Here is a 56,788-nt window from a genome sequence, read left to right on the forward strand (position 1 = left end):
CCGACGATGACCGGGATGCCCGCCTTGACCAGCCGTTCCACGCCTTCCATGCGCTGGGCATCGCTCAGAAGCGGCCAATCGCCCATCGAGCCGCAATAGACCACCGCCGACATGCCCGCGGCGATCAGCGCCTTGCCCTTCTTGACCAGGGCATCGAAATCGGGGCTGCGATCGGCCTTGCACGGGGTCATCAGGGCCGGGATCACGCCGGAGAAAATGCTGGATGTCATCTGTCTATCCTCTTGGCTGCAAGTGCATCGGCAACGATGTCCAGCCGCATTCCCGGCCGCACGTCACCCTGTCTCAGCAGACATACATCTTTGTATTCAATTTGTCGACAAGAAATATGCAGCCGGCGAGACAATACGACTTCACCACTTCGCAGCCTCAAAGATTCAGAGCTTCACATCCAGCCGATCCCCGCGCACCAGCAGCTTCTGAACCTGCGCCACAATCTGTTCCGCATGCAAGCGTGCCAGGCGCTCCGCGAGCTCAGTATCGCGCGCAGCAATGGCGGCGATCATCTCGTCATGCTCCTCGACGAAGCGGCGCGGCAAACGATCATTGTAGGACTGGTAATAGAGACGAAGGATGCGCCGGCCTTCGTTGAGCAGGCGGCTGAAAAGACCCGTGAAATACGGGTTGCGACCAGCTTCGGCGATCGCAAGATGCAATTCGGCGTTGGTGGAGATCATTGCAAGAGCATCTTGCGCCTCGACGGCAGCGGCAAATTCCGCCTGGCGTGCACGCACGATCTCGAGATCCTCCGGCCGATGATATTTCGCCGCAAGCTGCGTCGTGACGCGATACATCAACACCAACGCGTCGAAATAACTATGCATGTTGAGGAAATCGATCTGCGACACCATGGTCGAGCGGTTGGGCAGCGTATCGATCAGCCCCTCGCCTGCAAGCCGTACCAGAGCTTCGCGGATCGGCGTGCGCGACATGCCGAAGCGCTCGGAGAGCTGCACCTCGTCGATAGGGCTGCCCGGCGGCAATTCCAGGTGCAGAATCTCGTCACGCAAGATATCGTAGACCACCTTCACGCCGGAGCCGCGCTTGCGCTCGTTCCGCAGGCTTGTTTCATTATCCATGGCTAGCTGACCTCTTCTTTCAGCGTGAGAAATAAAGGGGCATGCCTAGTAAATCAACGGCGCTCTGAATAGTGCCGTACAGCTCTGCAGCACGCCATGTGTAGCGGCTGTTATCTTTGGCGAAAATTGCAATTGTCGACCTCAAAACGCCACATCGGGGGCAGCAGGAGCTACCCCCGATATCACTGGCAACCGAAAGGATCGCTGAGTAGTTTTCAACGCGGCCGGCGGATCGCCCGCACTTTGCCGCCGCCGCCGCTGCCGGCGAAGAACCGATCCCTACCGTCGGATTCGAGGCCCGAAACGCCAGCGCCCTCGGGCATTTCCAACCGCTCCAGCACCTCGCCCGTCACTGGATCGATACGGCGAATGTCGCTTTCGTCGCCCTCCCAGGTCCCGTGCCACAGCTCGCCGTCGACCCATGTGACACCGGTGACGATGCGGTTGGATTCGATGGTGCGGCGGATAGCACCGGTCTCGGGGTCGATCTCATGGATCTTGCGACCGCGATGCTGCCCGACCCACAGGCTCCCTTCGCACCAGGCAAGGCCCGAATCGCCGCCGTTGCCGGGCGCTGGAATGGTCGACAGCACCTTTCCGGTCTCAGGATCGACCTTATGGATCCGGTCCTCGGCGATCTGATAGAGATAGCGCCCGTCGAAAGCCGTGCCCGCATGCGATTCCACATCGATCGACCGCACTTCAACGCCGCTCTCAGGATCGAGGGCATGCAGCTTTTCACCGGAGGCGAACCAGACATGCCTGCCGTCGAAAGTAACTCCGTTCACACGGGGCGCGTTTTCAAACGGACCATATTCGCGAATGATCTCAGCTTGAGACTTTTTCATTGCAACCATCCTCCAGTCAGCATCTGTTGAACTTGATGGCTCCGACCCTAGTCGCTCGGCAGCGGGCCTGGGAGTAACAATGTTGTCGGGAAGCCGACGACAGGCGGCATCATCCAGCGGCGGGCACGACCATTGCCGACACTCTGCACCTTGCCGGCCGCGGCAAGAGCGTCGAGCGCTCGCTGCACTGTCCGCGGGCTTGTTGCGAGCGCAATCGCCAGTGCCGAACTCGACCAAGCCTCGCCATCTGCCAGCAAGGCGAGCAGGAAAGCATGCTCGGTCTCCATGGGCGGCGCCAGCACTACAATATCACCTTTCCCGCGCAGCGTGAGTACGAAGCCTTGCGGCGTCGCGTCGATGTCGGCGAACGGCTCCAATGCAGCGCGCAACCTTCCAATCTCGACCCTGAGCCGTGCCCTATGGGATTCGTCGGCATGGCGGGCGCGGAACGCGCGGGAAAGCAACAGGGCACGCGGCGCATCCGCCGGCGCAGCCTCGGCCAGGACGCGCGCCAGCACGAACAGCACCGGCCGGCTCGCCAGCGACAGGACCTCACTACCACGACGCACGACATTACGGCAGGCATCGACGACCAGCGTGCCGGAGGATAGCAAGGCCTCGACTTCACCCAGCGACAGCAGGCGTTCAGTGCCGCCCGCGATCAGCCGAGCCGCTGGCGCATCAAGTGCCCGCGCGGCATTGCGCACTTCGACATCGAGCGCGGCGATATCGGCCCTCCGCGCGGCTTCCGCTGCCCGGGCCAGCGCGGCACGCGCCGGTTCCGTGCGCAGGCGGCGGATGGCGATGCCGGCGACCGCAAGCTCATGGCTTGCTCTTGCAGCCGGCGGCAATGGCGAGGGATCGAGCTTGGCGAGCAACCGCTCGGCCTCGTCGAGATGGCCGACAAGCAGCAGGCGGCGTATCTGCAGATTGCGGGCATGGGCCGCATTGATACGATCGCCGTGTTTATCGAGGACGGCGCGCGCGGTCTCCAGCGCCTTTTCCGGCCATCCGAGATCACGCGAGACAAGGGCAATCTCTGCCTGAGCAACGATACAGCGAGCGCGGGCGACGGTCTCGCGCGGACCAAAAGCGCGCGCGGCATTCTTCAGCAGCGCCTTGGCTCGATCAAGGTCCCCCAGCTGAGCCATGGCAATGCCGCGGAGCGCCAGCGCGGGCGCATCGTCGCGCAAAGCCACGCGCTTCATGGCTCCGAGCGCATCCCCGGCAGCAAGCGCCTGTGCGGCAGCGACGATCAGCGAGTCCATCGAAATCCCGTCACACTTGTAACTCCCACCCCTCGGGACTTCAGCCGTAAGTTATTCCCCATCGGCAGGCAAGACGCTGTGCCGGCAGTGGCAAATCCAGCAAATCAAGGAGATGAACCATGACGATGCATAGAACAGGAACACGCAATGAATGGCTTTCGGCGAGGCTTTCCCTGCTGGAGCAGGAAAAGGAGCTGACGAGACGCAGCGACGAAATCGCCGCGCACCGTCAGCAATTGCCTTGGGTCAAGGTGGAGAAGGACTATCGGCTTGAGACCGAGCAGGGCGTGGTCCCGCTCTCGGCGCTCTTCAAGGGACGCTCGCAGCTTCTCGTCTATCACTTCATGTTCGGGCCGGATTATATCGCCGGATGCCCGTCCTGCTCGTCGATTGCGGACGGTTTCAACGGCATTGCCGTCCACCTCGAAAACCACGACGTCGCCTTTTCCGCCGTGTCTCGAGCCGAACTCGGGAAGCTGCGCGAATTCAAGCAGCGCATGGGCTGGACCTTCGACTGGGCCTCGTCGGCAAACAGCGACTTCAACCACGATTTCAATGTCTGGTTCACCCCGGAGGAGCAGCGCGACGGCGGCATCGAATATAATTACCGTCGCGAGCCGCCGATGCCCGAAGCTCAGGCGGGCAAGACGGTGCAGCAATGGGAGCTGCGTGGCAGCGAAGGCCCGGTCGAACTGATGGCATCAATGACGGGGACGGATGTCGCGACCTACACCCGTGATCGGCCAGGTGTGAGCGCCTTCGCGATGCAGGACGGCGCGATCTATCACACCTATTCGTCTTATGCCCGCGGACTGGACGGCCTTTGGGGCATGTATCAGTGGCTTGATCGCGCGCCGTTCGGCCGCAACGAGACCGGCGTCTGGTGGCGCCATCATGACCGCTACGGAGCGCTCTGATGTCCAGACTGTCCGAAACTCAAGAAAGGGCCGGCGCACGCGCCGCCGGCCTCCTTCGGTCGGCGACTTCCAGACGCTGGCTTCAGCTGGCCGCATCACCGACCTTCGCCGCTATGGCATTGCTGACAGCCCACGATGCGGCGGCCGACATGATCTGTTCCGCGCAAGGCAGCTCGATGCTGGGTGGAATGGTACCGATGTATCTATTGATGAGCCTGTTCCATAGCGGACCTTGGTTGGCGCTTTTTACGAAAGAAACGAAGGCATGTGGGCTATGAGCCCGCGCTATTGCCCACGGCGATTGATCGCGCACTCTTGTTCGCTCTCACGCTTCCTTTTGATCCAGCCCAATCTTCTACGCAGAACAGATTGGTCGCCGCCTAGCTGGACGTCGTTTGGCGAAATCAGGCAAGTGACGACCGGAGCCTTTGGGATCGCTGCCAAGGCCCCCTTAGTATTAGGGTCTTGTTAACCATATTTGCCTTATAAATCTTTGATCGAAAGGCGCGTTCGCTTTTCCAGCTCATGCGAATAAGTCGATAATGTCGATCATTCATGCTCTAAGCGCAAATAGCGGCCGCCTCGTGAGGCTCTCCTTCGGTCCGGGATCGCGCGGACGCCGTCCCGTCCAGGCCACAGGGCATAGCAAGCTTGCAAAAGCCCGCATCGTGATGCTCAGTGGTGGATTGATCGCGGTCTATGCCGTGATCTTCGCCAGACTGACCTTATTCGGTATGGCGCCGAGGGACGACACGTCATCGATCCCGCCAGAACGCGTGACTGCCGCCCGCCCCGATATCGTCGACAGAAACGGCGAGCTGCTGGCGACCGATATTCGTACGGTCTCGATGTTCGCCGAGCCGAACCGTGTCGTCGATGCCGACGAAGCGGTCGAAAAGATAGCCACGGTTTTTCCTGATATCGACCGCAAATCCCTCTATAAGAAGCTCGCCGACCACCGCTCGCACTTCGCTTGGCTGCGCCGCCAGCTGACGCCGAAGCAGCAAAGCGAAATTCTGGCTCTCGGCATTCCGGCGATCGGCTTCCGGCCGGAGGTCAAGCGCTTCTATCCCGGCGGACGCACCGCCGCCCATATTCTCGGCTATGTCGATATCGACAACCACGGCGTGGCTGGAATGGAAAAATATCTCGACATGCAGGGCCTGTCTGATCTCGATTCCACGGGCCTGACGAGCCAGGATACGCTGCAGCCGGTCAAACTTTCGGTCGATCTGCGCGTTCAGAACGTCGTGCACGACGTCGTCAGCAGTGCGCTCGATCTCTACAAGGGCAAGGCGGCCGGTGCCGTGGTGCTGGATATCCACACCGGCGAAGTGCTCGCCATGGCCTCGGCCCCCGATTTCGACCCGAACGACCCGCAGGCAACCGGCAGCGACGGCTGGCTCAACCGCATGTCGAATGGCACCTTCGAAATGGGCTCGACATTCAAGACCTTCTCGATGGCGATGGCCTTCGATGTTGGCGCGGTCAAGACGAGCGATACTTTCGATGCTTCCGCGCCGCTGCACTATGGCGGCTTCATCATTCATGACGACCGTGACGTGCCGCGCAGGTGGCTGACGGTGCCGGAAATCTTCCGCTATTCATCGAACATCGGCACTGCCAAGCTGATGGATCGTGTGGGCATGGAAAACCAGAAGGCCTATCTCACCCGCTTTGGCCTTTTGACCAAACTGAAGACCGAATTGCCGGAAGTGAAAATGCCCACCCAGCCCCACGTCTGGAAGAAGATCAATTCGATCACAATCTCCTTCGGCCATGGCGTCGCCACCACGCCGCTGCAGACTGCGGTCGCCGGCGCGGCACTGATGGATGGCGGCGAGCTGATCGAGCCGACCTTCCTGCCGCGAACGCGCGAGGAAGCCGAGAAGGTCGAAACTCCGATTGTCAAACCGGCGACAAGCGACATCATCCGCTCCCTGTTCAAGTTGAACGGCCAGGAAGGTTCCGGCAAGCCTGCCAACGTCCCCGGCTATCATGTCGGCGGCAAGACAGGCACCGCGAACAAGGTCATCCACGGCGTCTATTCCCACAAGCTGAGCTTCAACTCCTTCCTTGGCGCCTTCCCGATCGATCATCCGAAATATGTGGTGCTCGCTTTCGTGGACCAGCCGCTGACCGGCGAACATAACCTCACCTTCGCCACCAACACCGCAGCACCGATGGTGCGCGACATCATCAAGCAAGCAGCCCCCATGCTCGGCGTGCAGCCTGATTTCGGGACGAACTTGATCGCCTCCTATTGAGGGTGCCACGGGCTACTAACAGCAGACGGCGTCGCGACAGCGCAAAATCGGAGAGCTGCGCTTTATCCGGCAGTGCTTGGGACCGTCATCAAAGTTCGGAGCCTGCCGTAGAGCGACCTGGCTGTTGATGGTCGACTTGCCCACGCACTTCGTTTCCGCGTTTCAGGAGATTGAGGATTGGGCACAGCCTCTCCACGGTCGACCGCAGCCGGGCAATGTCTTCGGCGCTCGCGGGAGATACCAGCGTCACCAGATAACTTATATCCTGGGGATAGACCGGCACGTTTTCATGCCCTTCGGCACCGCCGCGTGCATCGATCGTGGCGGAGACTTCCGCGTGGAGGGATTCGAGCGGCACGCGCTGATCGGAAGCGTGGATCAAATAGGTATGCGTCAGGCAGCTCGAAAGTGCGCCAAGCAGCAGCTCCGGTGATGAGGGACCCAAATTGTAGCCGGCGAAATCGGGCGGGCTATCGGAAATAACCTGAAAATCCCGAATTCGGATCCGACGCACGCCACTGCGACCCTCAGCACTCGCGCTGGCCTTTAAAGTGACCGCGCCCAGCTCCCCAGATTTCACGCGTGCACGCCGGTTCAGCAGAGCCGCCCGCTTCTGCCCGAGATATTCATTCAAGGTTGTCATTGCCGCCTACCCTTTGTCTATCGGTTCCATTCGTTGCCGGCTTCGGCCGGATCGAAAACGAATGTGCGGTCAATTTATAACCGCGGGGCCAATAGATAGTCTATAAAAATTATAGACTATCTATCAGCATGGCACGAAGAATATTGCTGGCGTGGGTCAATCTCTGAAAATTCTTGGCGACGTGACGTCCCGGGAAAGAGGGACGAAACTCCGAGAGCCGTCAATGTCGATGGGGACGGCAAATTGGAATTCTTTTCCATGTTTATGGGGTCCATTTGGAATCAATCGGAATCGTCATCCCCATTGGCGCACTATATAGATCATAAAATTAGTAGACTAAATACTCCCGCCGTCGGATGCGCTGCTTGCCGATCCCGAGGTTGGCTGAACAAAACAAACGCAATCTCATATATCCATATCCGGAGATCCCACTCATGCCCGCTACGGCTCAGCCACTCGTCCTCGATCACGCGGTCATTGGCGTACTCGACAAGCTCGATTCCGCCGCAGCGATCTATCGCAAGCTCGGCTTCGCGCTGACGCCACGGGGCTACCACACGCTCGGCTCCATCAATCATCTTGCCGTCTTCGACGGCAACTATCTGGAGCTCCTCGGCTTCCCGTCGGAGAGCGAGAAGACGAGGACCGATCTCTGGTCCTACCCGTCAGGCCTTAACGGTCTCGCCTTTCGCACCAGCGATGCCGCGGCCTTACAAGGTGAATTGGTAAAAGCCGGCAAGCCGGTGACGGACTGGAGGGATTTCTCGCGCCCGGTTGATGTCGATGGCGTGCCAAAGCCGGCAAGCTTCCGCACCTTCCAGATCGGCGGAGAGGTGATTTCCAATGGTCGTTTTTTCTTTTGCCAGCACAACACGCCGGAACTCGTATGGCGTCCGATCGATCAGAACCACCCGAACGGCGTATTGAACATCAGCGATGTCTTCATCGTCAGCCGCGCTTCTCAGGTGATTACCGGGTTGCTCGACGGCTTTCCCGCAGCGGCTCCCGAAGCCAACAAGGATAGTATCTCCATACGGGCCGGCACCGCTACCATCCACATCCTGTCCGAAGACGGCGCGAGCGCCCGTTTCGGATCCGCCATTCCCCAGGGTTTCGAAGGCAACGAGCGCAAGGTGGCGCTCGGACTGAAAGTGCGCTCACTGAACGCCGCGGCAGACGCTCTGGTTCTCGGTGGTTTTTCACCCAAGCCTTTCGAAGGTGGCCTGCTCGTCGAGGCCGAGGCTGCCAACGGTGTCGCGCTCTGGTTCAGGGAATAATCCAAATCACTCACGCCGACAAACGCGCGACCGGCCGCGAAAAGTTCTATTATCTGGATAGCAAAATCAGACCCGGGAAACACAGGCATGGCAAACCAACCCATCTCCACACGCATCGTCCTTGCGTCTCGCCCTTCAGGAAAGCCTGTGGCCGCCAATTTCCGGCTTGAGCGAGAAGCGGTTCGGGATCTCGCCGAAGGCGAAGTTCTTCTCCAGATCCTCTATCTTTCGCTTGATCCCTATATGCGCGGCCGTATGGACGACGCAAAGTCCTATGCCAAGCCGGTCGAAGTCGGTGGAGTCATGGAAGGGGGAACGGTCGCGCGCGTCGTCAGCAGCCGCGACGCGGCTTTCGCGCCGGGCGATATCGTCCTCTCGCATTCCGGCTGGCAGAGCCATGCAATCTCGGACGCCGCCGCTTTGCGCAAGCTCGATCCCGAGGCGGCGCCGATCACGACTGCGCTGGGCGTTCTCGGCATGCCCGGCTTCACCGCCTACGCGGGGCTTCGCAACATCGGCAAACCGAAAGCCGGCGAAACGCTGGTGGTTGCAGCGGCGAGCGGTGCGGTTGGCTCCGCAGTCGGCCAGATCGCCAAGATCTTCGGCGCGCGCGCCGTCGGGATCGCCGGCGGGGCAGATAAATGCGACTACATCCGCAACGAGTTCGGCTTCGACGCTGCGATCGACCACCGGTCGAGCGATTTCGCCAGCCAACTCGCGGCGGCTTGCCCGAATGGGATCGACATCTATTTCGAGAATGTCGGCGGCCATGTCTGGAATGCGGTGTTTCCGCTGCTGAATGACTTTGCGCGTGTCCCGGTCTGCGGGCTGATCGCGCATTACAATGAAGGGTCTTCGACCTCTGAGGGTCACAATCAACTGCCCACCGTGATGCGGGCCGTTCTTCGCCAAAGCCTGACGATAAGGGGGTTCATCCAGCGCGAATTCGTCGATCAGCGCCCCGATTTCTATCGCGAAGCGGCAAAATGGATCTCCGAAGGACGCCTCAAGTATAGAGAGGACATCGTGGACGGGCTTGAAAACGCTCCCGAGGCCTTTATCGGCCTGCTGGAGGGAAAGAATTTTGGCAAGCTGATCGTGCGTATCGCATCCTGAGCCCAGCCTTTGGCGCATAGGCAGACGCCTGCGGCTTCTTGCGCGATCCGCATGCCGATGGCTGTCGTTTGCGCCCATTTCTCCTGGCGAATTTCAAAAACTGCCTGGAAATGCTGATGTGGCAGAGCCATGCGGCGCCCTGGCGAATGGCGATTGGCCGCAAGCGCGAGCTACTTCCTCACGACAAACAGGGAGAGGGCGATGCCGCAAAGGATGGCGATGAAGCAGATGGCAGGCATGAGGCGGTGGAAGGTCGCAAAATTGCGCCCGCGCCTCGGATCGAAGTCGCACCTCTCGACTGAAACGTCATTGACGTAGCGATCGCCGCTTAAGCCAAGAGCGTGGCGCCCTTTTCCCGTTAACATGAAGCAGAGACCGAAATTGCCATTGGCGTCGCCAGCGCGGATGAGGGAGGAATCGAGCGCACGCTTCAAGAGAAGCCCTATTTCGGTATCCGGGGTGTGGTTTCCGGAGAACTCCAGCAAGCCTTTGCGATGGATGGCATCGAGGAATTCCAACATGTCGGAACCGTTGTCTGGCTTCATCTTCCATCAGCCCGCTCTGTAAATGGGAGCGGCCCTTTCCGGCGGGAACTTTGGCAAAGCCGTGTGAAGATCCTGTCGAGACTGCGTCGAGAATTCATGATCCATCCCGAGGCGATGAAGTCTCGCAGGCTCAGTAGCGCGGGATGGTCACACGCACAGTCGTGCCGCCGCCCTTGCGGCTCTCGATCGTGGCTTTGCCGCCATGCGCCTCAGCAATCGCCTTGACCACGGACAGACCGAGCCCGGACCCTCCGGCCCTCCGGCTTCGGGCTTCATCAGCTCTCCAGAAGCGCTCGAAGGCGTATTCCTGCTCCAAAGGGGTCATTCCCGGTCCGGTGTCCGAAACCTGCAGAATGGCAAATCCACCCCTCATGAACGTCCTGACCTCGAGGCGCGAGCCAGGCGCATAGCGCGCCGCATTGTCTATCAAGGCGAGAACAACCTGCCGAACCCGCGCGCGATCCGCGTTGAGCGGTGCACTGAGCATGTTGACAACGACCTCTAGCCTCTGGGCAGACAGCGCCGGTCTCATTGTGTCCAGGGTATCGCCGACTTCTGCCGCCAGATCGAAGCTTGAGATCTGCAGCTCCATCCGGCCGGCATTCATCAGCGAGAGGGTCTTGAGATCCTCGACGATGCGCGTCAGGGAATCGATATGCTTGACTAGGCCGAGAAAGGCATCCTGGCTCGGCTCGTATACGCCATCGGCCAAACCCTGCATGCGCCCGCGAAGAATCGTCAGCGGCGTGCGAAGCTCGTGGGCGATGGCGGAATTCGAATACTGGAGTTCCTTCTCGGCCCTCTGCAACTTCTCTGCCATCTGGTTGAAGTCCTCGATCAGGCGATCGGCTTCGCCAAACGTCCCTTGCCCCGTGGCCCGGCCGGCGAAATCGCCCTCGGCGATGGTGCGGGCGGCGTGTGCCACGGCGATGAGCGGCTTGACCAGCCGTCGGGCAAGCCGCCAGCCGACATAGGCTCCGACGGCCTGGCCGATCGCGACATTGATGGCGAGAACCACGAAATCGGTCGGAGCCCATTCGTCGCTGCTGATGGCTCCGGGAAACAACCAATCCCAGACCCAGCCGTAGATCAGGAACCCGAAGAACATGACCGACAGGGAAACGAACGCGACGATCGTGGTCGACCAGATGATCTGTCGGTTGAGACTATTATTGACCGAGGTCGCCAAGGCGGTAGCCCACTCCTCTGACGCCGTTGAGAAGATTGCCGACGCCGGCCGCTTCCAGCTTCTTGCGCAGCTTGCTCATGTGGCTATCGACCGTCCTGTCGAGGGCCTCGCCTTCGGGAAGGCAAGCGTCGATGATCTCGCCTCTCTCGAAGGCCCTGTTCTGATAGCCAGCCATGAATTCAAGGATCCGGAATTCCGTACGGGTCAGCGGCAGGAGGACGCGCTGATCACCATTGTCTACCGAGGCCACATGCGCAACCGGATCGACCGAGAGCCTTCCGATCCGCAGAACCTTGTTGGCCATGCCGCCGGCGACGGAGCGCCTGAGGATCGCACGGGCCCGCGCAACCACCTCGGCCGGGTTGAAAGGCTTGACCACATAATCGTCGGCTCCCGCCCGCAGACCCTGCAGCCTGTCCACGTCGTCAGCCAACGCGGTCACCATGATAACAGGCGTGTCGCCGCGTTTATGGATCGCTGCAAGGACAGCATAACCGTCGAGCTTGGGCAGCTTGACGTCGAGAACGACCAGATCGGGCCGAAGGCGCTGATGATGGGAAAGCCCAATCTCTCCATCCGACGCCGTCAAAACACGGAATCCCTCGCGTTCGAAATAGCGCTCGAGGATATCGGATATTTCCGGCTCGTCCTCGATGATCAGTACAAGAGCGTTTTCCATACGCACCTCCTGTCCTGACAAAAGGCGTCATGAAGCCCCGCGTCAACATTCATTTCGCATCTCCATGAAACCTCCACATACGCTCCATTGAAACGCAACAGTTGTGCTGTCTAGCGTAAATTAGCGAAAACCGCAGAATAAAAACACGAATGTTCGAAAGAACCGAAGCCGCGAGCTTGCGAGACAATTTGTCCGGAAAGACATCCCCTTCGGTCCAGACAGGAAGCCATCAATGCTGATGAACAAGGGACTGCACGGGCGAACGACGCTGCTGACGATTACGGCGATGCTCGCTTTGGTGGCAGGTCATGCATCCTCCCAGGAAGCAACCCAGATGCCGCCACCGGCGGTCGGGGTCGTTGAACTGAAGGCACACGCCGTTCCCGTCATGAGTGAGCTTCCCGGCCGCATTGCCGCAACCAGGGTTTCCGAAGTGCGCGCGAGGGTCTCGGGCATCCTGCAAGAGCGAGTCTTTGAGCAAGGCAGCCTGGTGCATAAGGACGATGTCCTTTATCGGATCGATCCGCGCCTGTTCGAAGTCCGCGTCGCCAGCGCCGAAGCGGCGCTGAAGAAAGCCAAGGCGATCCAGGCCAATGCCAAGCAGCAGCTTGAACGCCAGCGCCTGCTCCGTGAGCGCAATGTCGTGAGCGCGGTGGACTACGATACGGCTGCCGTCGCCCTCGATCAGGCCGACGCCGACGTCGCATCCCAGCAGGCTGCCCTTGACGAAACCAAGATAAACCTCGGCTACACCGAGGTACGCGCGCCAATCACCGGCGTCATCGGCGGCGCTCTTGCCACCGAGGGAACGTTGGTCACGGCGGATAGCACCTCCAATCTGGCGCTGATCCAGCAAGTCGATCCCGTCTACGCCGACTTCACCCAATCGGCGCAGCAACTTCTTGCGCTCAAGCAAGCGGTCAGCGAAGGCAAGCTCGAAAGCCCGGCGCCAGGCCAGGCGCGTGTCGAACTCGTCTTCGACGGCGGCAAGGTCTACGACCAGCCCGGCAAGCTCCTGTTCTCGAACGCGAATGTCGATCCCAATACCGGACAGGTGACGCTGAGAGCAGAGTTCCCCAATCCGAAGCGCGATCTCCTGCCGGGAATGTATGTCCGCGTGCGCATCGAGCAGGCAGTCCAGCAAGCCGGCATCACCATTCCGCAAAGGGCAGTGACGAGAGATGCCCGGGGTAATCCGCAGATCTTCGTGCTCGCCTCCGACCAGACGGCGCAAGTGCGCAATATCGTTCTCGGCGCATCCCTCGGCTCCGAATGGATCGTCCTCTCAGGACTGAAGAATGGCGAAACAATCATCGCCGACGGGGTCCAGAAGGTCACGCCGGGAGGCAAGGTAGTCGCTGAACCCTGGTCGCCGAAAAACGCCGACCAGAACTCCTCAGACCAGGCCGCGAAGTAATTCAGACATGGCACAGCTCTTTATCAAGCGACCCGTTCTCGCATGGGTTTTCGCATTCTTCATCATGATCGCAGGGATCATTACGATTCCGTCGTTGCCGGTCGCGCAATATCCCGCGGTCGCGCCTCCGCAGCTCTCGATCTCCGCCTCCTATCCTGGCGCGTCTCCGCAGGAAATCTATCAGGGGGTTACCCGCCTGATAGAAGAGGAACTCAACGGCGTTCATGGTATCGTCAACTTTGAATCGACCTCGGACAACTCCGGTTCGGTGAGCATCAACGCGACTTTTGCATCCGGAACGGACATCGGCAAGGCGACGGTTGACGTGCAGAACGCCGTCCGCCGCGTCGAGGCGCGGTTGCCGCAGACGGTGCGAACACAAGGCATTCACGTCGAGGAAGCCAGCGCCGGCTTCCTGTTGATCGCGGCTCTGACCTCCACCGACGGCAAGATGGACGAGATCGCGCTCGGCGACTACATCAACCGCAACATCCTCGGGGAACTTCGCCGTCTCCCGGGTGTCGGCCGCGCGCAGGTCTTCGCTTCGCAAAGAGCACTTCGCGTCTGGATCGACCCGGACAAGATGGTCGGTCTCCATCTGACGGCAGCCGACATCAGTGCTACGATCACTGCCCAGAATGCGCAGGTCGCCGCAGGTCAGATTGGAGCCACTCCAAATCCGATCGGCCAGGATCTCACCGCGACCGTCATCGTCGAGGGGCAGCTCAACAGCGCGAGGCAGTTCGGCGACGTGATCCTTCGCGCCAACCCCGACGGCTCGACTGTGCGTCTGCGCGACATCGCCCGCGTTGAGAACGGCGCCGAAAACTACTCCACGACGAGCCGGCTCAACGGCAATCCGAGCGCTGGTCTCGCCATCCAGCTTTCCTCGACCGGCAACGCCGTCTCTGTTTCGAAAGCGGTGAAGGCGAAGATGGACGAGCTGTCGAAGTTCTTCCCGAAGGGCGTCGAGTATTCGATACCTTACGATACCAGCCCGTTCGTCAGTGCCTCGATCGAGAAGGTCGTCCACACGCTGATCGAGGCGATCGCGCTCGTCTTCATCGTGATGTTCGTCTTCCTGCAGAACTTTCGCTACACGATCATCCCGACCCTCGTCGTCCCGGTCGCGCTGCTGGGGACTTGCGCCGTCATGTATGCGACGGGTTTTTCCATCAACGTCCTGACCATGTTTGCCATGGTTCTGGCGATCGGCATCCTTGTCGACGACGCAATCGTTGTGGTCGAGAACGTCGAACGCATCATGGCCGAGGAAGGCTTGCTGCCGAAGGCAGCGACGCAGAAAGCGATGAAGCAGATCACCGGCGCCATCCTCGGCATTACGCTGGTGCTCTCCTGCGTCTTCATTCCGATGGCATTCTTTCCGGGCGCTTCCGGGATCATCTACCGGCAGTTCTCGCTGACCATGGTCGTCTCGATCATGTTCTCCGCCTTCCTGGCGCTTTCACTGACACCAGCGCTTTGCGCCACGTTCCTGAAGCCGATCAAGGCTGATCACCACGCGAAGAAGGGGCTCGGCGGCTGGTTCAATCGCAAGTTCGACGGGATGACTGCCGGCTACACGAAGACCGCCGCCGGTCTTGCGCGCCGGTCGGGGCGAATGATGGCCGTTTACCTCGCACTCGTCATCGGCCTCGGCTACATTTTCGTCAACTTGCCGGGCTCCTTCGTGCCGGAGGAGGATCAGGGCATTCTGATCGTCGACATTCAGGGACCGCCAGAGGCAAGCGCCAATCGCACGATCGCGTCGCTGAAACAGATCGAAGCCATCTTCAAGGCCGAACCCGCGGTCGAAAACATCTTCGCCGTTCAGGGCTTCAGCTTCTCCGGAAACGGCCCGAATTCTGCCATCGCCTTTGTCACGCTCAAGGACTGGAGCGTTCGGCCGGCTGGCAGTTCGGTCCCGGAGATCGCCGAGCGCGTCAATGCCCAGCTCGCCGGATTGAAGGACGCCACGTCCTATGCGCTCTCGCCGCCGCCGATCGACGGCTTCGGCACGACGAGCGGCTTCTCCTTCCGGCTCCAGGACCGCGCCGGGCGCGGACAGAAGGCTCTCAAGCAAGCGGCGGACGAGCTGATGGCAAAAGCGGCCCAAAGCGGCGTGGTGACGAATGTCCGCGTCGAAGGCATGCAGGAGGCGGCTCAGATCATGCTTGCGATCGACCGCGAGAAAGCAAACACCTTCGGCGTCAGCTTCTCCGACATCAACGAAGCCATCACGTCGAACCTCGGCTCTTCCTATATCAACGATTACCCGAACGCAGGCCGCATGCAGCAGGTCATCGTGCAGGCGGACGGCCGCAGCCGTATGCAGGTGGAAGACATGATGAAGCTGAACGTTCGCAACGCAAGCGGCGGGATGGTGCCGCTTGCGTCGTTCGCGACCGCCGACTGGCGCAAGGGCGATCCGCAGATCGTCGGCTACAACGGCTATCCGACCGTCCGTATCACCGGACAGGCGGCCGAGGGCAAGTCTTCCGGCGCAGCGATCACCGAGATGGAACGCCTCGCATCCGAACTTCCCGACGGCTTCGGCTACGAGTGGTCCGGCCAGTCGCGCGAGGAAATTTCCTCCGGCAACCAGGCACCGATCCTCTTCGGCTTCAGCATCCTCTTCGTTTTCCTGCTGCTGGCAGGTCTCTACGAAAGCTGGTCGATCCCGTTGTCGGTCATGCTGGTGGTGCCGCTCGGCATCATCGGATGCGTGCTGGCGGCTGTACTGCGCGAAATGCCGAACGACCTCTACTTCAAGGTAGGCCTCATCGCGATCATCGGCCTGTCGGCGAAGAACGCCATCCTGATCGTCGAATTCGCCAAGAACTACCATGCCCAAGGCAAGTCCCTGCTTGAATCGGCGGTCGAGGCGGCCCGTGTCCGCTTCCGTCCGATTGTGATGACGTCGCTCGCCTTCACGCTCGGCGTCGTGCCGCTGGCGATCGCTACTGGACCAAGTGCGGCCAGCCAGAACGCGATCGGCACCGGCGTCCTCGGCGGCATGATCTCGGCAACCCTCCTCGCCGTCTTCTTCGTCCCGGTCTTCTTCGTCTTCGTGCTGTCCTTACTGCGGACCAAGAGACCGGTCGATGACGATGCGGGCGCTGACGTCCCGCCCGCATCAGCCGCCCATCCCTAACCGGATGGGCGGCATGATCTTCATGCTGCATAGGAGCTGACAAATGCACTCAAGTCGCTGGCTCATCCTTGCCGCCGTAATGATGGCATTCACTCCCGTCGTCGTGGACACGACGATCCTTCACATTGCAATCCCTTCCCTCGCCGTCGCTTTGGGCGCCTCGGGAAATGAAGTGCTGTGGATCATCGACGTCTATCCTCTGGTCATGGCGGGCCTGCTCGTCCCCATGGGGACGCTGGCAGACAGGATCGGCTACCGTCAGATACTCTTGATCGGGCTCGGTATCTTTGGTGCTGCTTCTATCGCCGCCGCATTCTCGACCTCCGCCCTGATGCTGATTGTGATGCGAGCGGTGCTCGGGATCGGTTCGGCCATGATCATGCCTTGCGTTCTTGCCCTGGTCCGGCAGGCGTTCGAAGACGACGCCGAGCGGGCAACGGCGCTCGGCATCTGGAGCGTGGTCGGCATGGCTGGCGCTGCCATTGGCCCTCTCATCGGCGGCGTACTGCTGGAGCATTTCTGGTGGGGTTCGGTCTTCCTCGTCAACGTGCCTATCATGATGCTGGTTATCCCGGCCGTCTGGAAGCTCGTCCCCTCCCAGCCAGGCAACTCTGAAGCGACGTGGAAGCCTGGACAGGCCTTGCTCCTGGTGGCCGGCTTGATCCTTACCGTCTACGGCATCAAGTCCGGCTTCAAGGCAGGGCTGGACCTTCAAAGTGTCGTCATTCTCACGAGCGGTGTAGCGCTGCTGGTCTGGTTCTCCCGCATACAGATTTCGTCGGAAAACCCAATGCTCGACCTGTCACTTCTGGCGAAGCCGGCGATCGGCACCGGCCTGATCATGGCTTTCGTTGCCAGCGGATCGCTTGCCGGGTTCGAGCTCGTCTTGGCACAGGAACTCCAGTACGTCCTCGACAAGACACCCCTCGAAGCCGGTGTGTTCATGTTGCCCATCGTTGTCGCCGCGGCAATCGGCGGACCGGCGGGAGGCCGGCTCGCCAATCGGTATGGTCTTCGCGCCGTCGCCTCACTGTCGATGGCGGCTGCCGCACTCGCCCTGTTTGCGATCTCGATGTCTGATCTGGCGGAGGATGTGTATGCCGTCGCCGTCATCCTTGCGATCCTCGGCTTTGCGCTCGGCGTCGGACTTCTCGCCTCGTCCATCGCGATCATGGGAAGCGCTCCCGCGGAGAAAGCCGGGGCCGCAGGCGCGCTCGAAAGCTCCGGATACGAGCTGGGTGGAGGCCTGGGCATCACGATCTTCGGCGTGTTGGTGAATTCGATCTACCGCTCGTCCTTTTCCCATCCTGCCGATGTCGATGGCGTGTCGAACTCCATCAGCGAAGCGATGACGGCTGCTCGTGACATCGGCGGCAGCGCGGGATTGGAGATTGCGGTCGCCGCCAAGGTGGCGTTCGGGGCTGCTCACAGCTCAGTCCTGATGCTGGTGGCCGCAATGATCGCCGTGCTTTCCGTCTTGATCTTCGTTGCGCTTCGAAACGCACCGATATCGAATTCGGGAGCCCATTGATTTCCCTCGTATGGAGATCCTGCGCGATACGGATCGCCATGGATCCTGGCGGCCAAAATGCCGCCGGGATTTTCATCCCCATTCAAATGCTCTTCGCGCCTTTCAATAGAAGAAGCTATGCCGTGATCCCAACGGCAAATCGGGCGAATCCCGGACTTAGGCGTCTTTCCAGCGGGAAAACGTCGCCGCCTGCCCGCGGTGATTTCCACCATCGTCGATGAGCTGCCAAACAATACCGTCCTCGATCCAGAAACGTCGTCCGGATTTTGCGATCCTCAGTCCGCGATAATCGGAAATGAAGCCGTTGCTGGTCACGGCATCCAGCAATCGCTGGCGCTCCGCGCGGTTGGGAAGCTCAGCCGAAAGTCGCGAGGGCAAGGTGACGAACTCGTCCCATGGATATTCGAAGCAATTCTGGCCGGCTTTGTTGGCATAGACGAAGCGCGGATCCGCGTCGGTATTGTGCGCCACGACCACGAAGGGAGCATCGTGATAGAGCCAGTCCGGCCCAAGGCCTTCGGGGACGAGCGGAACTCCAACGATGCGACGGAAACTGCTCGTCAGCAATTCGAAGAAGGCACGATCGGCCGATAGATGTCCGGCATTGATTTCGGGTGCGCTAGTCATTCATTCCCTTCCCACTGGGGACCGATAGATATGTAATCTGCTAAATTGCTATCGGATCGATGGCAGGTGAAGTAGCATCGCAGATCCGAATGACGAGCCTGCAATGAACGCCCTACCCGCCAGGCATACGAAAAAGATTGCGGCGGACGGCAAAAGACGGGAGGCTCATGTCATCCATTTGCGATGTTCGGCGAAGCGCTCCACCAGCAAATCGATGAACAGCCGCACCTTGGTCGGCAGATGGCTGCGGTTCGGATAGATCGCGCTGATCGTAAACTCCACTGCGCGATAATCGGGCATCATGCGCACAAACCGGCCGGCGGCAACATCTTCGAAGACGATGAAACTCGGGGCAAGGAATATGCCCTGCCCACTCGCCAACAGAAAACGCAGGGTCTCGGCGCTATTGGTGACGACATTGCCCGAAATCTTGGCGCCTTGCTGGTTGCCGGCAGCATCCTCGAAACGCCATTCGTCGCCATAGGGATAATAGGCATATTGCAGACAATTGTGCTCCACGAGATCCGCCGGCACCTTCGGCATGGGATGCGTATCGCGATATTCGGGTGAGCAAACCAGCATGTGGCGCCACGGGGTCAGCTTGCGTGCGACAAGTGTCGATTCCTGCGAGGGCAGAGTGCGGATCATCAGATCGTAGCCCTCCTCGATCATGTCGATCGAGCGCTCGCCGACGTTGAAGTCCAGAGAGATCGCCGGGTACTGCGTCATGAATTCGTTGATGACGGGGAGCAGGAAGCGAACGATCGCGCCGCTGGTATAGATCTTCAGCGTGCCGCGCGGCATGGTGTTAAGCGCGCCGGCTGCCCGATCGATTTCCTCGAGATCGGCGAGGATCTGCGAGGAACGCTCGTAATAATATTTCCCGGTTTCCGTCAGGCTGACCTTGCGCGTGGTGCGGTTCAAAAGCCGCACGCCGAGGCGATCCTCCAGCGATTGCACATGGTTGCCCACCATCGTGACGGACATGTTGAGCCGGCGGGCAGCAGCAGAAAAACCGCCGCATTCCACCACCCGGCCAAAGACTGTGAGGCTGGTCAGCCGATCCATTTGATCCTCGGATTATCCACTCTGAATTGATGATCCTTCCAGATTCGAGGAGATTATCAGAAAGACCATTCGGACGCATCTTGACCCCATCAAAAAGGCCCGTTGCAAGTGGGCTGCGATATTGAAGGAGATGGACAAATGGTCGAACTGCCCCGCAACGAGGTGTTCAAAAACGCAAGCCAGGCCGAGGTCGCGCCGGCGGGCGAGGTGACAAAGTCTCCCGGCGCCGAAACTCCGCAGGCACCGGCTGCCGCGGCCCCCGCTTCCACCGTTGCAAAGGCTCCCGGGACGGGCCGCAAGCTCATCAAGCGTGGGATGCTCGTCGCCGCCTTGCTGGCCGGGGCCGCCTTCGCCGCCGACTTCGGTTATTACTACTGGATGGTCGGCCGCTTCATCGAATCCACCGACGATGCCTATGTGAAGGCGGACTACACCGCGATCGCCCCCAAGGTCGCCGGCTACATCAAGGAAGTGCTTGTCAGCGACAACGACACCGTCAAGGCCGGCCAGGTGCTTGCCCGCATCGACGACCGCGACTTCCAGGCTGCCCTTTCCCAAGCGAAGGCGGACCTGAAAGCTGCCGATGCCGCCATCGCCAATATCGACGCGCAGATCGTGCTGCAGCAATCGCTGATCGGACAGGCCAAGGCAACCGAAGCCGCTTCTCAGGCCTCGCTCGATTTTGCGCAGTCCGATGCCGCCCGTTCGGCTCGGCTGATCAGCAACGGCGCCGGCACGCAATCGCGCGCCGAACAGACACAATCGGCTCGCGAACAGGCGGCCGCCGCCGTCGAGCGTGACCATGCCGCCCTTGTTGCCACCCAGAACAAGGTGCCCGTGCTGCAGACGCAGCGCGATCAGGCCGCCGCCCAGCGTGATCGCGCTGAAGCAACAGTCCGCCAAGCGCAACTCAATCTTTCCTACACGGACATCGTTGCCGCAGTCGACGGCACGGTCGGCGCCCGCTCGATCCGCGTCGGACAGTACGTCACGTCAGGCACACAGCTGATGGCGGTCGTACCGCTGCATTCGGTCTATGTCGTCGCCAATTTCAAGGAGACGCAGCTGACCTATGTGCGCCCCGGCCAATCGGTCGACATCAAGGTCGACAGCTTCCCCGACGTTGCCATCAAGGGCCATGTCGACAGCCTCTCGCCCGCAAGCGGCCTCGAATTCTCGCTGCTGCCGCCGGATAATGCCACCGGCAACTTCACCAAGATCGTCCAGCGCATTCCGGTGAAAATCGTGATCGATGATGAACGCCTGGCCGGGCTATTGCGCTCCGGCATGTCGGTCGAGCCCGAAATCGACACCAAGGCCACACAGACGTCTTCCGCCAAAGCTGAGGGATTATCCGGCCACGCTGGATGATCCTTCCCGTTCTTCGTCGATTATCGCCCCAACACTGTCATGAGATTATTTCGGCATGAGCCGGAAGGAGCCGCATCATGGCCACTCTTCAGATCGCCGCAAACAACAATTCCGCCGGGCCGGCCTCTACCGCATCAGCCGCCGCCGCGAAGCCCGCCATGAGTCCGCTGCGCATGTGGATCGCCGTCATCGGTTCCACGCTCGGCGCCTTCATGGCCGTGCTGAACATCCAGATCGTCAACGCCTCGCTTGCCGACATCCAGGGCGCAATCGGCGCCGGCACGGATGACGGCGGCTGGATTTCGACCTCGTACCTGATCGCCGAGATCGTCGTCATCCCCCTCAGCGCCTGGCTTGCCCGTGTCTTTTCGGTCCGCATCTATCTGCTGACCAATGCCATCCTCTTCCTGCTGTTTTCGGTCGGCTGCGCCTTTGCCGCAAACCTGCAGCAGATGATCGTGCTGCGCGCCATCCAGGGCTTTTCCGGCGGCGTGCTGATCCCGATGGCCTTCACCATCATCATCACGCTGCTGCCGAAGCCCAAGCAGCCGATGGGCCTCGCACTCTTCGCCCTCTCTGCGACTTTTGCGCCGGCGATTGGCCCGACCATTGGCGGCTACCTCACCGAAAGCTGGGGTTGGCAATATATATTCTACGTCAATCTCGTGCCCGGTATTCTGATGGTGGCCATGCTTTGGGTGTCGCTCGACCGTGCGCCGATGAACCTTTCGCTGCTCGCAAAGGGCGATTGGCCTGGCATCATCACCATGGCAATCGGTCTCGCAGCGCTGCAGACAGTGCTTGAAGAAGGCAACAAGGACGACTGGTTCAGCTCTCCATTTATCGTCCGTCTGTCGGTTATCGCCGCGGTTTCGCTGACGCTCTTCCTCATCATCGAGCTTCGCGCTGCCCATCCGCTGCTGAACCTGCGCCTGCTGGTGCGCCGTAATTTCGGCTTCGGCATGCTCGCCAATTTCCTGCTCGGCATTGCGCTTTATGGTTCGGTCTTTGTCCTGCCGATCTATCTCACGCGTATTCAGGGTTACAATTCGGAGCAGATCGGCCTGGTGCTCGCCTGGACCGGTATTCCGCAGCTGATCCTGATCCCGCTGGTGCCACGGCTGATGAAGCGCTTCGATGCCCGGCTGCTGATCCTTGCCGGCTTTGCCCTCTTTGCCGCCTCGAACTTCATGAATGTTTACATGACTGGCGACTATGCCAGCGATCAGCTCTTCTGGCCAAATATCGTGCGCGCCGTTGGCCAGGCACTGGCTTTCACCCCGCTCACCGCGATCGCCACCGCCGGCATCGAACAGGAAAATGCCGGCTCTGCCTCTGCGCTCTTCAACATGATGCGCAATCTCGGCGGCGCGGTCGGCATTGCGGCACTGCAGACCTTTCTCACCAAGCGGGAACAGTTCCACTCGAATATCCTGACGAATTCGGTTTCGATGTTCGAAGACGCAACGCGTGACCGTGTCGCCAGGCTCACCAACTATTTCCTGAACCATGGGGTCAGCGACCAGGCGCTTGCCACGCACAAGGCCATCGTCGCTATCGCCGGCAGCCTGCGCAAGCAAGCCAACATCATGGCCTTCAGCGACACCTTCTATCTGCTCGGTGCCGCACTCGTCGTCGCCCTGCTCGCCAGTCTGTTTCTCAAGAAAGCCGGTCATCTCTCCGGTGCCGGCGCGCACTAGGCGCCGCACCGAAACAGGAGGAAACAATCATGACCATGCTGCTGGACATATCTCAAACCGCAATACCAAGCTCCAAGATCACGCATGCCGGCATCAATGCCGCGGCGACGCTGAGCCTCATCGAATGGCTGACCGGAGATGAGTGCCACGCGCTCGATGAAGTCGGTCTCATCTCTGGGCTGGGGCGCCGTTTGCGGGCGATCGGCCTCCCCATCGACCGGCTGACGCTACACTTGATGACGCTGCACCCCGAGTTCATCGGCCGCACCTTCGCCTGGGCGCCCGGCGAACCGATCGAGATTCACGACCGCGAACACGGGATGCGCCTGACGATCGCGAATACACCGCTCCAGAAGGCTCTGGAGACGCGCGAAACGCTGATTGTCGGCCCAGGCGAAAGCCAGCACGGCCGCTGGCAACATATCGACATCTTTTCCGGCCGCGGACTTGTACAGCTGATGATCGCTCCGCTCTGCAATGCCGACGGGCCGATCAGCTCCGCTGCCTTCGGCACGAAACGGCCGAGCGGCTTTACATCAGCCGAGCAGCAGGTGATCGCGCGCATCCTGCCGGCGCTACGCAACGCCACTGAGCTGCGCGTTCTCAGGCAATGCGAGCTCAGCCTGCTCGACACCTATATCGGTCCCATGACAGCAAGCCGGATCCTTGCCGGGCACATTCGCCGTGGCGAGATCGAGTCCATGGAAACGGCACTGCTGCTCTGCGATCTGCGCGGCTTCACCGAACTTTCCAACCGGCTGCCCGGCAATGTCGTGCTCGGCCTTCTGAACGCCTATTTCGACAAGGTCGTCCCCGCGATTACCCGAGAAGGCGGCGAGGTGCTGAAGTTCATGGGCGATGCCGTTCTCGCCTTCTTTCCGGGCATCGATCCGCCCGGCGCCTGCAACGCCGCACTGGTGGCTGCGCGCGCGATCCTCGACGACGTGGACCGCTTCCAATATGACGACATCAACATCAAGGTCGGCATCGCGCTGCACTATGGCGAGGTCAGCTACGGCAATGTCGGCTCCGGCAGCCGGCTCGATTTCACGCTGATCGGCCCCGACGTCAATGTCGTCAGCCGCATACAGAGCATTTGCAGCGAAAGGGGCGAGGCGCTGCTGATATCCGAAGCCTTCCGCGAAAAGGCACATATCACTGACGCGGTTTCAATCGGGCCGCAGCGGCTGAAAGGTTTTGCCGATGCGATGGAGCTATTTGCCCTCGCAAGCTGAGGGAGACGCCGGAGATGCAAGTTCACGCGCTCGTTCCGGCAGTTTGGAAACAATGCGAAATCATGATCAGCGAGCCGCGGTAAAACGAAAAAAGCCTGCCGCGGGAGGAGGTGCGGCAGGCTTTTCGAAAACCGAACAGCGACTCGGGAGGAGGAGCGCCGCTGTTCCTACAGACGTCCCTGGGAGGAGGAGTGGGCCGCCTGAAATCCGAAGCGCTGCGGGAGGAGGTGCATCGCTTCGATGATTTGGATCATACTCGAACTACCGGAGATTCATAGAGTTTATGCTGCACTGCAGCTATGCACAAGATGCAAACCAGAAAGGCGTCAAGTCAGCGCAAAAAACGAACAGGCCTTCAGCATGGCAGGCTGACGCAAAAACGCCCGCATTTTCAGCGGGCGTCCGGAGGCCTCAAAGGCCGAATGTGATGCGATTAGCGTGCGATTGCCGCGCGGGCAACGCTGCGGATATCAGCGCGGTCGATACCGAGGTCCTGCAGTTCGCGGCTGGACATGCGGCCGAGTTCGTTTACGGTCTGACGGAACTTGCGCCAGTTGTTGAAAGAGCGTGCGACGTTCATGATAATCCCCTTTCCTGAGGGCTTCCTGACGTCGGCAACCTCGTTTGGTTCCGGCGTCGTTTCGACGATTTGAATATAGGATCTTCAATCGATTTAAACCAGCGACGATCCCGCACTGCACCCATGCATCAAACGCATCTCTTTGACGCTTTTTGTAGGAGATGGGTATTTTTTAGGCTTAAGGAGGCGCTGCTCGGATCGTTTTGGGAGCTAAACCTGAAGCGCCGATGTTTCGGGAGAGCATAGCTCAATGATTGCCTATCGGACCCGTTCTGCATCGTCGGGCTTGCGCAGCAACAGATGACCGCTTGCGGCGACTTCCCTCAACCGCTCCAGCGACGTATCTCCGGTCAGGATGACGGCCGGCACCGAGGTGGGCAAGGAGGAGACGCAATCAAGTTTGCCCATCACCTCAAGCGTTCCTGCGTTTGCCTTCCAGGAGATCAAGGATGGAGTTGGCGGCGTAGAGTACATTGGTGCCGGGGCCGAACACCGCGCTGACGCCGTGTTCGAGCAGGTAGTCGTAGTCCTGACGCGGGATGACTCCACCGACCACGACAATGACCTGATCGGCCCCCTTCTCCTTCAACGCTTCGACGAGCTGAGGCGCCAGCGTCTTGTGACCGGCGGCAAGCGAGGACATGCCGATCACCTGAACCTTTTCCTTGACGGCGAGATCCGCAGCTTCGTCCGGCGTCTGAAACAGTGGCCCGGCGACCACGTCGAAGCCGACATCGCCGAAGGCCGAGGCGATGACCTTGGCACCGCGGTCATGGCCATCCTGACCGAGCTTGGCGACCATGATCTTCGGCCGGCGCCCCAGCGATGCAGTCACCTCGGAGAGGCGGTTGCTGAGCGTCACGAGCTCGGGATCGCCGGCATAGGCGGCACCATAGATATCGCTGACCACTTGGGGAACGGCCGAGTGATCGCCGAAGACCGTGCGCATGGCGTCGGAAATCTCGCCCACGGTCGCACGGGCGCGGGCCGCATCAACGGCAGCTTCGAGAAGATTACCCTCGCCCGTTGCAGCAACCGTCTTCAGGCGTTCGAGAGCCTGTTCGACCGTCACGCCATCGCGACGCCTGCGGGTTTCCTCGATGCGCTTGATCTGAGCGCTGCGGACGGCGGCGTTGTCGATCGCCAAGATCTCGATCTCTTCCTCCGTCTCCAGCCGATACTTGTTGACGCCGACGATGACTTCATCGCCTCGGTCGACAGCCGCCTGCCGGCGCGTCGCCGCCTCCTCGATCAGCCGCTTCGGCAAGCCTTCGTTGACGGCCTTCGTCATGCCGCCCAGGGCCTCTACCTCCTCGATCAGCGCCCAGGCCTTGTCGGCGAGTTCCTTGGTGAGGCTTTCGACATAGTAGGAGCCGGCAAGCGGATCCACGACGTTCGTTACGCCGGTCTCATGCTGCAGGATGAGCTGAGTGTTGCGGGCGATGCGCGCGGAAAATTCCGTCGGCAAGGCGATTGCCTCGTCGAAGGAGTTGGTGTGCAGGGACTGCGTGCCTCCGAGCACGGCGGACATGGCCTCGAAGGCGGTACGGATGATGTTGTTGTAGGGGTCCTGTTCCTGCAGCGAGACACCGGACGTCTGGCAGTGCGTGCGCAGCATCAGCGATGAAGGCTTGGCCGGCTTGAATTCTTCCATGATGCGCGTCCAGAGCAGACGCGCCGCCCTCAGCTTGGCCGCCTCCATGAAGAAGTTCATGCCGATGGCGAAGAAGAAGGACAGGCGACCGGCGAAATCGTCGACATTGAGGCCCTTGGCCAGCGCCGCCCGCGCATATTCGCGGCCGTCGGCGAGCGTGAAGGCAAGCTCCTGCACCAGCGTCGCGCCGGCCTCCTGCATGTGATAGCCGGAGATGGAGATGGAGTTGAACTTCGGCATCTCCTTGGCTGTATATTCGATGATATCGGCGACGATCCGCATCGAGGGTTCGGGCGGATAGATGTAGGTATTGCGGACCATGAACTCCTTCAGAATATCGTTCTGAATGGTCCCGGAAAGTGCGGCACGCGGCACACCCTGCTCCTCGCCGGCAACGATGAAGTTTGCCAGGATCGGGATGACGGCTCCGTTCATGGTCATCGAGACGGAGACCTTCTCCAGCGGAATGCCGTCGAAGAGGATCTTCATGTCCTCGACGGAATCGATCGCCACGCCGGCCTTGCCGACATCTCCGACCACTCGCGGATGATCGCTGTCATAGCCGCGATGGGTGGCGAGATCGAAGGCGACGGAGACACCCTGCTGACCGGCGGCGAGCGCCTTGCGATAGAAGGCGTTGGAGGCCTCGGCGGTGGAAAAGCCGGCATATTGGCGGATCGTCCAGGGACGGCCGGCATACATGGTGGCGCGCGGGCCTCTCGTGAAGGGTGCAAAGCCTGGCAGCGAGGAAAGATGCGGCAGGCCTGCCGTATCCGCCTCGGTATAGAGCGGCTTGACGGCTATTCCCTCAGGCGTTTCCCAGGTGAGCGTCTCGGGCGATGCCTTGAGCTCCTTCTCGGCCAGATCAGCCCATTCCTTCAGGGATCGTTCAACCATCATTCGAACTCCAGAATTAGCTCGTCGACCGCAAGGCTATGCCCTACTTTCGCTTCGATACGTTTAACGACACCCTTACGTTCCGCCTTCAAGGCATTTTCCATCTTCATGGCCTCAACCACTGCCAAGGTTTGACCCGCTTCGACGACACTGCCTACCTCGACACTGAGCGAGGTCAGAACTCCCGGCATCGGGCATAGCAGAAGCTTGGAGGTATCCGCCGCCAGCTTAATAGGCATCAGGCGGGCAAGCTCCGCAACGCGTGGCGACCGGACACGAGCAACGATCTCCGTCCCCCGCCAGCGCAGGCGGATCGCCGACCCCACCAGATCGACCTTGACGCCCAGTATATCGGAGCCGACCGAAAAAGCGCAGTGCGTTTTGCCGGGCAGCCAGTCGCTCGCCACGCGAAGCACTTCGCCGTCCGCGAACGATACGTCCGTATCGCCTTCCATCGGCAGCATGCAAACCTCGAAACGCCACTGGCCGAAGGATACGACCCAATCCTGACCGATCCGCCGGCGATGATTGCCGATCGTTCCAGAAATATCCGCAGCGCGAGCCTGAACGATCCGGTTGATCGTCGCGGCAACGGCGGCAAGCTTGCGAGCCGACGCCTGGTCGGGCTCGACGCCGTGGAAGCCATCGGGGAACTCCTCGGCGATGTAACCCGTCGTCAGCTGACCGGAACGGAAGCGCTCCTGATTCATAACGGCGGACAGGAAGGGCAAGTTGTGTCCGATCCCTTCGACCTCGAAGTCGTCGAGAGCATCGCTCATCGCATCGATCGCTTCTTCGCGGCTGGGTGCCCAGGCGCAGAGCTTCGCGACCATGGGGTCGTAATACATCGAGATTTCGCCGCCTTCATAGACGCCGGTGTCGTTGCGCAGGATGGCGCCGTCGCTCGTTCGACCCTCGGCCGGCGGACGATACCGCGTCAATCGGCCGATCGACGGCAGGAAGTTGCGGTAGGGATCCTCGGCATAGAGGCGGCTTTCGATCGCCCAGCCATTCAGCTTCACATCGCCCTGGCCGAAGGACAGACGTTCGCCGGCCGCGACCTTGATCATTTCCTCCACCAGATCGAGCCCGGTCACGAGTTCCGTCACCGGATGCTCAACCTGCAGGCGCGTATTCATTTCGAGGAAATAGAACTTGTTCTGCTTGCCATCGACGATGAACTCCACTGTCCCGGCGGAATTGTAGCCGACGGCCTTGGCGAGCGCGACGGCCTGCTCTCCCATGGCTTTGCGGGTCGTTTCGTCGAGGAAGGGTGACGGAGCCTCCTCGATCACCTTTTGATTGCGGCGCTGGATGGAACATTCCCGCTCACCGAGATAGACGACATTGCCGTGCTTGTCGCCGAGCACCTGAATCTCGATATGGCGCGGTTCGGTGATGAACTTCTCGACGAAGATGCGGTCGTCGCCGAAGGAGCTTTTGGCCTCGTTGCGCGATGCCTGGAAGCCTTCGCGCGCCTCTTCGGCGTTGTGCGCGATGCGCATGCCTTTGCCGCCGCCGCCCGCGGATGCTTTAATCATCACCGGATAGCCGATCTCATTCGCGATCAGCACCGCTTCGTCGGCATTTTCGATCAGCCCCATATGTCCTGGCACCGTCGAGACGCCCGCGCGAGCCGCCAGCTGCTTGGAGGTGATCTTGTCGCCCATAGCCTCGATCGCACCGACAGGAGGGCCGATAAACGTCACGCCTTCACGCTCAAGCGCGGCGGCGAAATGTGCGTTCTCGGAGAGGAAACCGTAGCCAGGGTGCACCGCGTCGGCACCGCTCTGACGCACGGCATCGATAATCCGGTCGATGACGATGTAGGACTGGTTCGAGGGCGATGGGCCAATATGCACGGCTTCATCCGCCATCGAGACATGCAGGGCGTTGCGATCGGCATCGGAATAGACGGCGACTGTCGAAATGCCGAGGCGCTTGGCGGTCTTGATGACGCGGCAGGCGATTTCGCCGCGATTGGCGATCAGGATTTTCTTGATCATGGGAATGGCCTGTCAAAGAGGTATCGTGTCGTGCTTCTTCCAGCGCGCGTCCACCTGCTTGTTGCGAAGCGAGGCAAAGGCGCGCGCGATGCGGCGACGGGATGAATGCGGCATGATGACTTCGTCGATGAAGCCTCGTTCTGCTGCGACAAACGGATTGGCGAACCGCTCCTCATATTCGCGCGTGCGGGCAGCGATCTTCTCCGGATCTGCCAGATCGGCGCGGTGGAGAATTTCCGTCGCGCCCTTGGCGCCCATAACAGCGATTTCGGCGCTGGGCCATGCATAGTTCACATCCGCGCCGATATGTTTTGACGCCATCACATCATACGCGCCGCCATAGGCTTTGCGCGTGATCAGCGTCACCATCGGCACTGTGGCCTGGGAATAGGCGAACAGGAGCTTGGCACCATGCTTGATCACGCCGCCATATTCCTGTGCCGTGCCGGGAAGGAAGCCGGGCACGTCGACCAATGTCAGGATCGGAATATTGAAGGCGTCGCAGAAGCGAACGAAACGCGCAGCTTTGCGCGAGGAGTCGATGTCGAGACAGCCGGCCAGCACCATGGGCTGATTGGCAACGACACCCACTGTCTGTCCTTCCATGCGCATGAAGCCGGTGATGATGTTGCGCGCAAAGGCCGCCTGCAGCTCGAAGAAGTCGCCCTCGTCGGCAAGGGCGTGGATCAGCTCCTTCATGTCATAAGGCTTGTTGGAGCTGTCGGGAATGAGCGTGTCTAGCCGATTTTCCAACCGGGCCGGGTCGTCGTGGAATGGTCTGACCGGCGGCTTCTCGCGGTTGTTCAGCGGCAGGAAGTCGAAGAGCAACCTGATATGCTCCAGCGCCTCGATATCATCCTCGAAGGCGCCGTCGGCAACCGAGGATTTCGAGGTGTGGGTGCGCGCTCCGCCAAGCTCCTCCGCCGTGACGATCTCGTTCGTTACCGTCTTCACCACGTCGGGGCCGGTGACGAACATGTAGGAGGAATCCCGCACCATGAAGATGAAATCCGTCATGGCCGGCGAATAGACGGCACCACCTGCGCAAGGTCCCATGATGACGGAAATCTGCGGCACGACGCCGGAGGCCTCGACATTGCGCTTGAACACCTCGGCATAGCCGGCAAGCGAATCCACGCCTTCCTGAATGCGCGCGCCACCGGAATCGTTGAGGCCGATGACCGGCGCGCCGTTCCTCATGGCCATGTCCATGATCTTGCATATCTTCTGCGCGTGCGTCTCCGACAGGGAGCCACCTAGCACGGTAAAATCCTGAGAGAAGATGTAGACCTGACGGCCATTGATCGTTCCCCATCCGGTCACGACGCCGTCACCCGCGATCTTCTGCTCCGCCATGCCAAAATCGGTCGCGCGGTGAGTGACATACATGTCGTACTCTTCGAAGGAGTCTTCATCGAGAAGCACTTCGATGCGCTCGCGCGCGGTCAGCTTGCCCTTTCCGTGCTGGGCCGCAATTCTTCGCTCGCCGCCTCCCAGCCGCGCCTCGGCGCGCCGGGCTGCGAGCTGATCCAATATCGTCTGCATGATGCCTCCCTCGATATGCCGAAGTCATAGCGAGGGTCCGACCGCGAGAAAATCATTGAACGCGCAGATATGCGGACTTATAAAAATTCAAATTAACAATTGCGAAGTTGCGAAGATGGCCATCGGGAAACTCTTCATCGGCCGGAAAGTCCGGGAACTGCGTCTGGAACATGATGCAACGCAGAGCCAGTTCGCCGAACGCCTCGGCATCTCACTGAGCTATCTTAACCAGATCGAAAACAACCAACGTCCGGTATCTGCCGCCGTCCTTCTGGCCTTGGCCGACAAATATGGGCTCGACATTGCAGAGCTTTCCACCGGCGAGACCGATCGACTGATGTCGGCGCTTACCGAGGCGCTTGGCGATCCATTGTTCGAATCCTACTCGCCGACATTACAGGAGTTAAAGCTGATCGCGCAGAATGCGCCGGGTTTTGCCCGTGCGCTAGTCAGCTGTCACCAGGCTTATCGGCGCAACAGCGAGCAGCTTGCCAGCCTCGACGACAGGCTCGGCCGCGCTGCGGCACTCGAAGCGACGCCCTATGACGAAGTTCGCGACTTCTTTCACTATGTCGACAACTATGTGCAGGAACTCGACACCACGGCGGAAGCGCTCGCCCTCAAACTCGGCCTGCAGGGCGGGGATGGCCAGCCGATCCTGACAGACTATCTGGACAGTCAATTCAGCGTTCGCGTCGTGCACGGGCCATCGGCCATGAATGCGGTCCGCCGCTACGATCCGGCGGGACGGGTGCTGACCCTCAATCCGTATGCCCCGGCCGAAACCCGCACATTCCAGATGGCCGTGCAAGTCGCACAGCTCTACGCCAGCGAGGCGGTGGAAAACATCGTGCGCCAGGCAGGGTTCCGCAGCGAAGAGGCTGGCGAGGTCTGTCGCATCGGCCTGCACAACTATTTTGCCGGTGCTCTCCTCATGCCCTATCAAGGCTTCCTGAAAACCGCCCGCGACCTTAGGCACGATATCGAGCTGCTTGCCGCCCGGTTCGGGACATCCCTGGAGCAGGTCTGCCACCGGCTATCGACGCTGCAACGCCCGGGCATGAAGGGGATCCCGATCTTCTTTGCCCGCATCGACCGCGCCGGCAACATTACCAAGCGTCACAGTGCAACCAAGCTGCAATTCGCGCGCTTCGGAGCGGCCTGTCCGCTCTGGAACGCTCATCAGGCCTTCGAGACACCGGGCCGGTTCATTCGCCAGCTTGCGGAAACGCCAGACGGCGCCCGCTATCTCTGTCTTGCCACGCATGTGAGCAAGGGAGTCGGCGGGTTTCGTACGCAGCGCTCCAGTCACGCGCTGGCGCTCGGCTGCGAGATTTCCTACGCCAGCGCCTTCGTCTATGCCGACGATCTCAACGTCACCGACAAATCCGCCTTCGAACCGATCGGCATATCCTGTCGAATATGCGAGCGCAGCAATTGCGCCAGCCGCGCCGTTCCACCTTTGCGCCGAAGCATCTCCGTCGATCACAATGTCAGAGAGACGACGCCCTACCAGCTGTCGTAGGACCCGCGCCGCGCGGAAAACGGCAGGGCCTCGTTCAGCACAGCGTTCAAATCCTGACAGGCTCGCAAGGACCCGATGAGCCTCCGGCCACGAGCGGATGCGAAAGGGCTGTCATGATGCCGCGCAATTCCGCCAACCCCTTGAGGCGGCCGATCGCCGGATAGCCAGGGCGCGTCTGCCTGATGTGGTCATCGAGAATATTCTGGCCGTGATCGGGGCGGAAAGGGATCTGCCAATCTTTGCGGCCCAGCCCTTTCCGTCTGTTCTCTTCGGCAAGCGCCGCGGCGATCACCGCCACCATGTCGGTATTGCCCTCGAGATGAGCCGCCTCATGGAACGAACCGCCATGCCGGTTGTCTTCCAGCGCGACGTTGCGCAGATGCAGGAAATGGACGCGATCGCCGAGCCTTGCCATCATGCCCGGCAGGTCGTTGTCGCGCCGCGCGCCGAGCGAGCCGGTGCAAAGCGTGATGCCATTGGACGGGAGATCGACCGCTTCGACCATGGCGCGGTAGTCGGCTTCGGTCGACATGATGCGCGGCAGCCCCAGCAGCGGAAACGGCGGATCGTCCGGATGGCAGCAGAGCCGCATGCCCAGCTCCTGTGCGAGCGGTGCGACTTCGCTGAGGAAATCGATGAGATGCGCCTTCAGTCTTTCAGCAGACAAGCCATTATACTGCGCGAGATGATCCTTCACCTCGTCGATCGTCATGTGGATCGCAGCACCCGGCAGGCCGGAGACGATATTGGCAACGAGTTGCCTCTTGCGCGCATCGTCCATTTCCGAAAAGCGGCGCTGCGCTGCATCGACGACGTCAGGCTCAAGTTCTTCGCGCGCCGCCGGGCGTTGCAGCAGGAACAGGTCGAATGCAGCGAAATCCACCGCATCGAAACGCATGCAAGTCGCACCGTTTTGCAGGCGATAGGCAAGATCGGTGCGCGTCCAGTCGAGGACAGGCATGAAGTTGTAGCAAATCGTCTGCACCCCGGCATCGGCGAGGTGGCGAAGGCTCGTCTTCCAGCTGTCGATATGCGCTCGCCACGGCCCGCTCTGGCGTTTGACATCCTCGGAGACCGGCAGGCTTTCGACCACATTCCAGCTCAACCCGGAGGGACTGCCGTCGCTCATAACCGAGAGTTCGCGCTGGCGGGCGGCAATATCCTCCGGCGTCCACACCTCGCCGGGAGCGCGATGATGAAGCGCGGTGACCACGCCTTCAACTCCCGCCTGTAGCATGTCGTCAATCGATACCGGATCGGACGGGCCGAACCAACGCCAAGTCTGCCGCATCATCTGTCCCTTTCTTCAGTGCATATGCCGTTTGGTAAAGCGGGGAATCGAAATCTCGCCCAGCCTATTCCTTCATGCCGCTCGTCGCGACACCTTTGACGAAATTGCGCCGCATCGCGCCGAAGAAGATGACGCTCGAAATGAGCGACAGAGCGGCGGCGGCGCTGAGGCGGCCGAGATCGACGATGAAGCCGGTCTGGAACAGGGCCAGCCCCACCTCAAGTACGCATTTGCCACGCGCCATGTTGATGACCATGGGCCAGGCAAAGGTGGTCCAGGCCTGGAAGAAGGCAAGGACGGTCAGCGTCCCGATCGGACCGCGCATCAGCGGCAACACAATGCGAAAGAAAATCCACCATTCGCCGGCGCCATCCACACGCGCGGCTTCCAGCAATTCGTCGGGGATCGATGAGAGGGCGTATTGCCGGACAAGGAATATGCCGAAGCTCACCACGAGATAGCGGGCCAGGAGGTCGGCAGACATGCATTGAAGCTTCTTTGCGATGCGATCGAGCACCGCGACAGCCCGCAGGATATGAAGGTTGTTCTCGGCGCGCGCTTCATACTCCGCGACACCGCCGGTCCGGCTCCGGCCGAGCACAAGACCGATGGAAGCGGGGCCTGACGATCAGCCGTCGCCTTTATTTTAGAGATCGCTGATTTTCCCGCCGTCGCGGCAGCGTCGGGCGCAGGCATGTTACTGGTAGCGCGAAGCATCCGGAGCAAGCCCATGGAATGAGCCGCCTCCTCTCGCCTTACGCCCGACCAAGCCCATTCCCGGCCGAAGCGATCTTCAGCAGGCTGGAGGTTATCGCTTCGCCGTCATGCTGACCACGGCTCCAGGCGTCCTCGAACTCATCCCGGATAAGCGCATATCGAGCCGTGTCCGACAATCCGTCCGTCAGGTACGGGAATCTGCCAACCGTCTTTTCGAAGGGAAAAAGCACCCGGTTCGCCAGAATGTGAGAAAACAAGTCCGAAGATCCACCGCGTTGGCGCCACTGGAGATCAAAAGCCGATAGCACATCAGCCAATGTCAGCCCGATCGTCTCGCGGCATTGCAGAATGTTGCCGATAAGGACCTTGGGACAGTTGACCTGCTCGACAGCAGCGACGACGCCGTCCACCAGAAGATGCGGAATAACGCTGGTGTAAACACTGCCCGGCCCGAAGGCTATGAGATCTGCCCGGGCTATCGCGTCGAGAACGGCGGAGTTGGCCATCGGTCGCTCACCACTCGCGCGATCAAGGTCGAGTTTGGCGATCCCGATCCTGGCATCCTGCTCGGACATGGTCGTGATCGCGTCCTGCGGCATCACCATTCTGCCATCCGTCAACGTCGCGGACAGCACAAGATCGCTGTCGATGGAGGATGGCCAGACATTCCCATTGATGCCACACAGCTTTCTAAACACGAAAATCGCCGTGTTGACATCGCCGTTGTGGGCAAGGCATGCGCCGGTCAAAATGAAATTCCCGATACTGCCGTGTCTGAAATCGAAATCCTCGCCAACCGCGGAAGCGAATGTGTTGAGGTAGTTCAGGATCGCGCCGCGTAGCCCCGGCTCCATTCTCTCGAGCAGCGGATGACCGCCCTTGGCGTAAAACAGGAATTCGTTCCAGGCGCCCTCGAGACCGAGATTGGCCGAAAGCCGCGCATTGCAGATCTTCACGACATCGCCGGCACATCCCTCCCCATGAGCCATCGTCATCAAAGCCTGCCTGATGTCGCCGACAGAGAGAATGCCCAGCCGCTCGCGGATAATCTTGGAGCTTCCGCCGCTGTCCCAGGCAGGTACGATGCGCGTGACCTCGGCCCCGTTCCGGCACAGAGCGATGTTGATCGAACGACACGCGCTGCCGCCGGAAAACAAGACGATTCTCTTCATATCCTCTCCCGTCAATCTGGAGGGAAAGGATATAGCGCGCCGACGACCCGAAAAGATAGGACGTCGTCACGAATGCTGACACGGATGTCATAAACGCATTACTAGGCCCACCGGGCCGAGCCCACCCTATCGATCGTGAAGATGCTTCTTCAAGAACGAACGGGTTCGATCATGGGTCGGATTTTGCAAAATCTGCTGCGGCGCCCCCTCCTCCACGACGACACCGCCATCCATGAAGACGATTCGATCGGCCACTTCGCCGGCAAACCGCATCTCGTGGGTGACGATCAACATCGTCATGTGCTCCGCGGCAAGCTGCTTCATGACGGCATTAACCTCGTCGACCAGCTCAGGATCCAGTGCTGATGTCGCCTCGTCGAAGAGCATCACCTTTGGCTGCATGGCCAGCGCGCGCGCAATCGCGACACGTTGCTTCTGGCCGCCGGATAGCCGCGACGGATAGGCATCGACCTTGTCGGCCAACCCCACCTTGGACAGGAGCTCCACCGCCAGTTCGCGGGCAGCCTGCTTCGTCAGACCCTTGAGCTTGATGGGGCCGAGCGTGATGTTTTGAAGGACAGTCAGGTGCGGAAACAGATTGAAATGCTGAAACACCATGCCCATCTGCTGGCGCACGGCATTGATGTGCCGTTCAAACGCATTTCCCTTCAGCGCGCGATTGACCAGCTCGCCATCGAGCCAGACTTCTCCACCGTTCAGCACTTCCAGATGATTGATCGACCGCAAAAGCGTGCTCTTGCCCGAGCCGCTCGGGCCGATAATCGCGATGATCTGCCCGCGGGAGACGGAAAGATCGATCCCTTTGAGCACTTCGAGCGCCCCATAGGCCTTGCGGGCACCCTTGACTTCGACCATGGGCTTAGCGGCGCTCATCGTGACATCTCCACCTTGTTTTCAAGAAATTGCAGTCCGGCTTCGAGGACGAGGTTTGCCATGTAGTAAATGCCTGCAACGGTTAGATAAAATTCGAAAGGCGTATAGGTCTCGCTGATGGCGAGCTGAGCGCTATAGACGAGCTCGGCAATGCCGATGATGGAAACGAGCGAGGTATCCTTGAGCAGCACGATCAGATTGTTTCCGATCGGTGCGATCGTCTTGCGGAGCGCCTGCGGCACGATGATGTAACGCTGGGCCTGGCCACGGTTGAGGCCGATCGAGCGCGCGCCTTCCATCTGTCCGGGATCGACCGAAAGGATACCGGCGCGGAAGACATCGGCGTTGTAGACGGCGAAGTGCAGGCTGAGGCCAATAATGCCTGCTCCAACTGCCGGAATATCGATGCCGATCTGCACGAGTCCGTAATAGATCAAATACAATTGCAGCAGGAGCGGCGTCCCCATGAAAAGCCAGGTGAGGAACCGTATCGGAAAGGCCGCTATCGGCGGCGCATAGAGGACAATGAGCGCGAAGGCTATGCCGAGCGCGAGGCTCACGACACTCGAGCTGAGGAACATGACGATCGTCCACCAGAGGCCGGTCGTCAGGAGGCCGAAGTAGGGCGTGACTACGCTGAAATCGAGATTTTGCATATGGGCATCCTCACCTTGGCGCGAAATGCAGATCAAGGCGGTCAATGAAGAACCGAACCGCGTAGACCATCACGATGTAAAGCGCGGCGGATACAGCGAAGATTTCGAAGGGCTTGTAGGTCGAGCTGATGAAGCGCTGAGCGGTATAAGTGAGCTCGATAACCGATATGGTCGACACCAGGGCCGATCCCTTGATCAAGGCAACGGCATTCACGCCAAGCGGCCTGATCATCAGACGCGCCGCCTGCGGCAGGGTCACCAGCCACAGGGTCTGGCCGCGCCCAAAGCCGATCGAACGCGCAGCCTCGGCCTGTCCGCGGTCGACATTGACGATGGCGCCGCGAATGGATTCGGCCATATAGGCGCCGATGTTGAGGGCAAGGCCAATGACCCCGGCCGAATATGGCTCAAGCTCGAGCCCGATTTGCGGGCCGCCGAAATAAAGGACGAACAGCTGTACGAGGCAAGGCGTGCCCCGAAACACGCTGACATAGGCTCGGGAAAGACATCGGGCGACGAAGAAACCCGACAACCGGCCCGCCACCAGGACGACTGCGATGCAGAAGCCAAGCAGAATCGCAAGGACGGAAATACTCAATGTCACCCACGCGGCCTCCAGAAAAAATGGGAGGACGCGCTGCATTAGCGCCAAATCCATAGAAACGCTCCGAAAAGTCATAGTGAATGGGCCGGAGACTTAGCCGGCCCATACCGAAATGCCAGTTAGCGAATATCGCTACCGATCCATTTCATCGAGATCTTTTCATAAGCGCCGTCAGCGAGCATGTCCTCGAGAACCTTCTGCATCTTTGCCCTGAGTTCCGGATTGTTCTTCCGGATCGCAATGCCGAGAGCGACACGTCCGCCTTCGATATTCGGGGTATCGAGAATGCGAATCTTCTGTCCGGTTTCCTTGACGGCTACCATGACCGGAACGCTATCCATCACGAGAGCGTTGATGCGTCCGGCCTCGAGATCGACGAGCATTTCGGGAAGGCCCTTGTAGGAGCGCACCGTCAGATTGCCCTGGGCTCTTGCCCATTTCTCATGCGCGTCTCCGAGCGTCACGCCCACGGTCTTGCCATTGAGGTCTTCGAGCTTCTGGATCGAGGAATCCGCCTTCACCACGATCGCCCTGCCGGCATGATAATAAGGGCCGACGAAATCGACGGCCTTTTCGCGCTCCGGCGTGATGGTCATCGACGCGACAACGGCATCGTACTTCTTCGCCAGGAGGCCGGCGATGATCCCATCGAAGGGCGTCGTGATGATTTTGGTCTTGAGGCCCATACGCTCGGCGATGGCTTCACCGATCGAGGCGTCGAAGCCGACGACCTGGTTCTGATCGTTCGTGAAGCTGAAGGGCGGATATTGGCCGCTCATGGCAACGCGCAACTCGCCGGAGTCCTTGAGGCTCGTCAGCTCGTCGGCGTGAGCATGGGATAGGGAAAATGTCGCGGCAATCGCAACGGTCGCGGCAGCTATCAGCTTCGTAAGCTTTTGTTTAAACACGTCAGGTTTCCTCTGTTGGTATTTTGTTTGGTTTTGTCGGTTTCCCAGCAACCTTCACCGAACAGAGTTTTGCATAGCCATTTCGGCCAAGCACCAAGCAAGGTGTCAGCGTACCTGACACATTGCCGGAATCGGCCGGCATTATGTCGCCAGGCGCCTTTCGCAATGCCATCGGCCACCGAATGAAGAAAAGGGCGAGATGGCCGATGCATTGCGCTGGCTTCGATGAGCAAAGCGGGTAGGCCGGAACGGCAAGTGCCACACCCCTCGCTGAAACCGCTCAAAAGCAAAAGGCCGCACTCCCGACCATTGCTGGAACGGGAATACGGCCTTCCAAGTCGGCCTGCCTGCGCTCCAGGAACTACCTGAGAGCTGCTTCGAAGCTCGCGTTCAGAACATCGAGCAGGTGATCGGCATTTGCCCGGCTGAAGATCATGGGCGGGCGCATTTTCAGGACGTTGTCGTGCGGTCCTTCGGTTCCCATCAGGATGCCGCGCGCTCGGGCGCCATCGTTGATCTTTCTGGCAAGAGCCGTTGCCGGCGCCTTCGTCTTGCGGTCGGTGACCAGCTCGATCCCGAGGAAGAGACCGAGACCGCGAACATCGCCGATGATGTCGAACCGATCCTGCATCTTGCGGAAACCGTCGAGGAGATAATTGCCGACATTCAGGGCATTGTCCCGCAACTTGTCTCGCTCGATCGCATGGAGGACTGCCAGTCCCACGGCGCAGGAAACCGGATTGCCGGCGAAGGTGTTGAAATATTCCATGCCGTTGTTGAAGCTGTCTGCGACCTCGCGTGTTGTGACGATCGCCGACATCGGATGGCCATTGCCGATGGGCTTGCCCATGGAAACGATGTCCGGAACCACGCCCTGGGTCTCGAAAGCCCACCAGTGACTGCCGACGCGACCGAAGCCGACCTGCACTTCGTCGGCAAGGCAGAGGCCGCCTGCCGCCCGCACCATGGCATAGACTTCCTTCAAATATCCATCCGGGAAGAACACTTGGCCGGCAACGCTCGGGATCGATTCTGCCAGGAAGAACGCGGGAGCCCGCCCCTTTCTGCGCATGCTTTCAATCTGTTCGGCAACACTTTCGGCAAAGCGCTCGCCATGCTCGGCCACGGGCCACTCTTCCGAGGCATGATAGCTATCCGGAATAACGGCCTCATAGACATGCTCGGGACGGCCTTTGCCGCCCTTGCGCTTGTACTTGTAGGGACTGAGGTCGATTAGCTCCTGCGTCGTGCCGTGATAGGCCCAATCAACGACGATCGCGTCGTTGCGTCCGGTGTGGTTGCGCGCCATACGAAGCATCAGGCTGTTCGCCTCGCTTCCCGAGCACGCGAAAGAGGCAACCGACAACCCTTCAGGCAAAGTTGCGGTCAGACGATCGGCATACTCGACAATATTGTCGTGCAAATAGCGCGTGTTGGTGTTGAGCAGCCCGGCCTGGCGCGAAAGCGCTTCGACGACGTCGGGATGCACGTGTCCGAGATGGCAGACATTGTTGAAGCAATCCAGATAGGCCCTGCCGTAATTGTCAATCAGCCAGGTGCCTTCGCCGCGAACGAACTTGATCGGCTCGGAATAGGAAATCGAAAGATTGGGCAGCAGCAGCTCTTTGCGCTTGGCCACCAGCTCTTCCCTCGTTCGGCCATCCTGACCAAATGTTTCGGGCGGGATACCGGCGAGCGTCGACGCGTCGGGGAAGAGTTCGGCCCAGACATCGAGATAGGCAGTTTCCCCAACGCCGAGAATGTCGGTCGCCGTCAGCTGGACGTCGGTCGAGATCTGGAAATGCAGATGAGGAGTCCAGCCACCGTTTTCATGGATATCGCCCATGTAACCTACGAGCGCGCGGGCTTCCAGGCGCTGGCCGGGCTTCAGCCGGGTGAGAGCCTCGTGCGCCATATGGCCCCAGAGGGTCACGAAAGGAGGGCAGCCTTCGGGGGCATGCTCCAGTGCGATAAGCCCGCCATAGCCGAGCGGCTCATGTTCGATCTCGACACTTTTCACGATCCCGGCCAGCGGCGTGTAGAGCGGCGTTCCGGCGGCCATGAAGAGATCGACGCCGAGATGATGGATGCGCCGCCGGCCCTCGATGAAACGTGATTCAAAGGCCTTATCGGTGTAGACGGTTCTTTTCTCGCCCCACGAGCCCACGCCGAGTTCGATCTTGTGTTGTTCGGAGAAATCCGTCCACCATTTGGTCGCCTCCTGCGGACGCTGTTCGGCCGAGGCAACGGTCATGACATGCGACGCGTCGCCGTAAGGGACGATCGCCTTGCTCATCGTGGCGGCCGCAGGACGGACGACATCGGCAAAGCTCTTGCGGTTGTCGGAAATCCAGCGGCGGACCGCGCCGGCACCATCAACTGCATCGAAGCCGCACGCCTTGCGCAGAATGGCCGTAGCAAATCGCGGGTTCATGGCATCCATCTTTTCGAGCAGACGCCAAGCCGGCGCCTCGCTGATCGCAAGATATGGATTGTCATCCGTCTGATCGTGGCGGGAAGCGGAGAAGGTGACGCTCGTCACCAGGCGCATGGCGATGAGGTCGAACAGAATGTCGATCTCTTCAGTCTGCAGAGGATATTTTTCGTGGAAGCCGGAGGCCAGGGCCGCCGCCGCGCCGATCGGATCCTCCATATCCAGGATCGAATAGGCGCAGGCGATGGCGACTTCGGCGATCAGGACGGTGTGGACGGCATCGCCGAAATCGATGAGACCGGAAATTCTTTGATTGTCCTGCTCATCAACCAGAACATTCCAGTCGTTGGCGTCATTGTGAATGACCTGCGCCCGCAGCCCCGAGAGCTTGGGTTCAACGAGAGTTTCGAAGCGCTCAATGAAGCGCTCGAGGATCACCCGCTTCTCCGCGTCGCGGACGAAATGCAGCCGTGAACGCGCCCGCACCGCATGACGCAGATCCCAATCCAGCTCGCGCAGCGCACCGGGATGAATGAAGCCTTGCAGCGCCCGATCGAGTTCGCCGAGCGCTCGGCCGAGGCTGCGCATCAGATCGAGCGTTCTGCCGACCTCCGCAAGCGGCGTGCCCGCCAGCCAGCCGACAAGCCGCAAGGCATGCGTCTCTCCATTGGCAGCGACCGTGGACGCCAGAAAATCGCCCGAGAGGCTCGGCTTCAGATGCGGAACCACAAGTTCCGAATTGGCGCGGGCAAGGTGATGCAGAAGAGCGGTTTGGAATTCGCTTTCGATCTTCGGCTCGCTGGAATTGACGATCTTCAGGATCCAGCCGGCATCGGTTTCCATCTTCAGTCGGTAGTTGCGGTCCCGCTCGCTATCGAGCGGGGAGGCCTTGGCCGTGACGCCAAATATTTCCTTGGCGAGCTTCTCGGCATCGCCTGCGGACAGTTGAGGAGCCGGATGGGAGAGATCTGTCATAGTTGTTGTTTTTCCAAGCTATTTTTCTTTCCGACAGCTTGGCACGCAATCGGTTTTCAGGCATCAAGTTTCCTGCCGGATCGAGCAAGTATCCTGTCGGATCGAACCGGCACTCTGTCGGAATGGACCGGCAGACGTTCGGCCTCAAAGTGAGAAGACCATGCGTGACCTTGACGCCAAAGATCGCGAAATACTCGAAATCCTGTCAAAGGAAGCACGCATCGCGGTGAAGGCACTGGCCGGCAGGATCGGCCTGTCGAGGAGTGCGACAAGCGAACGGGTCACCAATCTCGAGCGCAGCGGTGTGATCCGGGGCTATCGCGCCGACATCGGCGAGATCGACGCCAATGTCATCCGGGCGATCCTACTCGTCAGCCTCAAGCGCACGCCGGCGCTCGGCCTACTCGACCTGCTTGCGCGTCATACCGAGGTACGCCGCGTGTCATCCGTGAGCGGTCAGCTCGACCTCGTTGTCGAACTGGAGGCAGCATCCATCAACGACCTCAACCAGGTTCGCGACCTGATCGCCAGCCATGAGACGGTGGAGGACATCACGACTGCCGTGGTGCTGCGACGCGACATCGACCGCGAGCCACGATAGTCCGAATATTCTCAGCTGCTGTTTGCCAGAGCAAGACCGGCGCAGTTCCCGATGGCTTCAACACGCCGCATGTGATCTCCGGCGAGCTGGATGCGCCATGCCGAGCGAGCTCAGCACTATGGCTTTGCTTTAAGATGGTCGGTGGGCAGCGCCGTCGTATATTTGATCTGGCTGAGCGCGAAGCTGGAGCGGATATTGGCAACACCCGGAATGCGGGTGAGGAAATCGACCACGAGCGCCTGAAACTTCATGAGGTCCTCGACCACCACCCGCAGCATGTAGTCTGCTTCCCCCGTCATCAGGTAGCATTCGACGATTTCCGGTTTGGTCTTGATGGCGGCGTTGAACACGTCGAGCGATTCCCGGTCCTGCTGCTTTAGCGATACCTGCACGAAGACGTTGACCGCCAGCCCCAGGGATTGCGCATCGACCAGCGCCACCGACCCTTTGATGACGCCGCTCTCCTTCAGATCGTTGACACGTCGCCAGCAGGGCGAGGCCGAAAGGCCTGTCGCTTCCGCCAGTTCGGAAATGCTCATTTCGGCATTCTGCTGCAACAGATCGAGGATTCGAATAGTGGCCGTATCGAGGGAAGGTTTTGGCGTAGGCATATTTGACCGAGAATTGATGATTTTTCGAAAGAGGATTTTGCATTTTCTCTAAATCCGGTCAACTGAGACCAATTTAACCTCGAATTCGGGTGTAGCATTTCAAAAGGTCTGAGATGTGGGAGAGAGTCGACGATGGGTGGAGCGTCCTTGATGCCAGCAAAGCTGGAATGCCTGAAGGATTTGGAGCGGCAGGCTCTGTGGCACGCATGCTGGATGATCCACAATGCCAATCATCTGCGCGAAAAAGGAGAGGTGAAGGTCGGGGGACATCAGGCTTCTTCGGCATCGCTCATCTCGATCATGACGGCCCTCTACTTCCACGTATTGCGGCCGGAGGATCGCGTCGCCGTCAAGCCGCACGCCTCGCCCGTTTTCCACGGCATCCAGTATCTGATGGGCAACCAGACGCAGGAGAAGCTGCAGAATTTCCGCGGCTTCGGCGGCGCGCAATCCTATCCGAGCCGCACGAAGGACATCGACGACGTCGACTTCTCCACCGGCTCCGTCGGCCTCGGTGTCGCAATCACCGCTTTTGCCTCGATCGTGCAGGATTATATCGCCGCCAAGTCGTGGTCGAAGGGGCGCCCGGCGGGCCGGATGATCGCTCTGGTCGGCGATGCCGAATTGGACGAGGGAAACATCTACGAATGCCTGCAGGAAGGCTGGAAACACGATCTGCGCAATACATGGTGGGTGATCGATTATAACCGCCAGAGCCTGGATGGTGTGGTGCGCGAGGGATTGTGGCAGCGCATCGAAGGCATTTTCACCGCCTTCGGCTGGGATGTGAAGGTGCTGAAATATGGCGCGCTTCAGCAGGCTGCCTTCAAGGAACCCGGCGGCGAGGCGCTGCGTGGCTGGATCGACCGCTGCCCGAACCAGCTCTATTCCGCGCTGACCTTCCAGGGCGGCAGCGCCTGGCGCAAGCGGCTCAGTGACGAAATCGGCACGGAAGCGGGCGTTGCCGAACTTCTCGCAGTTCGCAGTGACGAGCAGCTTTCCGACCTTATGAACAATCTCGGCGGCCATTGCGTCGAGACGCTAACCCGCACCTTCGAGAGCATCGACCATGACCGGCCGACGGTGTTCCTGGCCTATACGATCAAGGGCTGGGGCACGCCGCTTGCCGGCCACAAGGACAACCATGCCGGCTTGATGACCAAGGCGCAGATGGAAGCCTTCCAGACCCGCATCGGGGTCAAGCCTGGGGAAGAATGGGAAAAATTCGGCGCGATCCGCTCGCCCGAGCCGGTGCGCAACTTCCTCAAGACCGTCCCCTTCTTCTCCGACGGCAAGCGGCGCTTCAGCGCGCCCAAGCTGCCCTCTGCCGGGCCGATCTTCCTCGACGATCGCGAATTGTCGACGCAGGCCGGCTTCGGCAAGATTCTTGACGCACTTGCGCAGCGCAACGACGCGCTTTCCGCACGTATCGTCACCACGGCGCCCGACGTCACCGTCTCGACCAATCTCGGCCCCTGGGTCAATCGTCGCGGCCTCTTCGCCCGTGAACAGCTGGCCGATACGTTCCGCGACGAGCGCGTGCCGTCGACGCAGAAATGGGAATTCGGACCGGCCGGCCAGCATATCGAGCTCGGCATTGCCGAGATGAACCTCTTCTTGCTGCTCGGGGCCGCAGGCCTCTCGCATTCGCTGTTTGGCGAACAGCTGCTGCCGATCGGCACCGTCTACGACCCCTTCGTGGCACGCGGTCTAGATGCGCTGAACTATGCCTGCTATCAGGACGCACGCTTCATGATCGTCGGCACACCTTCCGGCGTGACGCTGGCGCCCGAAGGCGGTGCACACCAGTCGATCGGGTCGCAGCTCATCGGCATGAGCCAGGACGGATTGGCAAGCTTCGAACCAGCCTATCTCGACGAGCTGTCCGTCATTATGGATTGGGCGTTCGACTACATGCAGCGCGATGGCGATGCGACGCACGACCCCCGCACCTGGCTTCGGGACGAAACCGGCGGCTCCATCTATCTGCGCCTGACGACGAGGCCGCTGGAGCAGATAGCGCTGCGCCGCGAGGACGCCGCCTTCCGGCAGGGTGTGATCGACGGAGCCTATTGGTTGCGCAAGCCTTCCGCCCGCACTCGCATCGTCCTTGCCTATCAAGGCTGCATCGCGCCGGAAGTGCTAATGGCGGCGGGAAGCATGGCAGAAGCATACGGCGATGTGGCGGTACTGGCAGTCACGTCGACCGATCGGCTGAATGCCGGCTGGACGGCTGCGCAGCGAGCGCGTCGCCACGGCCATTTTGGTGCTCATAGCCATATCGAAGCGCTGCTCGGCAGCGTTTCCCGTGCCGCCAGCCTGATCACCGTTACGGATGGCCATCCGGCAACGCTTGGCTGGCTCGGCTCGGTGCATGGTCATAGAACCGTGTCGCTCGGCGTCGAGCACTTCGGGCAGACCGGAACGATCGCCGATCTCTATGCCCATTTCGGTATCGACACTCACGCCATCGTCGAAACGGCCGAAGCTCTGACACGCAGCGAAACCGCCATACCGTTAGGGGTGAGCGCGGCCTAACGCCGTGCAAGACCGTGAGAGCGAAGCGCTCCAGAAGAAACGGGGGGACCGATCAAAAGGCAGGATCTGGCGATAGGTTCGGCACCTGACCGATCCCCTCGGCAGATCGCCAGGCTCTTGCACGTCACGACGTTCAATCAGCCGACCATCGCGGATCGCATCCCTATACGACGCCGACGCGCGATCAGAAGCTTGAAACTCTCTTTGCCTTAAGCTTCGTTCTCGCAACGGTCACATAAAAGTAGTTCTTGAGCTCGGACAGACAGGCCTTCACCTTGCCTTCGACCACATTGCGATCCCCTTTGGTCACTTCCGCTTCGCCATTGTGATATCGCATCAATGCATCAATGTTTTGATCGCAATCGGTCATTTGCTTCTGCAAACCGTCGGCCTGGCGCTCGGCATCGAGCGGCCATCTGTTCAGCGCACCGCTGGCAACTATCATCATAAAGGCGCCAGTCGCGACTAGCTTCAGAATGCCACTCATCATGCCTCGCTAGAATCCCCGGCGCGCAACTGCCAGAGATTGTATTCCAGGCATAACCGGAAATGCAACCAATCACACAACGACAATCATGGATTGTCCTTGACGACCGCCTTTTCAGGGCATCCGCGATCGAACCGCCTCATCGACAAGAGCATGACCATTGTCGTATGGCGAGAAGTCCGAAAGCCCTTCGCCGCGGCGTACCCGTCATAGATCGGAACCGGCGAACGCGACTGTATTTCTGCCGCTTGCTTTCGCCGCGTAGAGATTTCTGTCCGCCGCGCCAAGGCAGCTTTCGGCGTCGAAGCCTGCTACGCAATAGACCGCGCCGATGCTTGCGGAAACACGCACGATCGCGCCCGAAGGAGCGCGGACGTCCAAACGCGCGATGGCGAGCCTGATCTCCTCGCAGCGTTTAAACATGTCTTCGGCAGCCATATCCCCGAAGAAGAGCACGAACTCCTCGCCTCCCAATCGGCCAGCTATGTCGCTGCGACCGCAATGGGCGTTCAACACCTGCCCGGCTTTCCGCAAGACTTCATCACCGGTAGCATGTCCATATCGGTCGTTGATCGACTTGAAATGATCGAGGTCGAGAAACAGCAGCCCTCCGGACATGCCCATTTTACTGGCGCCGGTCAGCTCTCTTTGAAAAGTCTGGCGGTTGAGAACGTTTGTCAGCCCATCCGGCCGTGATTGCAGCCGCAGCTCTTCATAAGCCCTGGCAAGCTCCATGACTGCGCTCGAAGCGATAGACTCGGCCCGCTGCAGCTTCTCCGAATGACGAAAATGAACGGCCGAAGCCGGGATGGCGATTGCCAGCGGACAAAGAATAGCCATCGCCAAGCCGGCGCCATCGACCTGGCCGCCGAGAAGCGGAACGACACTAAAGCAGATTGCCAAGGAGGCCATAAGAGACAGGAGGCCGGTCAAAACGGCCTTGAAGAGGACAATACGCATAGCAAGACCGGCGGATCGTTGGCACCGGGGTCCATTAGCGATGATTTCCTTAAGATCCTCTACACGAATACGTAAAAACCCATTTATCCGTATCGGAGCCATGCGCTCCCCGGCTGGGCGGGCTTGTTATCGACATCAGGCGGGTATGCGCGACGGAGCGTCTAGCGGAAAGCGATCTCTGGCTGCATTATTGTACACAATAAAACACGATTGCACTTCTTTTTCACGCCCTTTGGTTACCGCATCCAGCGCGTACGGCACAGAATTGCCTTATAAATCCAATCTCGCCGAGAATATTGGACCGAACCTCAAACGTGATGTTGTTATGGATTCACTTTCATTGTAGACAATCATTGTGTGCAAACTGGAGCCATGCGGAGGAGCGTGGAATTGCACAAACTTAAAAAATGGGAGGAATCTTATGAAACGTGGGATCTTATGGGCGGGTGTCGCATGTGCGCTCACCACCCTTGGCGCGCTGGCGCCGACTGTTTCCCGGGCAGATACGCTCGACACGGTCAGACAGCGCGGCAAACTGGTATGCGGCGTATCGCTGGCCAATCCGGGCTTTGCAGCGCCGAACGACAAGGGGCGGATGGAAGGGTTTGATGCCGATATCTGCCGCGCCGTTGCCGCTGCAGTGTTTGGCGATGGTGAAAAAGTCGATTTCGTTCCCACCAACATCAACACTCGTTTCCAGGCCCTGCAATCCGGCGAGATCGACATCCTGTCCCGTCAGACGACGCTGACTTATTCTCGTGACGCCTCGCTCGGTCTCGATTTCGGTCCTTATGTCTTCTTTGACGGTCAGGGCCTGATGGTTCCGAAGTCGCTGGGGATCAACAGCGCCAGGGAACTGAAGGACGCGGCCATCTGCACCCTGCCGGGAACGACCACCGCTCAGAACCTCAGCGATTTCTTCGCGGCCCAGGGCGCCAAGTTCGAAATGGTCGTCTTCGAGAGCCCCGACGAAAATCGCGCGGCCTTCTTCGGCGGCCGTTGCGAAGCCATTTCCTCCGACCGCTCTGACCTGGCCTCGATCCGTGCGGTTGCCAACAATCCGGACGATTACGTCATTCTTCCCGAAACGATTTCGAAGGAGCCGCTCGCTCCGGCGGTTCGGCAGAACGATTCAAACTGGCGAGACATCGTATCCTGGTCTGAATGGATGGTGATGGCGGCTGAGGAAAAGGGCATCACTCAGGCCAACGTCGACGAAAAGTTGAAAACCAGCGACCAGGAAATCCAGCGTATGCTCGGGGCAACGGACGAACTCGGGCCGATGCTCAAGCTGGACAAGAAGTGGGGCTACAACATCATCAAGTCGGTCGGCAATTACGGTGAAATCTTCAATCGTAATCTTGGCGAAAAAACCCGGCTCGGCCTGACGCGTGGTCCGAATGTGCCGTGGAATGCCGGGGGTCTGCTCTATGCCCCGCCCTTCCGTTAAGGAAGCCCGTCCCGTGCTCGTATTTCGAACACGGGACATCCTCTGCTCTCAAATTTGACCGGAAAAGCGCATGGCTTTGTTTCATGACGTGCGGTATCGCGCGCTATTCTATCAGTGCCTGGTCGTCGTGCTTGTTGCCGCACTCGCCTGGTCGATGTTTACGACAGCCGGTCACAATCTGGCAAAACAGGATATCGCGACGGGTTTCGGTTATCTCTCGAGACAAGCAGGCTTCGTGATCAGCGAAGCGGCGATCGCTTATGAGCCAACCGATACCGTTGCGCGCGCACTGCTGGTCGGGATTGCGAATACGGTGAAAGTATCGCTGTTATCGGCAATCCTCGGTACCCTGCTCGGGCTGCTGGTCGGCATCGGCCGAATGTCGCGCAACCCTTTGCTGCAGCGGCTGATGCTCGTCTATATCGAGGTCCTGCGCAACGTCCCTTTGCTGCTGTATCTTCTATTCTGGTATGCCCTGGTCATCAACGTTCTGCCGCCCGTACGCGCAGCGTTGGAAATTGCGCCGCACATATATCTTTCCAACAGCGGGCTTGCCATTCCCGGCATGTCTTTCGTCGGCGGTTCTGCCGCTCCATTGGCCGCAATAGCCATCGGCTTGATGATAGCTTTCATCGTTTATCGCATTGCGTTGCGTCGGCGTCTTGCTCGCGGTCGATCGAATTATGGCGGGATAATTGCACTTGCAGCCGCTATTGCCCCGCTTTTTCTGGTCTGGCTTCTATATGGCATCAGCCTGAGCTGGGATATCCCACAGCAAGGTCGTTTCCGCTTGAGCGGCGGCCTTCAGATCCGGCCGGAATTCGTAGCACTTCTTTTCGGTCTTGCGCTGAACGTGTCGGCAAACGTAGCCGAGATCGTGCGTGCCGGCATTCAAGCCATCAGCAGGGGGCAATGGGAAGCCTCCATGGCGCTGGGTCTCTCACGCGGCCACGCGCTGCGCTTGATCATCCTGCCCCAGGCGCTACGCATCATGATCCCACCGCTGACGAACATTTATCTGACGGTCTTCAAGAACAGCTCGCTTGCGATCGCTATCGGCTACCCCGATCTCGTCATGGTGTCGAACACAATCATGAACCAAACGGGGCAGGCCATGGAAACCATAGCGCTGTTCATGGCGGTCTATCTCGGCCTTTCCATCACCATTTCGCTCTTCATGAACTGGTACAATACCCGCATCGCGTTGAAGGATCGCTGACAATGACTGATGTTGATCTCCCTTTGACCGCGATTGCACCGCAACGGCCGCCCAAAAGCCAGGCCAACTGGATGCGGACATGGTTCGGAACACCCGGCAACACCTTGATCACGCTTGTCTGCGTCGGCGCCCTACTCGTGCTGGCAAAACTGGCGGTCGATTGGCTACTTGTAAAGGCCACATTCGCGGGAACACCGGCCGATTGTAAAAGCGGTTCGGGCGCGTGCTGGCCGTTTCTTGCGGCGAAACTACGCTACATGCTTTTCGGCTTCTACCCCTTCGAAGAACAGTGGCGGCCGCTTTTGGCATTGTCCTTGTTCCTCGGCGGCGCGCTGGTGTCGATGCTACCATGGCTATGGGGGCGAGCATTGTTTGGCGCTTGGTGCCTGGCGCTGATACCAGCGCTATATATCCTCATGGCTGGCGGCGTTTTCGGGCTGGTGCCGGTGCCAACAAGCCAATGGGGTGGCCTTCCGCTCTCGTTCCTGCTCTCGTTCGTCGGACTTGCCTGCGCGCTGCCTCTCGGAATCTTCCTGGCTCTTTCCCGCGTATCCGAACTCCCGATCATCCGCATCCTCGCGGTCAGCTTCATCGAGATCGTACGTGGCGTTCCGCTGATCAGCATCCTGTTCATGGCCACGGTGATGCTGCCGCTCTTCATGCCTGAAGGCGTCACCATCGACAAACTGGTTCGGGCGCAAGTTGCCATCATTATCTTCGCCGCCGCCTATATCGCCGAAATCGTGCGCGGCGGCCTGCAGGATATACCGAGGGGTCAGATCGAAGCGGGGTCGGCGCTTGGCCTGCATTACTGGCTGGTGATGTTCAAGATCGTGCTTCCACAAGCCATGAAGAAAGTCATCCCTCCGCTGGTCGGCCTGTTCATCGGCTTCTTTCAGGACACGACGCTTGTGACCATCGTCGGCCTTCTCGACTTCCTCGATACCGTGCGGTCGGCCATGCGTGATCCCGCATGGCAGGGCATTGCGGTGCTCGAAAGCTATCTCTTCGCGGCCGCCTTCTATTTCACCTTCAGTGCGCTGATGGGCAGCTATAGCCGGTTTCTGGAGCGCTATTTCAAGACAACACACGACTAGCGAAGACCGCTTGGCTCAAGTTGCCGACGAGCTGCGCCTCGCAGCGCACTTTGTCATGCTTCGCCGGCAATTATAGGCCGCTCCTTGCAGACGTATCCAGTTACCGGACAATCGCTTCGGCCCGTGCAAGGGCGCTTGCAAAACCGTTGAGGGAAACCGGGAAAGTGACGATCTGTCCGGTGTCGGCAGCGATCGCATGGATCTGCAGCGTCTTGCCTGATTTCAACAATGAAAGGCGCAGTGCATCGATATCAAGATCGACGAAGCAGCCGGCCGGCAATGCCGTGCGGAAGGGGATGGCGGGAGCCCGGCTGCCCTCGTCCACCTGCAGGACAACGCCCTTCTGGAACAGGAGCCCGAATGGCAGCACCAAGGTGCCCGTCACCCGCCCCGCATCGGGACGCAGTTCGATCAACAGCAGCCGTTGGCGTGTGTCGTTGTGGATCTGCTCCTGGACGATCACGCAGGATTTCTGCGTCGACGTCTCGTTGGCCTGGACCGCACCAAGGACGAGCCAGTCACCATGAACCTCGCGCAATGCATCGGCTCCACCCGGCAGGCGGGTCGTTCTGTCAGTGGTGGCTTGATCGGTCATGGTCATTCTTTCGTTGAGCCTGACGCTTTGGCGATGCAGGACAGGCAGTGGATAGATCGCGGAAATGCGGGATGCTCGTCTGGGCGCCCGCGTGGCGAGGGAAGAGGGCATGTGGATGGTCACAACTACTTGGTCAGTTCCGCAACACGGTTGAGGGCGCCGGAAAAGCCCTTAAGGGAGACTGCGAACGTCACCGGCTTCGAGGGATTTATTGCCGAAACGGTGACATTGAGCGCCTTGCCAGCTCTGAGCTTGGTGATCGTGTCAGCTTCCAAAACCAGCGGCACCAGGCAGCCTTGCGGCACGCAAGTCGAAAACGGGAGCGGTGAGCCGATGGAGTTGTCGTCGACCTTCAGCTGCGCGCCCGGCGCAAGTGCGAGCCCGAGCGGCAGAAGCAGCACGCCCTGGAACTTGCCATCGGCCGCCTTGCCGATCTCGGCCGTCAGCACGGCCTGATTGGTCTGGTTGTTTGTCTGGACCTGCCGGACGACACAGGCCGGCGCATTGTTCTGTATCTGGCAGACCACGCCCCAGTCGTCATAGGTCTCGACGAGCGAACTGGCGCCGCCTGGAAGGGAGGCCGCGCTTACCGACTGGGCCGCCAGCATGCCGACGGCAAACAAGGCACCAGCCAGCGAAGAGTAATGGAATGGAATCATGATCAAAAATATCCTTGTGGTCGCAAGTTCGCATATACTTGAGAGACATTCTGAAATGACTGCACCAGGTCCGCAGCATGGCTCGCTCCATCGAGGTCGGCTGCGCCGATAGCAGGATCCTGCTGGGGAGCATCATGCGGATGCGGGTAGTGGGCCACGTCGTCGTCTCAGAACTGGAATGCAGCAGCAACTGTAAATCGATTGTCGTTGGAGCCGTCGCCGAAGCGCTCGACGCGGCCATATTCGAGGTTGACGTTCATGCTGTTGAAGCTCGTCTGTTCGGCCGCCGCCAGCCGCAGGCCGAGGCCATAGGCCGCGCCGCGCGAAAAGCCGCTCTCCAGCGCCGTCGGCTGGTAGAGCTTGACGCCGCCATAGGCGCCGAACAGGTAAGGCGAGACCACCACGGCCCCGGCCGTGCTCGTTCCATCGGCAAGGTTCGTTCCCTGCTGCGCCGGCAATTCCGGCCAGCCGAACGGCAGAGTGAAGCTGGTGGTGAACGGGAACTGCGCCTCGGCGCGCAGCACGAAGCCGGCGTCACCCTGCATCGAGCCGGTCGGGAAGCTCGACAGGCCCGAGGAGGAGACAAGGCCGATCTGCTCGGAATTGAGCAGCGGCTGGCCGAAGGATGTCTGCGCCTTCGCGCGGAGATCGAAGACCAGATGCTCGGCGACCGGCTGGCGATAACCGAGGTTGACTTCGACCTTCTGGAAATCGGCATCCGCCCCCTGCCGCGACAAGGGCGTACCGCTGGCATTGGCGTCGGCCGCACTGCGCGCGCCGAGCCCGTTGATGCCGAAGGAGCCGGTAACACCGGCGCTGACGAGCGCATCGCCCGATACATACCAGGACAGATCCGCCCCCGTGCGCAGGATGCGCAGCCGATCCTTCGACAGGGCGATGCCGCCGCCATTGAGCAGCTGCAGCTCTTCGTTCTGCGCATCGAAGCCGCCATTGAGATTGAGGGTGAACTCCCGCGAGCGGATCAGCGGATAGGAAAGCCGTGCCGAATAGCGGGTGAAATCCGACATGAACTGCAGCCCGAACAGGCCAGCCTCCGGCGTCGTGCGCGAGGCGGTAGCCTCCAGGTTCAGCGTCAGCCCGTCGAGGCCGATCGGCAGCGTCACGCCGCCGGCCAGCGACCGGTTGCGCGGTGCGCCGGTGAAATAGCCCTCGTCACCGCCGAAACGCGGCGCACCCGAGGCTCTCAGATAGAAGAGTTCGCCGAAGCCGAACACGGAATTGAAGTCGAGACCGACGCCGGTGTTGTAACGGCCGAGCGCATTGGTGGAATTGTTGTCGCCCGAGATGAAGCCGGTGACCGGCTTGTAGCGCGCCTCGATGGTCAGCACGCTGCCGCCGGCCTGCGTGCCGCGCGACAGCGTCGAGCGCAGCACCGTGCCCGGCAGGTCGCCGGCCAGCAGCAGCCGCCGCTCGATCTCGTCGCTGGACATCCCCTTCTCGCCCACCAGCGGCGCCAGCATTCTGGCAATGCGCTCGCGGATATTGCCGGGAAGATGCGAGGTGTCGATGCTTTCGACGAAACCGTTGATGACGACGATGCGCAGCACTGCGCCATCGACCAGGCGCTGCGCCGGCAGCACCACACGCACCAGGCCATATCCCTTGGCGGCATAGGCGCGCTCCAGCTCGCCGGCCGCCTCGAACAGCGCCGCCGCCGTCACGCGGCGGCCGCTCAGGCTGTTCGCCACGCGCGCCTCGTCCTCGGCAAAGCCCGGAAGACCGCCCTCGACCTTGACGGTCTTCAGGCGCACCGTCAGCTTCTCCGCCCCCTTGGGCGCCACCGGGCCGGAGGCTTCGGGAATGACGATACCGCTGCTCTGCTTCTGCAATTGCGGCTCAAAGCTCTGCGGCGTCACCTGCGAGGCCGTCTGCGCAAACGCCGAGCCGATCATGACCGATGAAAGGGCAACCGCCGCAGCAGCACCGAGCGCTGCGCGCTGCGAGCGCAATTTCCATTTACCGAAAGGCACGTTCCCCAATCCCTCAGTCGTCTATTTCGATCTAAACGTCCGACAGATCGGCCAGCGCCGCCACGCCAAGCCGATCGTCCTCGCCCCTTCGGCCTCAGGCCGCATCATCACTCGTTCCCATGTTCAAGCGATCACGTACCCGGTCTCGAACACGATTGTGGCGGACGCTATGCAGATTCTCGCCTCCTGTCTCCGTCCATTTCTGACACTTCCAGATTTTCTCTTGCATGATCTCAAGTCCAGGGGACACCCGCACAGGTATAGTGAAGGATGGCCATCAATATCGACACCGAAATCGGGAGTTACCGGCCGTGTTCTGCGATCAAATTACAACCTGTAATTTGATCGGCATTGACTTCTCGCCTCATTGATAGATTGAGTGGCTAACCTATGAACACCATATGCTTTCAAAGGGGAGGTTTGCTGCATGAGTGTCGTTTTTTCCCCCATGTCTCTCAGCGACGCCCGCTCCATCGTTGCGCAGCATGGTCCCGGTGCCCTGCGCGAAATCGTTATGGCGCGCGCCGCCGACAATCACGACAACGCCATCATTCAAACGGACGCCACCGCCCTCCCCGCATCTGAAAGCGGGCCACTTGCCGGCATCGCCTTCGGGGTGAAGGACAATATCGACGTGGCGGGCTATGCGACCACCGGTGCTTGCCCCGGGCTCGCCAGGAATCTGGCGACCGACGATGCGGCCGCCGTCGCAGCGCTTCGTTCCGCCGGCGGCTATGTTCCGATCAAGCTCAACCTTCACGAGCTCGCATTCGGCATCACGTCGAATAACGCTGTCTACGGCCCTGTCCGCAATCCGTTCGATCCGGAACGCTGCGCAGGCGGCTCCTCCGGCGGTAGCGGCGCGGCCATCGCCCGCGGTGTCGTGCCCTTCGCGCTCGGATCCGACACGGGAGGTTCCTCCCGCATCCCAGCCGCCTTTTGCTCCGTGGCCGGATTGCGGCCTTCGACCGGGCGATACCCGGCAGGAGGAGCTCTGATCCTTTCGCCGACCCGCGACACGGTCGGGCCGATGGCTGCAAACTGCACTGATCTGGCCGAGATCGACGCGATCATTTCCGGCGAACATCTCCTCCCGGAACTGCCGGACCGGCCTTTGCGCTTCGGTGTACTCTGGGACAAGCGTGGATTGTCTCAGAGCGTCGACGAGGCGATCGCCGGCGCCTTGAGCAAACTTGCTCGTTCCGGCGAAATCAGCCTCGTTCCGATCTCCTCTCCGGAATTCGAAGATGTCGATGCACGCATCGGTGGACCAATCGTGTTCAACGAGGCTTTGGAGTTCTGGACGGACTTCTGCGCCAAGAAGCTCGGAAAGACCCTGGCCGAATTCACCGCCACCATCGGCAGTCCCGATGTCCGCACCATTTTCGAGCGGCTTCCGGCGCTTGCCGCCAAGACCAGCGAGGCCTTTCTATACGCACGCGGGAGCGGCTTGGCGTCGCTGCGCAACACCTATGAGCAACTCTTCCATGACCGGCGCCTCGATGCGATCATCATGCCCACGGTTCCTGTCCAGCCTCCAAGGATCGGGGAAGACTCGCGTATGCAAACAGACGCGGGTTCCATCCCGACATTCCCGACAGTCACTAGCCATGCGGTACTCGCAACCTTGACGGGGGCACCTTCGATCTCGATCCCCGCAGGATTGGATAGAGACGGTCTGCCCGTCGCGCTGATGATCGATGGAAAACGCCTTGCCGACCGCGCATTGCTTGCGATCGCGTGCAAGGTCGAGGCCCTGCTTGTCCAATAAACCCGGGGGCGTGCGCCGCCAAATCGCGCGCGCCATGCGGAGATGTGGGGAGTTTCCAGCCGAGATGCGGCCGTCATAGGGTTGGCCGCATTCGAACCCTTGTTGGCACCATTCAAACCCCCTGTCCGTTTGAATGCCGACCCTCATTCCACGACTATCGAGCCGGTCCCGATGGGTCGGTAACGCGCTCGTTTGACTGACGAGAAGACCGGTCCGTCTACAGCCAATTCAATTGGAGACGAACATGACTGACCGCAAACTGACCACTGCGGCGGGAGCACCCGTCGTTGACAACTTCACGCGCCCTACCAGGCTTGTCCTTCCATATCCAGCAGGAGCCGGTGTCGCCAAGGCGCTGGAAATCCCCCTTGAACAAGCCGCAGAATAGGAGCCGAAAAATGTCCCGCAATTCAGAAATCATCGCAGGTATCACGATCCCCGACAGCGCAATGGCAAAGGCCGCGACCGAGCTGGTCCGGGATACCGAAACAGACCTGCTCTATCACCACTCTCGCCGCGTCTTCCTGTTCGGCGCTCTGACTGGCGAGCGCAGGGGCCTGAAATATGATCCGGAGCTTCTCTATATCGGAGCGATGTTCCACGACATGGGCCTGATCGATTCCTACGCCAGCGAGACAGAGCGCTTCGAGGTGGATGGGGCGAACGCCGCACGAACCTTCCTCGAGGCCTATGATGTCTCGGAACGCGACGTCGACGACGTCTGGGATTCCATCGCCCTCCACACGACACCCGGCATTCCCCAGCACAAGAGGCCGACAGTCGCTCTTGTTACGGCAGGCGTCGAGATGGATGTGCTTGGCCTCGCCTATGACGACTTCACGCCCGAACAACGACATGAGGTCTGCAACTGCCATCCGCGCGGCCTCAGGTTCAAGCATGGCATCCTGTCTGCGTTCTGCTACGGCACGATCAAGAAGCCGGAGACGACGTTCGGTAACGTCAAGGCCGACGTCCTTTCCCGCATGGACCCGACCTATAAGC

50 protein-coding genes (1 of these 50 cut by a window edge) are annotated in these 56,788 nt (G+C 60.3%); 21 read left to right on the forward strand and 29 right to left on the reverse strand.

Annotated features, from left to right (window positions below):
• From GA0061102_RS08895 to GA0061102_RS08910, 4 genes are all read right to left on the reverse strand, one after another.
• The coding region (locus tag GA0061102_RS08895) for a dihydrodipicolinate synthase family protein (protein ID WP_208858623.1) at positions 1-230 on the reverse strand (230 nt) is incomplete at its 3' end.
• A 165-nt stretch (positions 231-395) separates the two neighbouring features.
• On the reverse strand, positions 396-1,097 hold the full coding sequence (locus GA0061102_RS08900; protein ID WP_092846034.1) for a GntR family transcriptional regulator: 702 nt from the start codon (positions 1,095-1,097) through the stop codon (positions 396-398).
• A 215-nt stretch (positions 1,098-1,312) separates the two neighbouring features.
• Positions 1,313-1,945, reverse strand: coding sequence for a Vgb family protein (locus GA0061102_RS08905; RefSeq protein WP_092846036.1), 633 nt, complete (start codon positions 1,943-1,945; stop codon positions 1,313-1,315).
• 47 nt (positions 1,946-1,992) lie between these two features.
• Complete coding sequence (locus GA0061102_RS08910) at positions 1,993-3,213, reverse strand: helix-turn-helix domain-containing protein (protein ID WP_092846037.1); 1,221 nt, start codon at positions 3,211-3,213, stop codon at positions 1,993-1,995.
• A gap of 119 nt (positions 3,214-3,332) precedes the next feature.
• On the opposite strand from GA0061102_RS08910, the gene GA0061102_RS08915 reads away from it, so the two are divergent.
• From GA0061102_RS08915 to GA0061102_RS08925, 3 genes are all read left to right on the forward strand, one after another.
• Complete coding sequence (locus tag GA0061102_RS08915) at positions 3,333-4,130, forward strand: DUF899 domain-containing protein (protein WP_092846038.1); 798 nt, start codon at positions 3,333-3,335, stop codon at positions 4,128-4,130.
• Positions 4,130-4,408: a hypothetical protein gene (locus GA0061102_RS08920; RefSeq protein WP_092846039.1), complete on the forward strand. Its 279-nt coding sequence runs from the start codon at positions 4,130-4,132 to the stop codon at positions 4,406-4,408. The genes GA0061102_RS08915 and GA0061102_RS08920 overlap by 1 nt, the downstream gene beginning before the upstream one ends.
• Positions 4,409-4,672: 264 nt before the next feature.
• The gene (locus GA0061102_RS08925) at positions 4,673-6,397 is read left to right on the forward strand and encodes a peptidoglycan D,D-transpeptidase FtsI family protein (protein ID WP_092846041.1); all 1,725 of its coding nucleotides are present in this window, start codon (positions 4,673-4,675) and stop codon (positions 6,395-6,397) included.
• Between the two features lie 88 nt (positions 6,398-6,485).
• Here the strand turns inward: GA0061102_RS08925 and GA0061102_RS08930 are convergent, their stop codons facing one another.
• Complete coding sequence (locus GA0061102_RS08930) at positions 6,486-7,040, reverse strand: OsmC family protein (protein ID WP_092846043.1); 555 nt, start codon at positions 7,038-7,040, stop codon at positions 6,486-6,488.
• 434 nt (positions 7,041-7,474) lie between these two features.
• Here GA0061102_RS08930 and GA0061102_RS08935 point away from each other — a divergent pair, with 434 nt between their 5' ends.
• On the forward strand, positions 7,475-8,317 hold the full coding sequence (locus GA0061102_RS08935) for a VOC family protein (protein WP_092846045.1): 843 nt from the start codon (positions 7,475-7,477) through the stop codon (positions 8,315-8,317).
• Between the two features lie 87 nt (positions 8,318-8,404).
• Positions 8,405-9,433, forward strand: a complete 1,029-nt coding sequence (locus tag GA0061102_RS08940) for an NADP-dependent oxidoreductase (protein ID WP_092846047.1) — start codon at positions 8,405-8,407, stop codon at positions 9,431-9,433.
• A gap of 170 nt (positions 9,434-9,603) precedes the next feature.
• Here GA0061102_RS08940 and GA0061102_RS08945 read toward each other — a convergent pair whose 3' ends face one another.
• The 3 genes from GA0061102_RS08945 to GA0061102_RS08955 form a co-directional block, all read right to left on the reverse strand.
• Positions 9,604-9,978 carry a hypothetical protein gene (locus GA0061102_RS08945; protein ID WP_092846049.1) on the reverse strand — a complete coding sequence of 125 codons (375 nt, stop codon included), beginning with the start codon at positions 9,976-9,978 and terminating at the stop codon, positions 9,604-9,606.
• A 130-nt stretch (positions 9,979-10,108) separates the two neighbouring features.
• Positions 10,109-11,167 carry a sensor histidine kinase gene (locus GA0061102_RS08950; protein ID WP_092846051.1) on the reverse strand — a complete coding sequence of 353 codons (1,059 nt, stop codon included), beginning with the start codon at positions 11,165-11,167 and terminating at the stop codon, positions 10,109-10,111.
• On the reverse strand, positions 11,148-11,846 hold the full coding sequence (locus tag GA0061102_RS08955; protein WP_092846053.1) for a response regulator: 699 nt from the start codon (positions 11,844-11,846) through the stop codon (positions 11,148-11,150). Before GA0061102_RS08955 ends, GA0061102_RS08950 begins: the two co-directional genes overlap by 20 nt.
• A 232-nt stretch (positions 11,847-12,078) precedes the next feature.
• On the opposite strand from GA0061102_RS08955, the gene GA0061102_RS08960 reads away from it, so the two are divergent.
• From GA0061102_RS08960 to GA0061102_RS08970, 3 genes are read left to right on the forward strand one after another with little or no spacing between them, the layout of a single operon-like run.
• Complete coding sequence (locus GA0061102_RS08960; RefSeq protein ID WP_092846055.1) at positions 12,079-13,263, forward strand: efflux RND transporter periplasmic adaptor subunit; 1,185 nt, start codon at positions 12,079-12,081, stop codon at positions 13,261-13,263.
• A 7-nt stretch (positions 13,264-13,270) separates the two neighbouring features.
• On the forward strand, positions 13,271-16,417 hold the full coding sequence (locus GA0061102_RS08965) for an efflux RND transporter permease subunit (RefSeq protein ID WP_092846057.1): 3,147 nt from the start codon (positions 13,271-13,273) through the stop codon (positions 16,415-16,417).
• Between the two features lie 43 nt (positions 16,418-16,460).
• Entirely contained in the window at positions 16,461-17,948 is a 1,488-nt protein-coding gene (locus GA0061102_RS08970; protein ID WP_092846059.1) for an MFS transporter, read from the forward strand.
• Between the two features lie 156 nt (positions 17,949-18,104).
• Here the strand turns inward: GA0061102_RS08970 and GA0061102_RS08975 are convergent, their stop codons facing one another.
• Both GA0061102_RS08975 and GA0061102_RS08980 read right to left on the reverse strand, forming a co-directional pair.
• Positions 18,105-18,575 (reverse strand): MEKHLA domain-containing protein, encoded by a 471-nt coding sequence (locus GA0061102_RS08975; protein WP_092846061.1) that lies wholly within the window; start codon positions 18,573-18,575, stop codon positions 18,105-18,107.
• Positions 18,576-18,740: 165 nt separating this feature from the next.
• On the reverse strand, positions 18,741-19,643 hold the full coding sequence (locus tag GA0061102_RS08980) for a LysR family transcriptional regulator (protein WP_092846063.1): 903 nt from the start codon (positions 19,641-19,643) through the stop codon (positions 18,741-18,743).
• A 138-nt stretch (positions 19,644-19,781) separates the two neighbouring features.
• Between GA0061102_RS08980 and GA0061102_RS08985 the strand changes: the two genes are divergently transcribed.
• The 3 genes from GA0061102_RS08985 (at position 19,782) to GA0061102_RS08995 (ending at position 23,949) form a co-directional block, all read left to right on the forward strand.
• A complete protein-coding gene (locus tag GA0061102_RS08985; protein ID WP_092846065.1) occupies positions 19,782-21,014 on the forward strand; it encodes an HlyD family secretion protein in 1,233 nt (410 codons plus the stop codon).
• 77 nt (positions 21,015-21,091) lie between these two features.
• The gene (locus GA0061102_RS08990; RefSeq protein WP_092846067.1) at positions 21,092-22,714 is read left to right on the forward strand and encodes an MDR family MFS transporter; all 1,623 of its coding nucleotides are present in this window, start codon (positions 21,092-21,094) and stop codon (positions 22,712-22,714) included.
• A 29-nt stretch (positions 22,715-22,743) separates the two neighbouring features.
• Entirely contained in the window at positions 22,744-23,949 is a 1,206-nt protein-coding gene (locus GA0061102_RS08995; protein WP_092846069.1) for an adenylate/guanylate cyclase domain-containing protein, read from the forward strand.
• A gap of 433 nt (positions 23,950-24,382) precedes the next feature.
• Here GA0061102_RS08995 and GA0061102_RS09000 read toward each other — a convergent pair whose 3' ends face one another.
• From GA0061102_RS09000 to GA0061102_RS09015, 5 genes are all read right to left on the reverse strand, one after another.
• On the reverse strand, positions 24,383-24,529 hold the full coding sequence (locus tag GA0061102_RS09000; protein ID WP_081615274.1) for a DUF1127 domain-containing protein: 147 nt from the start codon (positions 24,527-24,529) through the stop codon (positions 24,383-24,385).
• Positions 24,530-24,787: 258 nt separating this feature from the next.
• Positions 24,788-24,937, reverse strand: coding sequence for a hypothetical protein (locus tag GA0061102_RS32900; protein WP_159432148.1), 150 nt, complete (start codon positions 24,935-24,937; stop codon positions 24,788-24,790).
• A gap of 4 nt (positions 24,938-24,941) precedes the next feature.
• On the reverse strand, positions 24,942-27,080 hold the full coding sequence (gene scpA / locus GA0061102_RS09005; protein ID WP_167667945.1) for a methylmalonyl-CoA mutase: 2,139 nt from the start codon (positions 27,078-27,080) through the stop codon (positions 24,942-24,944).
• A complete protein-coding gene (locus GA0061102_RS09010) occupies positions 27,080-29,086 on the reverse strand; it encodes an acetyl-CoA carboxylase biotin carboxylase subunit (protein ID WP_092846073.1) in 2,007 nt (668 codons plus the stop codon). Before GA0061102_RS09010 ends, scpA begins: the two co-directional genes overlap by 1 nt.
• A 12-nt stretch (positions 29,087-29,098) precedes the next feature.
• Complete coding sequence (locus GA0061102_RS09015; protein ID WP_092846075.1) at positions 29,099-30,631, reverse strand: acyl-CoA carboxylase subunit beta; 1,533 nt, start codon at positions 30,629-30,631, stop codon at positions 29,099-29,101.
• Positions 30,632-30,746: 115 nt separating this feature from the next.
• Between GA0061102_RS09015 and GA0061102_RS09020 the strand changes: the two genes are divergently transcribed.
• The gene (locus GA0061102_RS09020) at positions 30,747-32,156 is read left to right on the forward strand and encodes a helix-turn-helix domain-containing protein (protein ID WP_092846077.1); all 1,410 of its coding nucleotides are present in this window, start codon (positions 30,747-30,749) and stop codon (positions 32,154-32,156) included.
• Between the two features lie 46 nt (positions 32,157-32,202).
• Here the strand turns inward: GA0061102_RS09020 and uxuA are convergent, their stop codons facing one another.
• Positions 32,203-33,447 (reverse strand): mannonate dehydratase, encoded by a 1,245-nt coding sequence (uxuA, locus tag GA0061102_RS09025; protein WP_092846288.1) that lies wholly within the window; start codon positions 33,445-33,447, stop codon positions 32,203-32,205.
• 64 nt (positions 33,448-33,511) lie between these two features.
• The gene (locus GA0061102_RS09030; RefSeq protein WP_092846290.1) at positions 33,512-33,931 is read right to left on the reverse strand and encodes an ABC transporter permease subunit; all 420 of its coding nucleotides are present in this window, start codon (positions 33,929-33,931) and stop codon (positions 33,512-33,514) included.
• A gap of 3 nt (positions 33,932-33,934) precedes the next feature.
• Between GA0061102_RS09030 and GA0061102_RS32905 the strand changes: the two genes are divergently transcribed.
• A complete protein-coding gene (locus tag GA0061102_RS32905; protein WP_159432149.1) occupies positions 33,935-34,072 on the forward strand; it encodes a hypothetical protein in 138 nt (45 codons plus the stop codon).
• A gap of 130 nt (positions 34,073-34,202) precedes the next feature.
• On the opposite strand, the gene GA0061102_RS09035 is transcribed toward GA0061102_RS32905, so the two are convergent.
• The 6 genes from GA0061102_RS09035 to GA0061102_RS09060 form a co-directional block, all read right to left on the reverse strand.
• Positions 34,203-35,336 carry a gluconeogenesis factor YvcK family protein gene (locus GA0061102_RS09035; protein WP_092846079.1) on the reverse strand — a complete coding sequence of 378 codons (1,134 nt, stop codon included), beginning with the start codon at positions 35,334-35,336 and terminating at the stop codon, positions 34,203-34,205.
• A gap of 126 nt (positions 35,337-35,462) precedes the next feature.
• On the reverse strand, positions 35,463-36,230 hold the full coding sequence (locus tag GA0061102_RS09040; protein ID WP_092846081.1) for an amino acid ABC transporter ATP-binding protein: 768 nt from the start codon (positions 36,228-36,230) through the stop codon (positions 35,463-35,465).
• Entirely contained in the window at positions 36,227-36,886 is a 660-nt protein-coding gene (locus GA0061102_RS09045; RefSeq protein WP_092846083.1) for an amino acid ABC transporter permease, read from the reverse strand. The genes GA0061102_RS09040 and GA0061102_RS09045 overlap by 4 nt, the downstream gene beginning before the upstream one ends.
• 10 nt (positions 36,887-36,896) lie before the next feature.
• On the reverse strand, positions 36,897-37,544 hold the full coding sequence (locus GA0061102_RS09050; RefSeq protein ID WP_092846085.1) for an amino acid ABC transporter permease: 648 nt from the start codon (positions 37,542-37,544) through the stop codon (positions 36,897-36,899).
• A 65-nt stretch (positions 37,545-37,609) separates the two neighbouring features.
• Positions 37,610-38,398 (reverse strand): ABC transporter substrate-binding protein, encoded by a 789-nt coding sequence (locus GA0061102_RS09055; RefSeq protein ID WP_092846087.1) that lies wholly within the window; start codon positions 38,396-38,398, stop codon positions 37,610-37,612.
• Positions 38,399-38,759: 361 nt separating this feature from the next.
• Entirely contained in the window at positions 38,760-41,807 is a 3,048-nt protein-coding gene (locus GA0061102_RS09060) for an aminotransferase class III-fold pyridoxal phosphate-dependent enzyme (RefSeq protein WP_092846089.1), read from the reverse strand.
• A 160-nt stretch (positions 41,808-41,967) separates the two neighbouring features.
• Between GA0061102_RS09060 and GA0061102_RS09065 the strand changes: the two genes are divergently transcribed.
• The gene (locus GA0061102_RS09065; RefSeq protein WP_092846091.1) at positions 41,968-42,408 is read left to right on the forward strand and encodes an Lrp/AsnC family transcriptional regulator; all 441 of its coding nucleotides are present in this window, start codon (positions 41,968-41,970) and stop codon (positions 42,406-42,408) included.
• Positions 42,409-42,524: 116 nt separating this feature from the next.
• Here GA0061102_RS09065 and GA0061102_RS09070 read toward each other — a convergent pair whose 3' ends face one another.
• Complete coding sequence (locus GA0061102_RS09070) at positions 42,525-43,019, reverse strand: Lrp/AsnC family transcriptional regulator (RefSeq protein WP_092846093.1); 495 nt, start codon at positions 43,017-43,019, stop codon at positions 42,525-42,527.
• A gap of 150 nt (positions 43,020-43,169) precedes the next feature.
• On the opposite strand from GA0061102_RS09070, the gene GA0061102_RS09075 reads away from it, so the two are divergent.
• Positions 43,170-45,557 carry a transketolase-like TK C-terminal-containing protein gene (locus tag GA0061102_RS09075; protein ID WP_092846095.1) on the forward strand — a complete coding sequence of 796 codons (2,388 nt, stop codon included), beginning with the start codon at positions 43,170-43,172 and terminating at the stop codon, positions 45,555-45,557.
• Between the two features lie 184 nt (positions 45,558-45,741).
• Here GA0061102_RS09075 and GA0061102_RS09080 read toward each other — a convergent pair whose 3' ends face one another.
• Together GA0061102_RS09080 and GA0061102_RS09085 are read right to left on the reverse strand one after the other, a co-directional pair.
• On the reverse strand, positions 45,742-46,047 hold the full coding sequence (locus GA0061102_RS09080; RefSeq protein ID WP_092846097.1) for a hypothetical protein: 306 nt from the start codon (positions 46,045-46,047) through the stop codon (positions 45,742-45,744).
• A gap of 204 nt (positions 46,048-46,251) precedes the next feature.
• Positions 46,252-47,004 (reverse strand): GGDEF domain-containing protein, encoded by a 753-nt coding sequence (locus tag GA0061102_RS09085; protein WP_092846099.1) that lies wholly within the window; start codon positions 47,002-47,004, stop codon positions 46,252-46,254.
• Positions 47,005-47,425: 421 nt separating this feature from the next.
• Between GA0061102_RS09085 and GA0061102_RS09090 the strand changes: the two genes are divergently transcribed.
• The 3 genes from GA0061102_RS09090 (at position 47,426) to GA0061102_RS09100 (ending at position 50,770) form a co-directional block, all read left to right on the forward strand.
• Positions 47,426-48,454 carry an amino acid ABC transporter substrate-binding protein gene (locus tag GA0061102_RS09090; protein ID WP_092846101.1) on the forward strand — a complete coding sequence of 343 codons (1,029 nt, stop codon included), beginning with the start codon at positions 47,426-47,428 and terminating at the stop codon, positions 48,452-48,454.
• A gap of 70 nt (positions 48,455-48,524) precedes the next feature.
• Entirely contained in the window at positions 48,525-49,673 is a 1,149-nt protein-coding gene (locus GA0061102_RS09095; protein ID WP_092846103.1) for an amino acid ABC transporter permease, read from the forward strand.
• Positions 49,674-49,675: 2 nt separating this feature from the next.
• Positions 49,676-50,770, forward strand: coding sequence for an amino acid ABC transporter permease (locus tag GA0061102_RS09100; protein WP_092846105.1), 1,095 nt, complete (start codon positions 49,676-49,678; stop codon positions 50,768-50,770).
• 100 nt (positions 50,771-50,870) lie between these two features.
• On the opposite strand, the gene GA0061102_RS09105 is transcribed toward GA0061102_RS09100, so the two are convergent.
• The 3 genes from GA0061102_RS09105 to GA0061102_RS09115 form a co-directional block, all read right to left on the reverse strand.
• Positions 50,871-51,365: an invasion associated locus B family protein gene (locus tag GA0061102_RS09105; RefSeq protein ID WP_159432150.1), complete on the reverse strand. Its 495-nt coding sequence runs from the start codon at positions 51,363-51,365 to the stop codon at positions 50,871-50,873.
• 125 nt (positions 51,366-51,490) lie between these two features.
• Complete coding sequence (locus GA0061102_RS09110) at positions 51,491-52,024, reverse strand: invasion associated locus B family protein (RefSeq protein ID WP_092846109.1); 534 nt, start codon at positions 52,022-52,024, stop codon at positions 51,491-51,493.
• A 167-nt stretch (positions 52,025-52,191) separates the two neighbouring features.
• Positions 52,192-54,015 carry a ShlB/FhaC/HecB family hemolysin secretion/activation protein gene (locus GA0061102_RS09115; protein WP_245297952.1) on the reverse strand — a complete coding sequence of 608 codons (1,824 nt, stop codon included), beginning with the start codon at positions 54,013-54,015 and terminating at the stop codon, positions 52,192-52,194.
• A 427-nt stretch (positions 54,016-54,442) separates the two neighbouring features.
• Here GA0061102_RS09115 and GA0061102_RS09120 point away from each other — a divergent pair, with 427 nt between their 5' ends.
• The 3 genes from GA0061102_RS09120 to GA0061102_RS09125 all read left to right on the forward strand — a co-directional run.
• The gene (locus tag GA0061102_RS09120) at positions 54,443-55,786 is read left to right on the forward strand and encodes an amidase family protein (RefSeq protein WP_092846111.1); all 1,344 of its coding nucleotides are present in this window, start codon (positions 54,443-54,445) and stop codon (positions 55,784-55,786) included.
• A gap of 244 nt (positions 55,787-56,030) precedes the next feature.
• Positions 56,031-56,174 carry a hypothetical protein gene (locus GA0061102_RS32910; RefSeq protein WP_159432151.1) on the forward strand — a complete coding sequence of 48 codons (144 nt, stop codon included), beginning with the start codon at positions 56,031-56,033 and terminating at the stop codon, positions 56,172-56,174.
• Positions 56,175-56,184: 10 nt separating this feature from the next.
• Positions 56,185-56,788, forward strand: partial view of an HD domain-containing protein gene (locus GA0061102_RS09125; RefSeq protein ID WP_092846113.1) — the 5' portion only. It continues 47 nt past the right edge of the window; the window shows 604 of its 651 coding nt (coding positions 1-604); the start codon lies at positions 56,185-56,187; its stop codon lies off the right edge, out of view.

The organism is Martinezella miluonensis (assembly GCF_900094545.1).
Lineage (GTDB): Bacteria > Pseudomonadota > Alphaproteobacteria > Rhizobiales > Rhizobiaceae > Rhizobium > Rhizobium miluonense.

Excerpts from the sequence above, each read along its gene's own strand:
- GA0061102_RS08900 (WP_092846034.1), bottom strand. The coding sequence starts at position 1,097 with ATGGATAATGAAACAAGCCTGCGGAACGAGCGCAAGCGCGGCTCCGGC.
- GA0061102_RS08905 (WP_092846036.1), bottom strand. The coding sequence starts at position 1,945 with ATGAAAAAGTCTCAAGCTGAGATCATTCGCGAATATGGTCCGTTTGAA.
- GA0061102_RS08910 (WP_092846037.1), bottom strand. The coding sequence starts at position 3,213 with ATGGACTCGCTGATCGTCGCTGCCGCACAGGCGCTTGCTGCCGGGGAT.
- GA0061102_RS08915 (WP_092846038.1), top strand. The coding sequence starts at position 3,333 with ATGACGATGCATAGAACAGGAACACGCAATGAATGGCTTTCGGCGAGG.
- GA0061102_RS08920 (WP_092846039.1), top strand. The coding sequence starts at position 4,130 with ATGTCCAGACTGTCCGAAACTCAAGAAAGGGCCGGCGCACGCGCCGCC.
- GA0061102_RS08925 (WP_092846041.1), top strand. The coding sequence starts at position 4,673 with ATGTCGATCATTCATGCTCTAAGCGCAAATAGCGGCCGCCTCGTGAGG.
- GA0061102_RS08930 (WP_092846043.1), bottom strand. The coding sequence starts at position 7,040 with ATGACAACCTTGAATGAATATCTCGGGCAGAAGCGGGCGGCTCTGCTG.
- GA0061102_RS08935 (WP_092846045.1), top strand. The coding sequence starts at position 7,475 with ATGCCCGCTACGGCTCAGCCACTCGTCCTCGATCACGCGGTCATTGGC.
- GA0061102_RS08940 (WP_092846047.1), top strand. The coding sequence starts at position 8,405 with ATGGCAAACCAACCCATCTCCACACGCATCGTCCTTGCGTCTCGCCCT.
- GA0061102_RS08945 (WP_092846049.1), bottom strand. The coding sequence starts at position 9,978 with ATGAAGCCAGACAACGGTTCCGACATGTTGGAATTCCTCGATGCCATC.
- GA0061102_RS08955 (WP_092846053.1), bottom strand. The coding sequence starts at position 11,846 with ATGGAAAACGCTCTTGTACTGATCATCGAGGACGAGCCGGAAATATCC.
- GA0061102_RS08960 (WP_092846055.1), top strand. The coding sequence starts at position 12,079 with ATGCTGATGAACAAGGGACTGCACGGGCGAACGACGCTGCTGACGATT.
- GA0061102_RS08965 (WP_092846057.1), top strand. The coding sequence starts at position 13,271 with ATGGCACAGCTCTTTATCAAGCGACCCGTTCTCGCATGGGTTTTCGCA.
- GA0061102_RS08970 (WP_092846059.1), top strand. The coding sequence starts at position 16,461 with ATGCACTCAAGTCGCTGGCTCATCCTTGCCGCCGTAATGATGGCATTC.
- GA0061102_RS08975 (WP_092846061.1), bottom strand. The coding sequence starts at position 18,575 with ATGACTAGCGCACCCGAAATCAATGCCGGACATCTATCGGCCGATCGT.
- GA0061102_RS08980 (WP_092846063.1), bottom strand. The coding sequence starts at position 19,643 with ATGGATCGGCTGACCAGCCTCACAGTCTTTGGCCGGGTGGTGGAATGC.
- GA0061102_RS08985 (WP_092846065.1), top strand. The coding sequence starts at position 19,782 with ATGGTCGAACTGCCCCGCAACGAGGTGTTCAAAAACGCAAGCCAGGCC.
- GA0061102_RS08990 (WP_092846067.1), top strand. The coding sequence starts at position 21,092 with ATGGCCACTCTTCAGATCGCCGCAAACAACAATTCCGCCGGGCCGGCC.
- GA0061102_RS08995 (WP_092846069.1), top strand. The coding sequence starts at position 22,744 with ATGACCATGCTGCTGGACATATCTCAAACCGCAATACCAAGCTCCAAG.
- GA0061102_RS09000 (WP_081615274.1), bottom strand. The coding sequence starts at position 24,529 with ATGAACGTCGCACGCTCTTTCAACAACTGGCGCAAGTTCCGTCAGACC.
- GA0061102_RS32900 (WP_159432148.1), bottom strand. The coding sequence starts at position 24,937 with ATGGGCAAACTTGATTGCGTCTCCTCCTTGCCCACCTCGGTGCCGGCC.
- scpA (WP_167667945.1), bottom strand. The coding sequence starts at position 27,080 with ATGGTTGAACGATCCCTGAAGGAATGGGCTGATCTGGCCGAGAAGGAG.
- GA0061102_RS09010 (WP_092846073.1), bottom strand. The coding sequence starts at position 29,086 with ATGATCAAGAAAATCCTGATCGCCAATCGCGGCGAAATCGCCTGCCGC.
- GA0061102_RS09015 (WP_092846075.1), bottom strand. The coding sequence starts at position 30,631 with ATGCAGACGATATTGGATCAGCTCGCAGCCCGGCGCGCCGAGGCGCGG.
- GA0061102_RS09020 (WP_092846077.1), top strand. The coding sequence starts at position 30,747 with ATGGCCATCGGGAAACTCTTCATCGGCCGGAAAGTCCGGGAACTGCGT.
- uxuA (WP_092846288.1), bottom strand. The coding sequence starts at position 33,447 with ATGCGGCAGACTTGGCGTTGGTTCGGCCCGTCCGATCCGGTATCGATT.
- GA0061102_RS09030 (WP_092846290.1), bottom strand. The coding sequence starts at position 33,931 with ATGTCTGCCGACCTCCTGGCCCGCTATCTCGTGGTGAGCTTCGGCATA.
- GA0061102_RS09035 (WP_092846079.1), bottom strand. The coding sequence starts at position 35,336 with ATGAAGAGAATCGTCTTGTTTTCCGGCGGCAGCGCGTGTCGTTCGATC.
- GA0061102_RS09040 (WP_092846081.1), bottom strand. The coding sequence starts at position 36,230 with ATGAGCGCCGCTAAGCCCATGGTCGAAGTCAAGGGTGCCCGCAAGGCC.
- GA0061102_RS09045 (WP_092846083.1), bottom strand. The coding sequence starts at position 36,886 with ATGCAAAATCTCGATTTCAGCGTAGTCACGCCCTACTTCGGCCTCCTG.
- GA0061102_RS09050 (WP_092846085.1), bottom strand. The coding sequence starts at position 37,544 with ATGGATTTGGCGCTAATGCAGCGCGTCCTCCCATTTTTTCTGGAGGCC.
- GA0061102_RS09060 (WP_092846089.1), bottom strand. The coding sequence starts at position 41,807 with ATGACAGATCTCTCCCATCCGGCTCCTCAACTGTCCGCAGGCGATGCC.
- GA0061102_RS09065 (WP_092846091.1), top strand. The coding sequence starts at position 41,968 with ATGCGTGACCTTGACGCCAAAGATCGCGAAATACTCGAAATCCTGTCA.
- GA0061102_RS09070 (WP_092846093.1), bottom strand. The coding sequence starts at position 43,019 with ATGCCTACGCCAAAACCTTCCCTCGATACGGCCACTATTCGAATCCTC.
- GA0061102_RS09075 (WP_092846095.1), top strand. The coding sequence starts at position 43,170 with ATGCCAGCAAAGCTGGAATGCCTGAAGGATTTGGAGCGGCAGGCTCTG.
- GA0061102_RS09080 (WP_092846097.1), bottom strand. The coding sequence starts at position 46,047 with ATGATGAGTGGCATTCTGAAGCTAGTCGCGACTGGCGCCTTTATGATG.
- GA0061102_RS09085 (WP_092846099.1), bottom strand. The coding sequence starts at position 47,004 with ATGCGTATTGTCCTCTTCAAGGCCGTTTTGACCGGCCTCCTGTCTCTT.
- GA0061102_RS09090 (WP_092846101.1), top strand. The coding sequence starts at position 47,426 with ATGAAACGTGGGATCTTATGGGCGGGTGTCGCATGTGCGCTCACCACC.
- GA0061102_RS09095 (WP_092846103.1), top strand. The coding sequence starts at position 48,525 with ATGGCTTTGTTTCATGACGTGCGGTATCGCGCGCTATTCTATCAGTGC.
- GA0061102_RS09100 (WP_092846105.1), top strand. The coding sequence starts at position 49,676 with ATGACTGATGTTGATCTCCCTTTGACCGCGATTGCACCGCAACGGCCG.
- GA0061102_RS09105 (WP_159432150.1), bottom strand. The coding sequence starts at position 51,365 with ATGACCGATCAAGCCACCACTGACAGAACGACCCGCCTGCCGGGTGGA.
- GA0061102_RS09110 (WP_092846109.1), bottom strand. The coding sequence starts at position 52,024 with ATGATTCCATTCCATTACTCTTCGCTGGCTGGTGCCTTGTTTGCCGTC.
- GA0061102_RS09120 (WP_092846111.1), top strand. The coding sequence starts at position 54,443 with ATGAGTGTCGTTTTTTCCCCCATGTCTCTCAGCGACGCCCGCTCCATC.
- GA0061102_RS32910 (WP_159432151.1), top strand. The coding sequence starts at position 56,031 with ATGACTGACCGCAAACTGACCACTGCGGCGGGAGCACCCGTCGTTGAC.